Origin of the sequence: Serratia sp. Ag1 (genome assembly GCF_000743355.1) — a bacterium.
Taxonomy (GTDB): domain Bacteria; phylum Pseudomonadota; class Gammaproteobacteria; order Enterobacterales; family Enterobacteriaceae; genus Chania.
Genome location: NZ_JQEI01000051.1, coordinates 1 through 53,485 on the forward strand (window position 1 = coordinate 1; position 53,485 = coordinate 53,485).

40 protein-coding genes, 6 tRNA genes and 1 other RNA gene are annotated in these 53,485 nt (G+C 53.4%); 28 read left to right on the forward strand and 19 right to left on the reverse strand.

Features of this window, described 5'->3' with window-relative positions:
* The 7 genes from IV04_RS22345 to IV04_RS22375 form a co-directional block, all read left to right on the forward strand.
* Positions 1-5,086, forward strand: a 5,086-nt coding sequence (locus IV04_RS22345; protein ID WP_037441494.1) for an Ig-like domain-containing protein, incomplete at its 5' end; no start/stop codon positions are given.
* A gap of 352 nt (positions 5,087-5,438) precedes the next feature.
* On the forward strand, positions 5,439-6,344 hold the full coding sequence (locus tag IV04_RS22350; RefSeq protein WP_037403152.1) for an OmpA family protein: 906 nt from the start codon (positions 5,439-5,441) through the stop codon (positions 6,342-6,344).
* Positions 6,345-6,723: 379 nt separating this feature from the next.
* A complete protein-coding gene (locus IV04_RS22355; protein ID WP_081893274.1) occupies positions 6,724-8,973 on the forward strand; it encodes a type I secretion system permease/ATPase in 2,250 nt (749 codons plus the stop codon).
* Between the two features lie 295 nt (positions 8,974-9,268).
* Positions 9,269-10,447, forward strand: coding sequence for an HlyD family type I secretion periplasmic adaptor subunit (locus IV04_RS22360; protein ID WP_152562941.1), 1,179 nt, complete (start codon positions 9,269-9,271; stop codon positions 10,445-10,447).
* Between the two features lie 5 nt (positions 10,448-10,452).
* Positions 10,453-12,552, forward strand: coding sequence for a TolC family protein (locus IV04_RS22365; RefSeq protein WP_231566311.1), 2,100 nt, complete (start codon positions 10,453-10,455; stop codon positions 12,550-12,552).
* 164 nt (positions 12,553-12,716) lie between these two features.
* Positions 12,717-13,346 carry a response regulator transcription factor gene (locus tag IV04_RS27070; protein WP_037403153.1) on the forward strand — a complete coding sequence of 210 codons (630 nt, stop codon included), beginning with the start codon at positions 12,717-12,719 and terminating at the stop codon, positions 13,344-13,346.
* Positions 13,347-13,524: 178 nt separating this feature from the next.
* Positions 13,525-14,133: a LuxR C-terminal-related transcriptional regulator gene (locus IV04_RS22375; protein WP_037403155.1), complete on the forward strand. Its 609-nt coding sequence runs from the start codon at positions 13,525-13,527 to the stop codon at positions 14,131-14,133.
* Between the two features lie 82 nt (positions 14,134-14,215).
* Here IV04_RS22375 and IV04_RS22380 read toward each other — a convergent pair whose 3' ends face one another.
* The gene (locus IV04_RS22380; protein ID WP_037403156.1) at positions 14,216-16,465 is read right to left on the reverse strand and encodes a TonB-dependent siderophore receptor; all 2,250 of its coding nucleotides are present in this window, start codon (positions 16,463-16,465) and stop codon (positions 14,216-14,218) included.
* 185 nt (positions 16,466-16,650) lie between these two features.
* On the opposite strand from IV04_RS22380, the gene fes reads away from it, so the two are divergent.
* Genes fes through IV04_RS22395 form a run of 3 tightly spaced genes read left to right on the forward strand, consistent with a single transcriptional unit; the run spans position 16,651 to position 22,164 of the window.
* A complete protein-coding gene (gene fes, locus IV04_RS22385) occupies positions 16,651-17,997 on the forward strand; it encodes an enterochelin esterase (RefSeq protein WP_072010956.1) in 1,347 nt (448 codons plus the stop codon).
* Positions 17,998-18,007: 10 nt separating this feature from the next.
* On the forward strand, positions 18,008-18,226 hold the full coding sequence (locus IV04_RS22390) for an MbtH family protein (protein WP_037403157.1): 219 nt from the start codon (positions 18,008-18,010) through the stop codon (positions 18,224-18,226).
* A gap of 5 nt (positions 18,227-18,231) precedes the next feature.
* Positions 18,232-22,164, forward strand: a complete 3,933-nt coding sequence (locus tag IV04_RS22395) for an enterobactin synthase subunit F (RefSeq protein ID WP_037403158.1) — start codon at positions 18,232-18,234, stop codon at positions 22,162-22,164.
* Positions 22,165-22,262: 98 nt separating this feature from the next.
* Here IV04_RS22395 and murP read toward each other — a convergent pair whose 3' ends face one another.
* The 7 genes from murP to fepD form a co-directional block, all read right to left on the reverse strand.
* Entirely contained in the window at positions 22,263-23,717 is a 1,455-nt protein-coding gene (gene murP, locus IV04_RS22400; protein ID WP_037403159.1) for a PTS N-acetylmuramic acid transporter subunit IIBC, read from the reverse strand.
* Positions 23,718-23,719: 2 nt separating this feature from the next.
* Entirely contained in the window at positions 23,720-24,628 is a 909-nt protein-coding gene (gene murQ, locus IV04_RS22405; protein WP_037403160.1) for an N-acetylmuramic acid 6-phosphate etherase, read from the reverse strand.
* 148 nt (positions 24,629-24,776) lie between these two features.
* Positions 24,777-25,373, reverse strand: coding sequence for a DUF2057 family protein (locus IV04_RS22410; RefSeq protein WP_081893277.1), 597 nt, complete (start codon positions 25,371-25,373; stop codon positions 24,777-24,779).
* Between the two features lie 124 nt (positions 25,374-25,497).
* The gene (locus IV04_RS22415; protein WP_037403163.1) at positions 25,498-26,574 is read right to left on the reverse strand and encodes a porin; all 1,077 of its coding nucleotides are present in this window, start codon (positions 26,572-26,574) and stop codon (positions 25,498-25,500) included.
* A 202-nt stretch (positions 26,575-26,776) separates the two neighbouring features.
* Entirely contained in the window at positions 26,777-27,577 is an 801-nt protein-coding gene (locus IV04_RS22420; protein ID WP_037403164.1) for an ATP-binding cassette domain-containing protein, read from the reverse strand.
* Positions 27,574-28,599 (reverse strand): iron-enterobactin ABC transporter permease, encoded by a 1,026-nt coding sequence (gene fepG / locus IV04_RS22425; RefSeq protein WP_037403166.1) that lies wholly within the window; start codon positions 28,597-28,599, stop codon positions 27,574-27,576. Before fepG ends, IV04_RS22420 begins: the two co-directional genes overlap by 4 nt.
* A complete protein-coding gene (gene fepD / locus IV04_RS22430; RefSeq protein ID WP_037403167.1) occupies positions 28,600-29,661 on the reverse strand; it encodes a Fe(3+)-siderophore ABC transporter permease in 1,062 nt (353 codons plus the stop codon).
* Positions 29,662-29,810: 149 nt separating this feature from the next.
* On the opposite strand from fepD, the gene entS reads away from it, so the two are divergent.
* Positions 29,811-31,067, forward strand: coding sequence for an enterobactin transporter EntS (gene entS / locus IV04_RS22435; protein WP_037403168.1), 1,257 nt, complete (start codon positions 29,811-29,813; stop codon positions 31,065-31,067).
* Here the strand turns inward: entS and fepB are convergent.
* Positions 31,054-32,016 (reverse strand): Fe2+-enterobactin ABC transporter substrate-binding protein, encoded by a 963-nt coding sequence (gene fepB, locus IV04_RS22440; protein WP_037403170.1) that lies wholly within the window; start codon positions 32,014-32,016, stop codon positions 31,054-31,056. The genes entS and fepB overlap by 14 nt on opposite strands.
* Before the next feature lie 196 nt (positions 32,017-32,212).
* Between fepB and IV04_RS22445 the strand changes: the two genes are divergently transcribed.
* From IV04_RS22445 to dhbA, 4 genes are read left to right on the forward strand one after another with little or no spacing between them, the layout of a single operon-like run.
* Positions 32,213-33,418 carry an isochorismate synthase gene (locus IV04_RS22445; RefSeq protein ID WP_037403198.1) on the forward strand — a complete coding sequence of 402 codons (1,206 nt, stop codon included), beginning with the start codon at positions 32,213-32,215 and terminating at the stop codon, positions 33,416-33,418.
* Between the two features lie 7 nt (positions 33,419-33,425).
* On the forward strand, positions 33,426-35,039 hold the full coding sequence (locus IV04_RS22450; protein WP_037403201.1) for a (2,3-dihydroxybenzoyl)adenylate synthase: 1,614 nt from the start codon (positions 33,426-33,428) through the stop codon (positions 35,037-35,039).
* A 3-nt stretch (positions 35,040-35,042) separates the two neighbouring features.
* Positions 35,043-35,897 (forward strand): isochorismatase, encoded by an 855-nt coding sequence (locus tag IV04_RS22455; protein WP_037403171.1) that lies wholly within the window; start codon positions 35,043-35,045, stop codon positions 35,895-35,897.
* Entirely contained in the window at positions 35,897-36,655 is a 759-nt protein-coding gene (gene dhbA / locus IV04_RS22460; protein WP_037403173.1) for a 2,3-dihydro-2,3-dihydroxybenzoate dehydrogenase, read from the forward strand. Before IV04_RS22455 ends, dhbA begins: the two co-directional genes overlap by 1 nt.
* A gap of 62 nt (positions 36,656-36,717) precedes the next feature.
* Here dhbA and IV04_RS25580 read toward each other — a convergent pair.
* From IV04_RS25580 to IV04_RS22480, 5 genes are all read right to left on the reverse strand, one after another.
* A non-coding RNA gene (locus IV04_RS25580) (RtT sRNA) lies at positions 36,718-36,843 on the reverse strand.
* A gap of 76 nt (positions 36,844-36,919) precedes the next feature.
* Positions 36,920-36,995 (reverse strand) — tRNA-Lys (locus IV04_RS22465).
* Positions 36,996-37,002: 7 nt separating this feature from the next.
* A tRNA-Val gene (locus IV04_RS22470) sits at positions 37,003-37,078 on the reverse strand.
* Between the two features lie 40 nt (positions 37,079-37,118).
* Positions 37,119-37,194: transfer RNA gene (locus tag IV04_RS22475), tRNA-Val, on the reverse strand.
* A 23-nt stretch (positions 37,195-37,217) separates the two neighbouring features.
* Positions 37,218-37,293, reverse strand: a tRNA-Val gene (locus IV04_RS22480).
* Positions 37,294-37,585: 292 nt separating this feature from the next.
* Between IV04_RS22480 and gltX the strand changes: the two genes are divergently transcribed.
* The 5 genes from gltX to IV04_RS22505 all read left to right on the forward strand — a co-directional run bounded on the left by gltX (position 37,586) and on the right by IV04_RS22505 (position 40,148).
* Positions 37,586-39,001, forward strand: coding sequence for a glutamate--tRNA ligase (gene gltX, locus IV04_RS22485; protein WP_037403174.1), 1,416 nt, complete (start codon positions 37,586-37,588; stop codon positions 38,999-39,001).
* Positions 39,002-39,222: 221 nt separating this feature from the next.
* A tRNA-Ala gene (locus IV04_RS22490) sits at positions 39,223-39,298 on the forward strand.
* 65 nt (positions 39,299-39,363) lie between these two features.
* Positions 39,364-39,439 (forward strand) — tRNA-Ala (locus IV04_RS22495).
* 134 nt (positions 39,440-39,573) lie between these two features.
* Positions 39,574-39,801 carry a type II toxin-antitoxin system Phd/YefM family antitoxin gene (locus tag IV04_RS22500; RefSeq protein ID WP_037403175.1) on the forward strand — a complete coding sequence of 76 codons (228 nt, stop codon included), beginning with the start codon at positions 39,574-39,576 and terminating at the stop codon, positions 39,799-39,801.
* Entirely contained in the window at positions 39,801-40,148 is a 348-nt protein-coding gene (locus IV04_RS22505) for a type II toxin-antitoxin system RelE/ParE family toxin (RefSeq protein WP_037403176.1), read from the forward strand. The genes IV04_RS22500 and IV04_RS22505 overlap by 1 nt, the downstream gene beginning before the upstream one ends.
* Before the next feature lie 68 nt (positions 40,149-40,216).
* Here the strand turns inward: IV04_RS22505 and IV04_RS22510 are convergent, their stop codons facing one another.
* On the reverse strand, positions 40,217-41,404 hold the full coding sequence (locus IV04_RS22510; protein ID WP_037403178.1) for a NupC/NupG family nucleoside CNT transporter: 1,188 nt from the start codon (positions 41,402-41,404) through the stop codon (positions 40,217-40,219).
* 383 nt (positions 41,405-41,787) lie between these two features.
* Here IV04_RS22510 and IV04_RS22515 point away from each other — a divergent pair, with 383 nt between their 5' ends.
* The gene (locus IV04_RS22515; protein ID WP_037403179.1) at positions 41,788-43,023 is read left to right on the forward strand and encodes an Nramp family divalent metal transporter; all 1,236 of its coding nucleotides are present in this window, start codon (positions 41,788-41,790) and stop codon (positions 43,021-43,023) included.
* A 54-nt stretch (positions 43,024-43,077) separates the two neighbouring features.
* Here the strand turns inward: IV04_RS22515 and mgrA are convergent, their stop codons facing one another.
* Positions 43,078-44,067 (reverse strand): L-glyceraldehyde 3-phosphate reductase, encoded by a 990-nt coding sequence (gene mgrA / locus IV04_RS22520; RefSeq protein ID WP_037403180.1) that lies wholly within the window; start codon positions 44,065-44,067, stop codon positions 43,078-43,080.
* A gap of 233 nt (positions 44,068-44,300) precedes the next feature.
* On the opposite strand from mgrA, the gene IV04_RS22525 reads away from it, so the two are divergent.
* Entirely contained in the window at positions 44,301-45,956 is a 1,656-nt protein-coding gene (locus tag IV04_RS22525; RefSeq protein WP_037403182.1) for an alpha-keto acid decarboxylase family protein, read from the forward strand.
* On the opposite strand, the gene IV04_RS22530 is transcribed toward IV04_RS22525, so the two are convergent.
* Complete coding sequence (locus IV04_RS22530) at positions 45,932-46,822, reverse strand: LysR family transcriptional regulator (protein WP_037403183.1); 891 nt, start codon at positions 46,820-46,822, stop codon at positions 45,932-45,934. The genes IV04_RS22525 and IV04_RS22530 overlap by 25 nt on opposite strands.
* Positions 46,823-46,921: 99 nt before the next feature.
* On the opposite strand from IV04_RS22530, the gene IV04_RS22535 reads away from it, so the two are divergent.
* The 4 genes from IV04_RS22535 (at position 46,922) to IV04_RS22550 (ending at position 49,660) form a co-directional block, all read left to right on the forward strand.
* Complete coding sequence (locus IV04_RS22535) at positions 46,922-47,374, forward strand: multidrug/biocide efflux PACE transporter (protein WP_037403184.1); 453 nt, start codon at positions 46,922-46,924, stop codon at positions 47,372-47,374.
* Positions 47,375-47,412: 38 nt separating this feature from the next.
* The gene (locus IV04_RS22540) at positions 47,413-48,105 is read left to right on the forward strand and encodes an aspartate/glutamate racemase family protein (protein ID WP_037403186.1); all 693 of its coding nucleotides are present in this window, start codon (positions 47,413-47,415) and stop codon (positions 48,103-48,105) included.
* 120 nt (positions 48,106-48,225) lie between these two features.
* Entirely contained in the window at positions 48,226-49,191 is a 966-nt protein-coding gene (gene glk / locus IV04_RS22545) for a glucokinase (protein ID WP_152562942.1), read from the forward strand.
* Between the two features lie 136 nt (positions 49,192-49,327).
* Positions 49,328-49,660 carry a DUF2502 domain-containing protein gene (locus IV04_RS22550; protein WP_037403188.1) on the forward strand — a complete coding sequence of 111 codons (333 nt, stop codon included), beginning with the start codon at positions 49,328-49,330 and terminating at the stop codon, positions 49,658-49,660.
* A gap of 14 nt (positions 49,661-49,674) precedes the next feature.
* On the opposite strand, the gene IV04_RS22555 is transcribed toward IV04_RS22550, so the two are convergent.
* Positions 49,675-50,919: a DUF1479 domain-containing protein gene (locus IV04_RS22555; protein ID WP_037403190.1), complete on the reverse strand. Its 1,245-nt coding sequence runs from the start codon at positions 50,917-50,919 to the stop codon at positions 49,675-49,677.
* Between the two features lie 169 nt (positions 50,920-51,088).
* Here IV04_RS22555 and IV04_RS22560 point away from each other — a divergent pair, with 169 nt between their 5' ends.
* Together IV04_RS22560 and alaC are read left to right on the forward strand one after the other, a co-directional pair.
* Positions 51,089-51,631 carry a GNAT family N-acetyltransferase gene (locus IV04_RS22560; RefSeq protein ID WP_037403191.1) on the forward strand — a complete coding sequence of 181 codons (543 nt, stop codon included), beginning with the start codon at positions 51,089-51,091 and terminating at the stop codon, positions 51,629-51,631.
* Positions 51,632-51,749: 118 nt separating this feature from the next.
* A complete protein-coding gene (alaC, locus tag IV04_RS22565; RefSeq protein WP_037403192.1) occupies positions 51,750-52,982 on the forward strand; it encodes an alanine transaminase in 1,233 nt (410 codons plus the stop codon).
* Positions 52,983-53,185: 203 nt separating this feature from the next.
* On the opposite strand, the gene IV04_RS22570 is transcribed toward alaC, so the two are convergent.
* Positions 53,186-53,485, reverse strand: a 300-nt coding sequence (locus tag IV04_RS22570) for a UTRA domain-containing protein (RefSeq protein WP_037441496.1), incomplete at its 5' end; no start/stop codon positions are given.

Consider the following 53,485-nt stretch of genomic DNA (forward strand, 5'->3'; position numbering starts at 1 on the left):
GGGTAACGTCAGCGATCCGTCCAACACCTTTACCTTGATGCTGGACTTCACACCACCGGATGTCAGTAAAATTGCCATCACAGGTGTGACGGATAACGTGGGCAGCGTCACCGGGCCGGTTAACCAGGGCGGTATTCTGGACGATCGTAAGCCAGTGATTAAAGGAACCGGGGCAGAAGCAGGGGATACCATTACGGTTTCTACCACTGACGCTGATGGCAACACTAAAGTTCTTGGCACGACAACGGTGGGCAGCGATGGCACATGGGAGTTGACGCCAACCGGGTCACTGTACGATGGCTTGAACAAACTGACCGTGGTTGAAACCGACAAAGTGGGTAATACCGCCAAGCCGGACAGCAGCTATGATGTCACCATGTCGTTGACGCCGGGCGCACCAACAATTGGCAGCATTGTCGATGACAGCGGGGCAACTCATGTCATTCTGACAGAAGGTGCCTTGACGAAGGACAATACGCCGACGTTGAGCGGGACTTCATCGGTTGCCGAAGGTGACACTATTACCATTTACAATGGTAATACCGTGGTCGGTACGACGACGGCTGGCCCTGGTGGTAACTGGAGCTTTACGCCAACCACCAAACTGCCGGATGGAGCTTACAGCTTCAGCGTGACGGGAACCAACAGTGCGGGTCAGGAGAGTGCACACAGTGGCTCTCAGACGATCACCATTGATGCAACGGCACCAAATCCGGTATCAGGTCTGACAGTCAATGACGATGTGGGTTCTGTACAAGGGCCGTTGGCAAACGGTGCTGTGAGTGACGACAATACGCCAACCTTTAAAGGTAATGCGGAAACCGGCAGCACAGTGACCATTTACGCTAATGGTGAAGTGATTGGCAGTGTAACGGTGACCAGCCCAGACGGTAGTTGGGTCTATACGCCGACAACCGCGTTGCCGGATGGTAATTACCAGTTCGCTACAGAAGTGACGGATAAAGCAGGTAACAGCAGCGGCAGAACCGATGGTATTGCCATCACTGTCGATACGGTACCGGGCGATCTGAAATTGCTGCAAGTTCTCGATAATGTTGAACCTGATAGCGGTACACGTCTGTTGAACAATGGTGATGTGACTAACGACAGCACACCAACGTTTGTAGGTACGGCGACTGCGGGCAGCATTGTCACCATCAAAGATGGTGCCAGTACTGTTCTGGGCAGCGTGAAGGTTGATCCGTCAGGTAACTGGAGCTTTGAACCAGGTACCGTGCTGAGCGAAGGGCTTCATAACTTTGTGGTCAGTGGTACAGATGTTTCAGGTAATCCGTTAACGCCGATTAACTTCAGCCTGACTATCGATACCGTGGCACCTGTGGCACCGAAAATTACTGATGTTGTGGACAACACACTGCCAGTACTCGGTACCGTGGTCAGCGGCCATGCGACTAACGACACGACGCCTGAGATCAAAGGCACGGCGGAAAAAGACAGCACCGTTCAGATTTATAATCAGATCGATGCGGCTAACCGTGTTCTGTTGGGGACAGCGCTGGCTGATACCAACGGCCAGTGGGTGCTGGTACTGACGGATGACAAGGCGTTAACTGACGGCAGTTACACGCTCGTTGCAGTTGCTACCGATAAGGCGGGCAATGCAGGGGCGGCCAGTGAGCCATGGACCATCATCGTTGATACGACTATCTCTGATGCGGTGATCGCGATTACGTCGATCAGTGATGACCTGGGGATCAGTGACTCCGACTTTAACACCAGCGATAACACGCTGTTGATTAACGGTACGCTGAACAAGGCGTTGCAGCCTGATGAGTGGGTCGAAGTCAGCCTGGACGGTGGCAAAACCTGGACCAAAGCGGCCAGCACCACCGCCAGCAACTGGACCGTGGATCTGCAAAGTCAACCGCTGAACTCGGGTGACTACACCATCGAAGCACGGGTAGTCGATCAGGCAGGCAATATCGGTAGCACCGATTCGCATGCGCTGACCATCGCTGCCGGTGGGCCGAACCTGAATGGCCTGACCACCACCACGGGTATCACTACCGATACCAGCAATGGTCTGGTGAGTGGCGATCTGTTCAGCCACAGTGCGACGGCGGTCAACAACGATATGATCACCCGTGACCGTACCGTGACGTTGAACGGTAACCTGAGTGCGGCACTGCAGACCAACCAGTATCTGCAGATCTCGCTGGACAATGGGACTACCTGGACAACGCTGCTGTCACAGAGCGGCAGCCAGTGGAACTACACGCTGGATGCGGTTACGCAGAGCACCACGGTGAACTATCAACTGCGGGTGATTGATTCTGCCGGTAACGTTGGGGTCAACACCAACTTTGCCAACAGCTACCAGGTGGTGATCGATCTGGATTCCCCGGATGCGATCCTCGGTGCGCCTAATGTGCCGCAGATTGTGGACAACAGCACCACGTTCGTCTTCAACAGCAGCCAGTACGGCAAGGTGGAAGCCGGGGCGATAGTGTCCCTGGTCAGCGACGTGAACCGTAATGGCACCTACCAGGAAGGTCTGGATCAGGTGATCGGGTTTGCCAAGGTTGCTGCGGACGGTACCTGGACGCTCAGCACCAAGCTGCCATCCGGTGCGCATAACATCGCGTTTATGGTGTGGGATGAGGCGGGTAACCGCTCGGCCATGAGTTCTGCTACCAGCATCGGGGTAACCGATGGCGGCGGTAGTACGCTGATTCAGCAGAAGTGGGGCGGCACGACCGATGCGGATAACTATGGCCTGAACGCTGCGGCGGTGACCATTGGTCAGGACGGGTTGTGGTCGTTCTTCCAGAGTGTGCGTGGCACCTCGGGGACGACGACAGCCAACGCTGGCCGTGTGTACAACATGACGTCGCAGGAGGATTACACCTCAACCTATCTGGCACAGCCGTCTACTACCAACGGCGCAGGTTATAACGTTAACGATGCGGGCTATGGTCGCTTTATCAACTCGGCCACCTTTGCGGATATCAACCGCGATGGCTTGACCGATGTGATGTCGCAGGTCAGTTCGTACGGTAACGCCAACCGGACCGCTTACTGGATGCAGAATGCTGACGGCAGCTATACGCCGCAGGCGCTGAACCAGGGCACGCTGAACCACCTGGGTGGGGTGATTGCCTATGACCGTGAGGGCGATGGCTATCTCGACTTTGTGCTGGCTGACTCAGAGTCAGACTCCATTTCGTTTATCAAGAACGTTAATGGGGTACTGACCTATGAGCAAGCTGCCGGTTTCTCTGCTGGGCACCCTGGTGGGGCTCTTCCTGCTGCGATGAGTGTGTTGCATGAAGTGGGGGCAGTGGATATCGATAACAACGGTACGGTAGATATCACCGCGCACATTGACTTCAACGGTGCGGGTAACAACGCTGGCAACGGCTCACGTGGTTTGGGGATCCTGTATAACCAGACCAACGGCACCACCTCGACCACCTTTGGTAACGTGGGGTATTACGCCAACGTGTTCCGCGGTGATGGTGCGGATGACTACGGTAACCTGTCGATTTCCATGACCTATGCGGACTTCAACGGTGATGGCTGGCTGGATCTGTTCCTGAGCCGTGGTTCGAAGGCAGGGGTGAACAGTGATGAAAGCCGTATCTACCTGAACGATGGTACCGGCAAGCTGCTGGCCACCAACGATTCGCAGGCGCTGTGGTTCGGTGACAAACTGGATGGCGGTACCTCGCTGGCGGTGGACTGGAACCACGATGGCAAGATGGACATCATTGAAGTCCCTCGTTCTAGCAGCGGTGGGAGCGCAGTTCAGGTTGCCAGCCCGATGTTGTACCTGAACCAGGGTAACAACGTGTGGGGAACCAATGCGGTCAGCCTGACCGGTAGCCAGACCTACAGCAACCTGACGGGTGCTGTGGCGCTGGACTACGACTGGGATGGCTCGATGGACCTGGTGCTGTACCGCTCCGGTGCGGATGGGGCGGTGGTGTCTGGTGATGCGTCTGCGCCAACGCTGCTGGTGAAGAACACCAACATCGCGGCAGACGGTACCAGCCTGCAGATCCGTATTGTTGACGGCAACGGCATCAATACCTTCTACAGCAACACCGTCAAGCTGTATGACTCGCACGGTAACCTGGTGGCGACGCAGCTGATTAACCCGCAGGCGTCCGGCTCCAGCAACAGCATGGGTCTGGTGAGCTTCTTCGGCCTGAAAGCGGACGAAGTGTACTCGGTACAGCTGTTGCGCATCACCAACGGTGCAGCCAACCACGTGGGGGCGTTCGCCGGTGAGCAGGGTGGCAACATCAACACCACCGTCAACGAAAACTGGGGCGGGTTGACCACCGGCAAGGCGCATGATGCTTATGTGCTGACGGCGGAAAACACCAATGATGTCAACAATACCATTGGCAGCAGCGGGATCACCGGCACCGGGTATAACGACACCTTCTTCAGTTCAGCGGGTGACGATACCTATACCGGCGGTGGTGGCTGGAACCAGACCGTGAGCGGTCAGGCGGTCTGGAGTGCAACGGCGGGGATGGACATCGTCGATTATAGCCGTGCACCGGGCGCCATTACGGCCAACCTGTGGACAGGCACGGCGACGGGTCACGGTAACGACAAGCTGGTGAGTATCGAAGGCTTGATCGGGAGCAATCAGGGCGACACCTTCACTGACAATTCGGCCAACAACCTGTTTGAAGGCCGGGGTGGCAATGACACGTTCTACCTGATTAACGGTGGCAACGACACGCTGATGTACAAGGTGTTGGCGGGTATGGAAAGTGACGGGACGGGCGGTAACGGTCACGACACGGTCCATGGCTTCCACGTAGGCAACGTTGCAACGGACAATGACGCCGACCTGATCGACCTGAGCGATCTGCTGGACTACAACGGCCCGATCTCCTTCTTCCAGGACGATGGCAAGATGGAGCTGGACTACTCTTCCCAAGGTATTCTCAAGTACCTGAAGGTAGAGACCAGCGGGGCCGACACGGTGATCAGCATCGACCGTGATGGTCAGGGCGGACAGTATGCCTTTACCAACGTCGTGACGTTGGCCAATGTGCATACCGATCTGGAAACGTTATTGCAGAATAACCAAATCATTGTTTAACCGGTAACGGAACCCGCAGTGTAAAAGCTGCGGGTTCTATACCCGTCATTTTTCAAGCTGTTTGGGTGTTGGCTGCCCTCACTGATCCCAGTCACTTACTTGAGTAAGTTCCTGGAGATTATGAGCCTCATAGAGGTTCACCCTGCGGGCCAGCGCAAGCGCTGTTCAAATGGGTATGACCCATTTGTCGTGTGGTTGCCGCCTACAAGCAACTTGAATTATTTTGGGTATATTTTTTGTTATTTAATTATCGGGTAAACATTTTGGCTATATCACCTTTGGGTGTAATAACGGATCCCGAAAAATTGTCGCCGTTTATGGATGAATATATCAGGTGAGCCTGGAGCATATAATGAAAGCTGTTCGTAATGGATTTAAAAATATTAATATTGCTGTATTAACGTTAGCTGCGGGATTGTTTTCTGTTACCGCACTTGCTGAGTCGGTACACAACAACCCACTCTCTGCCGATAGCAGTGTGGCAAACGGTTATCGCCCCGTCGCGAAAGTGGTGCCAGAGCTGGCTCAGGTGGTTTTCTATTATCCACAGGGCACTCTCCCTGCCACCATCAATGTGGATCGCGAACTGCAATCCGCGTTGTTACCTGGTGAGTTTACCGTGTTCTGCGTGGCACCTGGTGGGCATGCGATTGAGTCCTATTTCCAGGATCAACCGGTTTATCAGGGCAAACAGAACCCCGCGCATCAACTGGATGTTAAGGGGTCAGAGACCTATTTTCTGCAGGTAAACCCAGGGGCTAATGGCAGTACGGCAGCCTTGGTTGAAAGAGCGACGGCAGAAGCTGATTTACAGTCTATGCGCAAGCAGACGCGTATCATTAACCGTGCTTCACAAGTAAAGCCTTGTGAATATGTCAACGGTGGTGGTGCCGTGCTGATTCAGGAAGGCATACAGTTCCGTTTTGGCAAGAGCAATTACGGTTCTATTTTGCCGTCCTCAGTGGCTAAACTGGAAAACGTCGTGGCATTTCTCAAGCAGGGAAATAACGTTTCTGATATCCAATTGGTGGGTTACACCGATGCTATCGGTAACCCGGTGGCTAACCAGCGCCTGTCACAGGCCAGAGCTGAGACGATTCGCGAAGCACTGATTGGCGCAGGCGTTAGCCCGCATGTGATCAGTAACGTCAGTGGTATGGGCGTGGCTCAAAGTGCTGAAGGCTGTGTTGCTAATGCCAGCCACCAAGGGGCGGGTTGCAACGTTAACAGCCGCCGTGTGGATATCATTGTCAGATAATAATCTAGCTTTGATTTGATTTTATTAAAAAAAGGGCCACAATAGCGTGGCTCTTTTATTTAACTGGATTCGCTTTACAAGCTGATAAAGAGCTTCAATCGAATAAGATTAATCTTGTAATAATTTATTATCCTATTCCTGTCCTATCTGCACCGTATAGTTAAACATCTCAGTATCTACCAGTGAAATCAACCTGATACCTTGTTTCTTTTGGTTACACAAAAAGGCTTTTCTAGGCACTTGCTTATTTTTTCAAACCAAACTTTAAGTAAATACCTATACTGTTTCATGCGGTGGTTAATATATTCCCTGTGTTAAGATATATCTAATATTTAGCTTGGAAGCTAAATCACAGTTTTTAAGTAACCAGGGAAAGATTATGAGTGAACAATTGTCGGTGTCTTCAGCGTTACCGGAGATCCCTGAGCCTCCGGCGATTCAGTCGCGAGAATTTGACAATATAGAAGACCATGGCAGAGATTCATTACTCTGGGCTGTTGAATGGTTATGCCAACATTACAATAAACTCGTCAGCAAAGAAGTGCTGTACGCAGGCTTACCCCGTGGCGACAAACTGGAACCTGAATTGGCGCTGCGTATGCTGGACCAGATCGGCATCTCTGCTGGCTGGATCAAACGCGACCTGACTAAAATCTCCTCTTATCTCTTCCCGTTAGTGGTTGCTCGCACCGATGGGACTTACTGCATTGTTGCGGCACGAACCGGTAAGCGTGGAAGCTATTGGTATCAGATTGTGGTGCCTGAAAGTGGCGGCACCGTCAGCATTCCGGAAGCGGAACTGTTAACCAATGGCTATGCCATGGTGGCAAGCCCTAAGCCGAAGCTGGATGCCCGCCTGGAAGATGAAATCCTGCCGGAATCCAGCCGTGAAGGGCATTGGCTTTTCTCTACGCTCTGGCGTTATCGGCATTATTTCTACAGTGCGGCGACCGCTGCGCTGCTGGCCAACGTACTGACATTAGCCAGCACCTTCTTCACCATGAACGTTTATGATCGCGTGATCCCGACTCAGGCTTATGTCACCCTTTGGTCTTTGGCGATCGGGGTACTGGTGGCCATTGTGTTCGAATTTACCTCCAGGCAGGTTCGTACTTACCTGATTGATGTGGCGGGTAAAAAAGCGGACTTGATTGTCGGGGCGAAACTGTTCCGCCAGGTGATGGCAATGCGTATGGAGAGCAAACCGCAATCGACGGGGACCTTCGCCAACCAATTGCGTGATTTCGAAGCCGTGCGTGATTTTGCCACTTCGGCAACGCTGTCAACCCTGTCCGATCTGCCCTTCTGCATCCTGTTTATGTTCGTTATCTACCTGATCGGTGGGCAACTGGCGATCGTACCGTTGGCGGCAGTGCCGATTATTTTGCTGGTCAGCGTGATCATTCAATGGCCGTTAAGCCGTTACATGGGTGAAAACATTCGTGAGATCTCGCAAAAGCAAGGGATGCTGATCGAATCCATCGAAGGGATGGAAGCGCTGAAAGCGGCGCAGGGCGAAGGCGTGATGCAGAAACGCTGGGACGATATCAGCGCGTTGGCAGCCGCCTCTTCAATGAAAACCCGTTACCTTTCTGCGCTGACCTCGAACTTTGTCACCTTTATGCAACAGGTGTGCACCGTGGTGATCGTGGTATTTGGTGTCTATCTGATCCATGCAGGTGAACTGACCATGGGATCGATGATCGGGGTGGTGATCCTGTCTGGCCGCTCATTGGCTCCGCTAGCGGCGGTGGTTGGGCTGGCATTACGTTATCAACATGCCAAAACGGCGTTGAAATCACTGAATCAGCTGATGTCATTACCTGTTGAGCGCGACCCGGGCATCAACTACCTGCCGACACCGAAGTTCGACGGTAACTTGAGCTTGAAGAAGGTGGCTTTTGCTTACGCAGTGCCGGGGATGATGGTCCCTCCATCGATCCTCGATAACATCAATATCACCATCAAGGCGGGTGAGCGCGTGGCGATTATCGGCAGCATCGGCAGCGGTAAGTCGACGTTGTTGCGGGTGATGGCGCGGATTTATCAACAGCGCAGCGGCCAGATCTCGATTGATGGCGTTGATGCGACACAGGTCGATCCTGCCGACTGGCGTGCGGCAGTCGGGTACGTTGGTCAGGATTGCCGGTTGTTCAGCGGCACCTTGCGCTTCAACGTGATGATCGGCAAACCGGGTGCCAGCACGGAAGAGTTCTTGCGTGTCGCTCAAATGACCGGTTTGGATCGCATCGCGGCCAAACACCCACTGGGCTATGACATGCCCGTCGGGGAGATGGGCAACGGTTTGTCCGGTGGGCAAAAACAACTGGTTGCCCTGGCGCGTTGCCTGTTACTGCGGCCAAAAGTGCTGTTGATGGACGAACCGACCAGCTCGATGGATGCGATGACAGAAACCCTGTTTATCCGCCAACTGCAGAAAGCCATCGAAGGGCAAACGTTGGTGATTGTCACACACCGTATGTCAGTGCTGAATATTTTTGACCGCTTGATTGTTCTGGATGATGGGCATGTGGTTGCTGATGGCCCGAAAGACCAGGTCATTGCCATGCTGAGCGCCAACGGCGAGAAGAACAGTCAGAGAGCGGTTCAGCAAAGCCAGCCACATTAATCTCAATCTACGGCAATAATCCGTGTGACCTCGTGATTTCAACGTGCGATAGCCAAGGCTTTGCATTTTGCAACACGAGGTAGACACCAACAGGAAATAACGGATGAACAAGGACGGTTTTACATCAGCCCCCACTGATGATGCTGATGTCAGCAATAAACAGGGTGTGATTAAAAAAGAGACTGAGGCAAAGACGATTACAGTGAATGCGGCAGACAGAATTGAATCCCAGAAAAAAAATAAGAATAAGAAAGATCAGCACAGCGGAAAAATAGAATCTGAAGATCTGCAGTTTATGAACGATCTGCAGTCGGCGTTAATCTCCCAAAAGACGCCATTCAGTATGATCATGCTCTATACCATTGCATTGGTGGTGGTGGTCGCTCTGGTGTGGGCGCATTTTGCCCGCGTTGAGGAGATTACCCGGGGTGATGGGAAGATCATCCCGGCCAGCCGCGAACAGGTTATTCAGAGTCTGGAAGGGGGGATCCTGGAAGAACTGAACGTGCGTGAAGGCGATATTGTCGAAAAAGGGCAGGTGTTGCTGAAGATGGATCCGACGCGTGCAGGATCCAGCTACGGGGAGTCATTATCAAAAGTCTTGGGGCTGAAAGCCACGATAGCGCGTTTGCGTGCGCAATCTTATGGGACTGAACTGGTGTTTCCACCAGAAGTACAGGCAGTACAGAGCCTGGTGCATGATGAAACTCAGGCCTATAACGCGCAATTGAGAACCCTGAACGAAAGCGTGGATGCGCTGAAGAAAAGCCTGGCATTGGCCGAAAACGAAGTACAGCTTTCCGCGCCTTTGGCTAAAAAAGGGCTGGTTTCAGAGGTGGAAATCCTGCGTCTGCGCAGGCAGGCGAACGAATTCCAATTGCAGATTGCTGAACGTACCAACCGTTTCCGCTCGGATGCCAACAGCGAGTTAAACAAGCAAGAGTCAGAACTGGCACAGGCCGAAGAGATTCTGCGTGGCCGTGAAGACGTGATGCAGCGTACTACTATTGTTGCTCCGGTGCGCGGAACGGTGAATAACATCCGTATTACCACGCGGGGAGGGGTGATCCAGCAGGGGGCAGAAATCATGACGGTTATTCCCCTGGAGGATAACCTGTTGGTCGAAGCCCAGATTAAGCCTGCCGACGTGGCCTTTATTCACCCAGGCTTACCTGCGACGGTCAAGATCACCGCGTATGATTATGCTATTTACGGCGGATTAACTGGCGTGGTGGAACACCTGAGTTCTGACACCCTGGTTGACGAAGAGAAAGCCCGTTCTGGACGGGGAGATGCAACGTATTACCGTGTGTATGTGCGTACTAATCAGGCAGCCTTGCACGTCAAGGATAAAACGTTTCCGATCATTCCCGGCATGGTCGCTAACGTAGAAATTCGTACAGGTGAGAAAACGATCCTATCCTATATTTTAAAACCTGTATTAAAAGCCCGTGAAGCGTTCAGGGAGAGATAATTTAAATGGTACGCAAGCACAGTGAGTTCCGCCGGTTAAACGTGGCAATGGCGATAGCAATATGCCTGCCATTTTCCACGCTGACAGTGGCACAGCAATCCTCTTTGCCGGGAGGAAGTAGCCAAAATATCAATGCATTACCTCCAATGCTGACACAGGAGGAATATATGACATTATTCCATTCCGATCAGTCATCGGCTGAAAATGCAGGATCACAAGAAGCGCCCGACTTCCTTAAAGAGCTGGCGGCGGTGGGTGAGCCGAAAGCGCCGCCTCCGCGCCAGAATCAGAGCCAGAACCCGAATACGGTTCCTACGGCCCCGGAGGTCAGAAAAGAAGCGGCCCCATTATTCAGCGGCAGTGCTACGGCGAGTAACACGCCACCTCCGGTTGCGGCCAAGCCGAGTGAAGGGATTCAGCCGAGTAAAAGTATCAGTGTTTCAGAGCCCTATAGCCAGCCCGTCGCGCCAGCACCTGTTACCGTGACGGCCAAAGCCCCTGAGCCTGCAAGGACGACGACATATATTGAGCCTCCGGTGTCGATTCAGACTACCCAGGCACCTCTCGTTAAGACTGAACGCCCGAATGTGGCAACAAGCCAACCCGTGCAGGTAGAGAACCGCCAGTCTGCGACACCGTTTGTCAGTGACAAACAACCGGTATTGGTTAATCGGGATGAGTTGCGCGCCAAGGCTAATATTGCTGCAGAAGCCCCTGCTGGCAGCAGCCGCTCAGTATTGAAGAACAATGACAGCCGCCTTCCACCGGTTCAGCAGCAGTATCAACCCGAACCGGCGTATGACAATGTGCGTTGGAATGGCGAGATCCGTGGCGAAAGTGGTAAGCGGACTTTCGACAGTATGTCTGGGGATGCCTACAGTGGGAAAAGCAATAGCCCGTCGCGCGCTTTCTTACGCAAAATGGTGTCGATGGCCTTGGCCTACAGCCCGGAGGTCCGCTCCTCAGAAGCCGATGTGATGGCCGCCGGTTATTACGTTGATCAGACCAAAGGGCAGCGCTGGCCACAGGTTCAGGTTGGGGTGTCTACGCCGATAGGGACTCAAGGGGGCAATGCCGATCTGCAACGTAATAATGCGAAAGCCAGTGATACCAGCGGCTCGGTTTCTATCACCACGCCTATCTACGATTGGGGCAAGATCAGCAACCAGGTCGACAGTGCCGAAGAAGGGGTAACGGCGGCAGTCAATGCGCAGAGTTATACCAAAGAACAACTGGCTTACAGCACCGTGTCAGAGTTGATGAACCTGGGCCGCTATCAGGAAAGCCGCGCGGTGGCGTTGGCTTATGTTGCACGTATGAAGCAACTGACCGATATGCTGTCGCAGATCTCGACAGCGGATCAGGGGCGTGCCAGTGAGTTCACCCAGGCAAAAGCCAAGCTGCTGTCTGCCCGTGCCAACCTGGATGATCTTGAGCATCAGGTCAGTACCAGCCGTATCCGATTGGTGCGTCTGTTGGGCGTTGAGCCGAATTTGCCTGAGAATATCTCCTGGCGGGATTCAGTGATGCCTGCGTCAGTGGCGCTCGCTTCATTGACCAAGAACCCTAATCTGTTGAAACTGCAGGCACAGGCAAAGGCGGCAGAATATGAAGCCGAGAGCATCAAGTCTGCGGGCTTGCCACAGTTGAATTGGGTGGTTTCCAAGAACACGGCAAAAGATATCAACGGTGATGAAACCGGTTGGTATACCGGGCTGAACGTGCAGTGGAACGCGTTCAGCGGCGGTTCGCAAACGGCGGCACAGATGGCGGCCCGCGCCAAGGCGAATGGGGCTCAGCAACAATATGAAGTGGCCTACCGTGATTTGGAATATCAGATCAATAATCTGGTGCAAACTCGCGATTCTTCGTTTATGCGCGCGGACGATTTCGATCGTTTATCAGCAGAAACCGATCGTGTCAGGCAAATGTTTTATGAGCAGTGGTACAACCTTGGCACGCGTACATTATTGGATGTGCTGACGGCAGAGAACGACCATTTTAATAATCAGTTATCCGCCATTAACAATCGTTATGATGGTTATATTTCCAATATTAATGTGATTGCCAGTGCCGCGATGTTGTTGAGCTGGGTTGATAAATAAAATACACCTGATCCAAGCTTCAGTTGGAATTAAGAAAAACACCCCTTACAAATTGTAAGGGGTGTATGTAATATTTTAATAGATTTTTTAAATGACACCTTTTGGCATTCTCTGGTGGATTGACTCTCAAAAAAGTAATCCGAAATATTATAAGAGAGGATTGTATGTATTCTGTATTGGTCATCGATGAATCCCCAACAATATTGGTTGCGATCAAGTCACTCTTGATGCAGTCTGATTCATTTGAGCAGGTACTTACCGCGACCAGTAGCACCCAAAGTTTGGATATTGTACAGGGGAATCACATCGACCTGATTATTACCGATGTGGAAATACAGGGGGATGATGGTTTTTTATTGTTAAAAAAGTTAAAAAAAGAACATCCTAAAGCTAAGTCTCTTATTTTTTCCTCTAAAAATGAATCCATCTATGCTTTACGTGCGATAGAGGCTAAAGCCAATGGTTTTATCAGCAAAGGTAAGGATGTGGATGAGATACTTTTTGCCGTACAGCATGTCTTGAAAGGGTATCTTTTCTTCTCTGCAGAAGTATTAGGCACTGTATCGGATATGGCGACCTTAAGCAAAAACACCAAACCTAAGCGTTCGTTAACTGCCCGCGAGATTAGCGTGCTCAGATATTTAGTGAAGGGTTTTAAAAACAAAGAGATAGCAGGGAGTCTGTTTATCAGTGAAAAAACAGTGAGTACTTATAAAGCCCGGATTATGACTAAGCTTGGCGTTAAGTCTGTCATAGAAATGGCAAATTATGTGGAAAGAAACGACCTTTTATAAGTAAGCAGAAATTCGTTCGCGACGTTATTATTTCTACTGAATATATTTGTATTTAAATGGGCGTTATTTTGAAAGCGGTGTTTTTTCCTACAAACTATTTCATGCTTTCTTATGTTACTTTTGCTTTGCACTAATTAATATATCTTTGGGAATTTACAAAATCATCAATGGAATTGATATGGAAATAAAATCGAAGGGAGTCGTTAATGTCTTAATTGTCACTCAATGCTCGTTCACCCGTTTGGCGCTGAATACGGTTCTGGCTGATATGCAATTATCGTCAGGTAAGAAAGTCAACGTGGCCTCAAGTGATTTTTTCGAAAAACATAATCTCGTGATGGATTTTATCATTTGTACTGACGATCTGTTTGATGAGATTAGTTTGAAAGGTATTTTGAAAATCAAAGAGGCACTGCGTTACGCCAGTTTTGCAAGCAAAATGATTTTTTTAACCGCCAATCATCACTTTGCCCTGGGGAACTTTATCTCGGGTTTATGCAGAAAAGAAGGTTTCTGTGCTTCGGCTGATAAAACGGTAACCGGTCTTGCATTGGATTTAAGGCGGATTCTGAGTTTCCAAGACAGTTCCGTTGCGTTATCGTCATGCACTTTAACACCAAGAGAAAGAGATATTATTATCAATCTGATTAAACAGAAGAAACCGGCTTATTTATCTAAGAAATATGCTGTTAATCAGAAAACGATCAGTGCGCATAAAGTGAATGCGCTGCGTAAGCTCAATGTGGAACACCTCAATAATATTGTTAACCTGAATGCGCTGGCTTAAGTCGTGCCGTTTGGTTGCCTGATGTGCCCCTTCCCACACCGGGAAGGAGCAGCGTGACTTCTGCCTTATCAGGCATGGTCGATCAGAAGCGTGTGTTCATGCTCATAAAGTAGGTTCGCCCAGGTTCGTTATAGGTGGCTGCGCCTGCGCCATACATGTAGGAACCGGTGGTGGCATTGCCCGTGGTCTGGGCATTACCGGCGCGGAACTGGCGTTTATCCAGCAGGTTGTCGATGCCTGTCGTGACGCTGATATTTTTGGTAACAGCATAAGTCCCGCTCAGGCCAAACAGGGCATAAGGGCTGACCTCACGTTGCTCGCTGCCGCTTACGGCCTCACCCTTATAGTTATATTTCTTCGGTTTCTGACGGCCATACCAGGTCATGGTGGTCTGCATCGACAACTCCTGTGTAGCTTGCCAGCTCAGCGTCGAGTTGATGGTGAACTCAGGAATAATCGACAGATAATCCCCGGTAGTTTTATTCTGGTTCTCAATCATATAGGTTGCATTGTTATTCCAGGCGATGGTATCGCTGACTGGCACATTCAGCATACCCTCCAGGCCCTGAATCACCGCTTTAGGCACATTCTCCCAGCGGTAAATATCGGTTTTACCATTAGTGGTAGTGCCGGATGGGGTATAGCCTGCCTCGATCTTGTTGCGGTAATCGTTACGGAAATAGGTTACGCCAGCCAGCCAGCCTTCATGATGAAATTCCAGCCCGACCTCTTTATTGACGCTGTTCTCTGCTTTCAGATCGTCATTACCGATCAGATAACAGGCTCCAGCGCTGGCCGCACAGCCTTGGCCGCGGCTGTACAAAATGTAATTGCTGTTGTTCTGGAACAGGTTAGGAGCCTTGTAGGCGCGGGCGATGCCCATTTTCAGGGTAACGTTATCCCCCAATTCCTGTGACAGATTGAGCGATGGGCTCCAGTTGTCACCGGCTTCAGAGTGGTGATCAAAACGTAAACCCGGCGTCAACATGGTGCTCTCGGTGACTTCGGCGTTGTTTTCGGCAAACAGCGAGAAGATCCTGGCCGAAGAGTCGGGGTCACGGTTGGTACTATTCAGCCCAGGAATGCTGCCGCCTTCTGCCAGTGATTGGCTGGTAGAAGAGGGATCGCTCATCTTTTGCTGGCTCCATTCCGTCCCCAAGGTAGCGGTTTGCGGTACCCACACATCGAACGGAATGCTGACTTCGCTGTGCGCCAGGAAATCATCCAAACGGGTGGTATTGAAGCTGTCGCTGGAGAAAATGCCTTCGGTACCGCCTGCTAACCCCTCGGCCAAACGGGTATTACGCGTGCGCTCGAACTGCAGATAGTGGGTGGTGCTCACCCCGCTGTCCCAGGCACCGCGATAATTGAGAGCATAAGTGGTGCGGTAGATCCGGTTGGTCTCTTTGCCGTAATTGCTCTGGACCAGCGCGTTGCTATTGGTGTTCTGGGTATCCCCGGCATAAAGATTGCCCTGGCGACCATAGGCATATTGGAACTCCAGCGATTGCAGGGGCGCGAACTCCCAGTGCAGCAGGGCATCGATATTTTTATCGATCACCCCTTCACGGCCAGCGGGCAGGGTACTGGCATAGCTGCCGGTACGTTCGGACTGATGCCCTTGGTTGATATCCCACGCGTCGGCCTGGGTTTTGCTGTAGCCGCCAAACAGCCGGAAACTCAGTTGATCGCTCAGTGGGCCAGAGAGGTTGAAGTTGGTGCGTTTGGTCGCCCCTTCCTGCTTATGCTGTGGCAGGTTGAAATAGCCGTTCAGCGCACCGTGCAGCTCTTTGCTGGCCTGTTTGGTGATGATATTCACCACGCCACCTGCGGCACCATTGCCATAGCGAGCGGCTGCCGGGCCGCGCAGCACCTCAATACGCTCGATCATCTCCGGTGGTACCCAGGCGGTGTCACCACGGGTATCACGCTCGCCGCGCCAGCCTTGGCGCACCGAATTACGGCTGCTGGCTGGCATACCGTCGATCAGAATCAGCGTATTTTCCGGCCCCATCCCACGGATATCGAGCTGGCGGTTGTTACCGCGCTGGCCGCTGGTGGAGTTACCGGTCAGATTGACCCCTGGCATAGTGCGGATCAGTTCGCTGATGTCGCGCGCTGGCGGGCGTCTTTTGATCTCTTCGGCGGTAATGGTGGAGACACCGGGAGCTTGCAGGTTCTGTTTGGCTGCGGTGACCACAATGGTGTCTTCCGCCGTGGTTTGTTTCTGGTTTTCTTCCGGCTGTGCGTGTACCGCAGCGGAAAATGCAGACGAGCCCAATCCTAACCCGATGAGTGTGGCTAAAGAGTAACGAGATAACTTGCGATTCATGTTGAGGTTCCTACCTGGCTGCCCTTCTTGCAGCAGGGCTGAAGGGGCGATTGTAGTTTTATGGAGTCACTTGGAAACTGTTGGGACAGATACACTATTGCAAATGAAAATAATTATCAATAGTATTCAGATTACCGTTTGTTTTGGCATGGTGTGCTGTGCCAATTACACAGTGAGTGGGCGTATTGAAAACTGAACAACAGCCAGAAAGCAGTAGGTTATTAGCAAGCAAACACGTGGGGAGCCATGGTTGGTGGCTCGACATCGCCCGGCGCGGAACACCGTTGTTAGAACCGCTAGACAATGGGCGCTGGCAAGTCACCTTTCTTTGGCGCGATCCTCAAGGATGTGAATTGACTTCGGCCCATCGGCACGTTTGGCTCCATATCAATTGCCTGACCGACCATCATCAGCCAGCGCCCCCGCAGAGCCTGCAACGGCTGAGTGGGTCGGACGTCTGGTACTGGCAACGGGAACTGCCTGCCGACTGGCGCGGCAGCTACTGTTTTATTCCCTGCATGGACGATGTTTCTCTCCCGCTCAATAGTGCCGATCCCCATGCCAACATGCATAACGTTCGCCATTGGTGGCAGCAGATATTTGCCAAGGCAACGCCGGATCTGCTCAACCCTTATCGCGCATGGGCCGATGCCAGCGGGTACTTTCTTTCTGGTTTACATATGCCGCAGGCGCCGCAACAACACGCCTGGCGCGATTTTGATCGCTACGCCGTAGCCAGCGGGCGTTGTGTACCGGCCCCGCCTGCCAGGCTGCAACGGCACAGGTGGCACAGCCAACGGTTGGGAACCACGCGCCACGTCTGGGTATATTCCACGGGTGAAAGCCAGCCCGCTACCCGGCCATTAGCCATTTTGCTGGATGGCCAGTTTTGGGCACAGCAGATGCCGGTTTGGGATCCGCTGATGGAGCTGACCCGTGCGGGCAAACTGCCAGAAGCGGTGTATCTGCTGATTGATGTTATTGATCAGCAACATCGCGCACAGGAACTGACCTGTAACGATGAATTCTGGCTGGCGGTACAGCAAGAGCTGTTGCCGCAGTTGGCCGTTTGGGCACCGCACCGCGCAGAGGCTGCCAGCACCCTGGTGGCGGGGCAAAGTTTTGGTGGGCTGGCCGCGCTCTATGCGGGATTGCGCTGGCCGGAACGTTTTGGTGCGGTGATCAGTCAGTCTGGCTCTTTCTGGTGGCCGCGCCGCGACATGTTGCAGCGACAAAATATCCCTGACGATGCCTGTTGGCTGATGCAGCAGTTGGAGCAACAGCGATTGGGCGCGCACGGCAAGCTGCGGGTATTTATGGAGGCTGGCGTACATGAAAAGCTGATCCATCAGGTGAGCGATCGCATGGCCGATCTGCTGCGTACTGCCGGGCACCCAGTGCAATACCGGGTGGTTGAAGGTGGGCACGACGCACTGTGCTGGCGCGGTGGCCTGCTTGATGGCTTGCAGGCGCACTGGGCAACACCCGCTGTTTTTCAATCTGCCGCCTTTGCCAACGCCCTTCACGCCTAAGGAATTCACTATGGACGCCTTAAACCCGTTTGATGATGAAAACCAACGTTGCCTGATTTTGTGCAACGAGCAGCAGCAATACAGCTTATGGCCGGATTTCAGCGCAACTCCGGCAGGCTGGGCCAGCGTTTTTGGCCCGGCATCCCGTGAACAATGCGTGAGCTGGCTGGAACAACATTGGCAGGACATACGGCCTGCATCGCAGCGTAAGGCGCTAGAACAGGAGTAAATGCTGTGTCAGAAACCTCTATTTTGCCCGGCGAACCGCAGGTGATCGTCGAACTGCCGCTGGTGGCCGCACAGCCCGGGATTTGGGTCGCCGATCAGCTTTCACCGTATGGCAATGCTTATGCGGTTGCCCATTACATTGAGCTGAATGGCTCGCTAGACAAAGAGAAACTGCTGCAGGCTATTGCGCAGGGGCTAACAGAAGTCGATACCCTGCGGTTACGTTTTGCCGAGCACGATGGCGTACCGGTGCAGTGGTACGACGCTAACCTGCCCATCACGCCAGCCGAATGGCTGGATTTGCGCGAAACGGCGGACGCTGATGCGGCGGCGAAGGCGCTGATACAGAGCGACTTGGCTGACGAATTGCGTTTGAGCAGTGGCAAACCGCTGTATCGTCATATTTTGATGCGCTTGGCTGACGATCGCTGGTTCTGGTATCAGCGCTACCACCACTTGGTGGTAGATGGTTTCAGCTTTACCGCCATTGCGCGCCGTATCGCCCATATTTATACCTGTCTGTGTCAGCATCAGTTGCCGGAACCGACTCCTTTCACCCCGTTTAGCTCGGTGGTAGCGGAATACCAGCAGTATCAGCACTCGCCGGGTTATCAGCGCGATAGGAGTTTCTGGGTAGACAAAGCGCGCCAGTTACCTGCGCCTGCCACGCTTTGCCCGCACCCCTTGGCCGGGCAAGCGCCTTCTACCCACATCCACCGGTTGGCCCACATTTGCTCCACAGAAGACTTTGCCCCCTTAGTGGCTGCGGGCCAGCAGCAACAACTTAATGCGGCGGATATGGCAATGGCACTGCTGGCGCTGTGGGTGGCACGCCTGAGCGGCCAACCCAGCTTCAGCGCCGGGTTTATTTTTATGCGCCGTATGGGTTCGGCGGCGCTGTGCGCCACCGGGCCAGTGATTAATGTGTTGCCGGTGGCGATGCATGTAGATCATGACGCCACGCTGGTTGAGCTGGCGGTGCAGATCAGCCGTGAGCTTAAAGTGGCTCGCCGCCATCAGCGTTATGACGCCGAACAGGTGCAGCGGGATTTGGGGCGAGTGGGCGACGCCCAACCGCTGTACGGTACGGTGTTCAACTTTAAGATGTTCGATTACCAGCTCAACTTTAACGGCATTGCAGGTATGACTCACGATCTGGCTTCCGGGCCAGTGCGTGATTTGGAGATTGCGCTGTTTATTGATGAAGCGGGTGCGTTGAAAATTGAGCTGTTGGCTAATGCCGAGCGTTATCAGCGTGAAGAACTGAGCCAACATTTGCAGCGCATTCCATTGCTGCTGCGCCAGTTTACCGCTCAGCCTGCCTTACCGGTCGGTGCCGCCGACATGCTGAGCCCGCAAGATCACGTCTTGTTGGCGCAGGTGAATGATACTGCCCATCCGGTTGCGCCGGGAACGCTCAGCGGTTTACTGGCCGAGCAGGCAGATAAAACCCCCGATGCCCCAGCGTTAGCGGATAGCCAATATCAGTTCAATTACCGGCAAACCCGCGCACAGGTTCGCACTCTGGCTGGGCGGTTGGTGGCGCAAGGCGTGCTGCCGGGGGATATCGTGGCGGTGGCATTGCCGCGTTCGGTATTCTTGTCGCTGGCACTGATGGCGATTGTCGAAGCCGGAGCCGCCTATTTGCCGCTAGACACCGGTTACCCGGATGAACGCCTCAACATGATGCTGGAGGATGCGGCACCACGTCTGATTATTACCGATGCTTCTCAACTTGCGCGCTTTGTCGGGCAAGGGGAGGTGTTGCTGTACGACGCACCGTTGGCAACGTTAGCGGCCCCCGTAGATATCCAGGGGCCAACGCCGGATCACCCGGCCTATATCATTTTTACCTCGGGTTCCACCGGGCGGCCAAAAGGCGTGCTGGTGGGGCATCAGGCGATCGTCAACCGGCTGCTGTGGATGCAGCATCAATACCCGCTGGCGGCAGGTGATGTGGTATTGCAAAAAACGCCGTGCAGCTTTGACGTCTCGGTGTGGGAATTCTTCTGGCCGCTGATGGTGGGGGCGCAGTTGGTGCTGGCACCGCCGGAAGCACATCGCGATCCGCAACAGTTATTGGCGCTGATCGCGCACCACCAGGTGACGACGATGCACTTTGTGCCGTCAATGCTGGCGGCTTTCGTCAGCGCGCTAGACAGCGAAAGCGCAGTTGCCGATTGCCAGCCGCTGCGGCAGGTGTTCTGCAGCGGTGAGGCTTTGCCTGCTGAGCTGTGCCGCCTGTGGCAGCGCCGCACAGCGGTGCCGCTGCACAATCTGTATGGGCCAACGGAGGCGGCGGTGGATGTGACCTGGCACCCGGCCCATGGCGCAGCGTTGGCGGCGGTGAGTGGTGCTAATGTGCCGATCGGCCTGCCGGTGTGGAATACCGGGTTGCGTATTCTGGATGCGCGCTTGCAGCCGGTGCCGCCGGGCGTGGCGGGCGATCTGTATCTCACCGGAGTGCAGTTGGCGCTAGGGTATCTGGGCAGGCCGGATCTTACCGCCAGCCGTTTTGTCGCCGATCCGCAGGGCAACGGTGGGCGTATGTATCGTACTGGCGATGTGGCCCGCTGGTTGCCCGAGGGTAGCGTGGAATATCTTGGGCGCAGCGACGATCAACTGAAAATCCGTGGTCAGCGCATTGAACTGAGTGAAATCGATCACGCGTTATTGTCACTGCCGGGGGTAAGCCAGGCGGTTACCCATGCGCTGGTGCTGGAAAACAGCGTTGCCGATGCGATGAGCGGCGATGCCCGGCAGCTGGTCGGCTACCTGGTGGCGCAGCCGGGGGGAATGCTGGATAGCGCCAGCCTGCGCGCCGCATTGGCCGAACGTTTGCCAGCCCATATGGTGCCGGTGGCTTTGGTGGCAATGGCCTCGTTGCCACTGAGTGCCAACGGTAAGCTCGATCGCAAAGCGTTGCCGCAGCCGCAAACCCTAGCCAGAAAAGCCGGGCGCGTGGCTAAGCCGGGGTTGGAAACCGCGATCGCGGCAGTGTTTGCTCGCTTGCTGCAACGGGAACAGGTGTTTGCCGATGATGATTTCTTCGCTCTCGGCGGCCATTCGTTGCTGGCGATGCGGCTGGCTGCAGAACTGCGGCGTGACTTGGGGAAAGCGGTAGCGGTGGGGCAGGTGATGGTCGCTTCAACCGTGCAACAATTGGCGGTACTGCTGGCGGAAGATCGCACGCAGGAAGAAGCCGACCAATATGGCTTCGACAGCGTATTGCCGCTGCGTATCACCCATGGCCCGACGCTGTTCTGCCTGCATCCGGCCTCTGGCTTCTCTTGGCAGTTCAGTGTGTTACCGCGCTATATCGATCAGCACTGGTCGCTGGTGGGGATCCAGTCGCCACGGCCTGATGGCCCGCTGGCGCTGAGTGAAGATATGGATCAGGTATGCGATGCGCATTTAGCCACGGTATTGCAGATACAGCCGCATGGCCCGTATCACTTTATCGGTTATTCGCTGGGTGGCACCTTGGCGCAGGGGATTGCTGCGCGTCTGCAGGCGCGCGGTGAACAGGTCGCGTTCCTCGGGCTGCTGGATACCTACCCACCGGAAACCCAGAACTGGGACGTGATGCTGGACGATAACGTGCTGAAAGAAGTGCAGCGTGAACGGGAACAGTTTCTGGCGGTGTCGGAGGAGGCGTTAGGATCAACGCACGGGGCAATGTTCGATCATATCGAAGCCAACTATGCGGACTCTGTGCGCTTGTTATCACATACCCATACCGCCCGTTTTCACGGTCAGGCGACGCTGTTTGTGGCGAAGCGCACGCTGCAGGCGGGCATGAATGTGCAGCAGACCTGGGCGGAATATGTCGATAGGTTGCAGGTGCATGAACTGGATTGTGCGCATGTGGACATCGTCTCACCGGCATCGTTCAGGGTACTGGGGCCGTTGCTGAACCGGATTTTGCGGGCACTTTAGCCACTCTTTCGAGTGTCTGACATGCATCAGCAAGTGCCGCGCAAATAGTGTGAAAAAAGCTGGCGAACAGAAAGGGGGTGGTGTTCGCCAGCCAGCCGTTAGGCTAAATCAACATTCTTGCTGCCAAAGAACCAGGTAGCGATGAAACCTGCGACATAAGAAATGACAACCCCGGTGGCATAAACCGCCATACCCGCGTAAATGCCTTGAGATGAGGTCATTAACGGCAAGGAGACTAACCCTGAAGGCCCGAATACCGTGTTAAGCCCGATTGGCAAGCCCAGCCAGGCGACCAAACCGATAAAGAACCCACCACAGGCACCGCCGATACAGGCCGTGATAAAAGGTTTAACCCGAGGCAGCGTTACCGCATAAATCAAAGGTTCACCAACGCCCAGTAAGCCCGGAATAATTGCCCCTCTGACCTGATTACGGGTCAATGAATCCTTTTTAGCGCGGAAATAGAGCGCCAGTGCGGCCCCGACCTGCCCACCGCCTGCCATGGCAAGGATCGGGAACAGAGAGTTAAAGCCTTGGGTTTCCATCAGCGCGAAATAGACCGGAATAAAGCCTTGGTGAATACCAAACACCACCGAAATCAGGAATAGCCCGGCTAAGATCGCGGAACCGAATGGGTTACCGTTCAAGTGCATAAACAGCCAGGACATGCCTTTAAACAGTTCACCGCCCAGTGGCATGATGATGGTGAAGGTTAAAGCACCAGTGATCAGCAGGGTGAATGTCGAGGTTAAAATCATATCCAGATTATCGGGGATGATTTTACGGATTTGCCGCTCGATCCAGGCACCAAGAATAGAGGCGATCAAGACGCCAATAATATTGCCGCGAGGGTCGATAGGAACACCAAAGAAATTATCGATGCCGGAAAAATAGCCCACCGTGGCTTGCGGGTTATAGCTCAATACGAATAATGCGGCAATAATAGCGCCATTGACGCCAGTGCCCCCAAAGGCTTTCTGGGCGTTATAGCCAATCAGAATCGGCAGGAAGGTAAACATACCTTTGCCGAAAATTTTCATATAGCCGACAAGATGCTGCAGGGGGGCATTTTTTTCCGTGGCATTGACGAGAAAGCTTTGCTCCAGCAGCGTCGCGAAGCCAAGTAACATCCCGGCAGCAATAAAGCCTGGGATTAACGGAGTGAAAATGGTGGCAAATTTCGCGAGAAACTGATGAATCACGCTGGTTTGCTTGGCCTTCATCTTACTCTTGTTGCTATTGGCTATGTCACCCAGATCGTTAGAGGTTGATGCAGCCGCAGGTGCGGCATTATTGGCCGAACCTAACAGGGTATTCATCATTTCTGCCGCAGTTTGCGCTTTACCCGGCCCTAAAATAATCTGCAGCTGGTCATCGCTGTTGATAACCCCCAAAACACCTGGGATGGCTTTCAACTGTACTTGATCAACATGCTGATTATCATTGAGCGTCAGGCGCAAGCGGGTCATACAGTGCCCACAGATTTTGACGTTATCTTTATTGCCAACCAGACTTAAAATATCTGCGATGGTTTTTTCGGTAATTTTTGCCATTATTATTTCTCTTGCTCGTTCAGTACCTGGCGAATAAATCCATTGTTTTGTTCGAGAGCCGTATGAGCTTGCTCTGCTGTCATTTGTGCCAGAATCATGACGATGGCGGTCTTACAATGCCCACCTGATTCTTGTAATGCCTGAGTGGCCGTCTCGTGATCGCAGTCACTGGCTTGCATGACAATATTAATCTGGCGTTGTACCAGCTTTAAATTGGTGGCTTCGACGTCTACCATCAGATTGCCATACACTTTCCCTGTGCGGATCATGGCACCCGTGGTCAGCATATTCAGGACTAGTTTCTGCGCAGTGCCTGCCTTCATACGTGAGGAACCCGTTACCACTTCCGGCCCGACAATCGGGGTAATGGCGATATCTGCCACACGTGCCATTTCGCTCTCGCCATTGCAGGTCAGGGCAATGGTTTTGGCCTGTAATGACTTGGCGTATTCTAAGGCCGCGATGGTATAAGGCGTGCGCCCGCTGGCGGCAATACCCACCAACACATCCTTGGCGTTAAAACCGATTTTTTTCAGATCTTCTTGCCCTAAGGTCTGGCTGTCTTCTGCATTTTCTACCGCATGCAGAATGGCCTGATGGCCGCCTGCAATCAGCGCGACAACCTGTTCCGGCGGAGTACCATAAGTTGGCGGGCATTCGCTGGCATCAAGAATGCCAAGGCGCCCTGACGTTCCGGCACCACAATAAATCAGGCGGCCACCTTGTTGAAAAGCCGCAACAATGCAGTCAACGGATTGTGCGATCGCGGGTAAAACAGCCTCTACGGCAAGAGCCACTTTCTTATCTTCATCATTGAGCACTTTCAGCATGTCAACGGTAGAAAGTTGGTCAATATTCTCACTGGCGTGATTGCGGCTTTCTGTGGTCAGCCCGGATAGATTAACTTTCATTACAACCTCATTGGAAAAATCTAAGCCCATCATAAATCAAGTACGCAATACGCCTGCGACTTGAAATATGATGGGTAACGGCATTAAAGCAGACTGCTGACAAAGCCCGTGTATCTCGGTCATAAAGACAGCTTTGTCATCAACTTCATTAAAGGCTGATTGCCCAGCGTAAAAACTCCTTCTTTTGCTCATCACTCATCTGTAAATAAAGCGTCTGCAGGTTACTGAGAGAGGGGGTTTTAACCTCTGCTTTTGCTTTATCTTGTTCTTTCACTTCAGCGACAGGCTGCTGAATCGCACCCGGTAATAATTTGGCATAATCCGTTCCAAATTTATTCGATGCCGCTGAAACAGGTTGAGCATGGAAAGGGATAGACTTGCCCTGCGAATCCGTCAGGTAAAACGTTGGCGACTTAGCCGCAGCCTGAGTTTCATTCGCATTGAGCGGTATCGCTGTTTTTAAATTAATATGGCTATTAGGGCTTGCAGTAAAGGTTAATATCTGAGCGTTGGAAATGACACGCCCCTGGCTTTCATTCATTGAGCCAGGATCGTTAGGGGCATCAAAACGCACAATTAACGTCTGTTCACCATCGGGCAATGTGACCGACTTACTGAAAGTATTTATTTGTGCTGATTGAGCGGCCAGAATATTAACGTTGTCACCAAAGTTAAGCGTGACAGCGGCATGGCTGTTCATCACCGTTCCTAACAGTAATAAAGCTATAAACGTAATTCTCATCATGATCCCACCTTTCGATCTTTTATAATATAAGCTGCGCTTATTGAGTCAGTCGTTTTCACGCCAACGGATCGTCTACGCGAAGAAAGTCAATGCTCAGGCAACTTGAAGTATTACGGGTGTAGCATCAGAACTCGTAACGCAGACCAAGATGATAGAAACTATCTTTGGCTGAACTGCCACCAAATGAAACCTGACGGCCTGTGTCCACGTTTGTTCCATCCTGTCCATTCCGCAGAATATAGGCAGTGTAGATTGAACTGCGCGGAGTGAGTTTATATTGTACTTCAAAGGTGGTATCACGCAGAGTTAATTCGTCACCACCGGTATTATCCAGATAGCGATAGCCAGTACGCAATGCCCAATCATTATTCACGTTATAAACGGCGGTGAATTCCCAGTCTTTATCTTTACTGTCTGCTCTGCCGTTGCTGTAACTTACGGTATCTGAAGAGTACAGCAGGCCTAACATAACCGGGCCCAGGTAATAGCGGGTACCAATACCACCGTAGGTAAAGGTGTCTGCCCCATTGGTGCGATTACCCAGATTTTGCGCGGCGCGGGTTTTCTGGAAAGCGATAACCGGCACCAGCTTGCCTGCGGTACCCATGTCGAACGTATAGCGTGTGGCGGCATTGTAGCCGTAGTCCAGATCGGATGTACCGTTACCGATAATGTACGCGGTAGCAACGTCAAGGTTACCGATATTATTCTGATACTGAATGGTACCGTCCTGGCGGAATACCTGCACTGCGGTTGGGTCAACAAAGCGTGCTTGGCGGCCTGTTGCAACATCAGAGCTGGCGAAAACATCACCGATATCGGTAAACATAATCAGACCGGAAGAGACGCGGCCACCGGTAATTTTGCCGTACTGCGCAAAATCAAGACCGGCCCAGACGTAGCGAGCGGTCAGGCTATCGTTATTTTTCTCGACGTTATTGGCGTACTCGGCGGCGTTCACCTGATATTGTGCCAGGCCAATAACGGCAACATTATCATTGACAACCTGACGACCAATAAACCCCAAACGCCCATCAAAGTCACCTTGTGTGTTACCCGTTTTCTTGTCTGAAACGTTGAATCCAAAGCGGCCATAAAGCTCGACATTGGAACCATTGTCTTCCTTGTAGATCACCGCAGCCTGAGCTGTGCTGCTAGCAATAATGGAGGCCAGTACTGTTTTTAGTATGATTTTTTTCATTTTTAACTCATTGGTGTTTTAGAGGTGATAGATGTTGTTTTTTAGCGATCGGAATAATGTATTCTTTAAATTAAATGTAAAAGGAATATTTTATTCTTTTTGTGGGGATTGAGAGCTGCGTCAAAAAATTTCAAACGCAGTCTGGTGACGTGAGGGTAGGCGGTAGTGATACAGGAGGCGGTTTTGAGGGGAAACCGGTGAGCTATTTCCCTAACGGTACCATTAACGGGGTATGTGATACCGGATCGTCAATGATCATACATTTCAGCCCATACACTTCTTCGATCAGCTCAGGGGTTACAATATCTTTCGGCGCGCCTTCGGCGACAATTTTACCGCCGCGCATGGCGATCAGATGGCTGGCATAGCGGCAGGCGTGGTTAAGATCGTGCAGCACCACCACCAGAGTATAGCCATTCACCCGGTTTAACTGGCGCAGCAGCTCCAGCAGCTCAATCTGGTGGGTGATGTCTAACCAGGTGGTGGGTTCATCCAGCAGCAGTAATGGGGTTTGCTGCGCCAAGACCATGGCGATCCATACCCGTTGGCGTTGCCCGCCGGACAACGTATCCACTGGTTGTTCGGCCAACTGCGCTACACCGGTAGCATGCATGGCTTGCTCAACCGCTTGCTGATCTTCGTCGCGCCAGCGGCTGAACAAACGCTGATGCGGGTAGCGGCCACGTGCCACCAGATCGAACACCGTAATATCACCAGGGGCGATCGAACTTTGCGGTAACAAACCGAGCTGGCGGGCGACGTCTTTGGTGGCGTAATCGCGGATCTGCTGGCCGTTAAGCCATACAGAACCGGCTTGTGGCTGCATCAGGCGGCTGAGCGTTTTTAACAGTGTGGATTTGCCGCAGGCATTCGGGCCGATAATTACCGTCAGCTCGCCGTGCGGAATGGACACTGACAGATCGCGCGCGACGATCTTTTTTTCGTAACTCAGCGTCAGGTTTTCGGCGCGTAGCGGCGCAGCTAACAGGTTTTCAGCATTCATTTTTTTCGCGACTCATGGATTAATAACCAAATCAGATAAATCCCCCCTAGGCTGACGGTCAAGACACCGACCGGCAACTGGTAGGGCATAAACAGGCGTTGTGCGGCAACATCCGCAGCCAGCAGTAACAAAGCGCCGGTTAAGGCCGTCAGCAACAGCACGTTTTGGTTGGCGCACAGGCGGCGGGCAATCTGCGGAGCTACCAGAGCAATAAAAGAGATTGGCCCAGCCACAGCGGTTGCCGCTGCGGTGAGCAGTACCCCGGCCAAAAACAGCAGCAGGCGTGAACGCTCAACCGCGACCCCCAGAGCACAAGCGGTATCATCACCCATTTCCAGCAGCCGCATGCGCCGCGTTAGCGCCGCCAAGAGCAGCATTGCCAGCACTATTACCCACAGGGCAGGCAGGCTTTTTGCCCAGGAAATGCCGTTGAGCGAACCTGCGCTCCACAAGCCAGCGGTCATCGCCGATTCCAGCGAAGCGCTGACGATCATCCAGGTGTTTAACGCAACCAGCAGGGCGCGCACCGCAATACCGACAATAATCAGGCGGAAAGCCTCAACGCCGTTACGCCAGGCCAACAGGTAAATCAGCCCGGCGGTGATCAAGCCACCGGCCAGCGCGCCAGAAGTGATCCCGAGAATACCGCCGTTAAACAGCACAATAACCACCAACACGCCGCTGTAAGCGCCGGTATTGAAACCGATGACGTCTGGGCTGCCGAGCGGGTTACGCAGCAAGGATTGGAAGATGGCACCGCTGATGCCCAGAGCGGCCCCCAGTAACAGCGCCATCGCAACACGCGGCAAGCGCCACTGAGTGACGATAACCGCCAGATTGGCCGGGCCTTCGCCGCGCAAAGCCTCGATCACCTGCATGGCGCTGAGTGGCAGCGTGCCGGAAGCGAGGGCATAAACCGCTAACGCCAGGCAGGTGAACAGCAGTATCAACACGGTTGCTAGCGGTCGCGCCAGCCGCAGTGGTTTTTTGGCAAGGAGTTGGCGGGTAATCAACAGGCTCATTTATCCTCCCCGCCGGAACATGCGGCGCTGGCGTACCAGCATAATCAGTACCGGTGCGCCGATCAGCGACAGCACAATAGACACCTGCAGCTCACCTGATACCAGGAAGCGGCCAAGCAGATCGGCAGTCAGCAGCAGAATCGGCGTTAGCACCAAGGTCCAAGGAAGCATCCAGCTTAATTCCGGCCCTGATAACCGCCGGGCAATGTGCGGCATCATCAACCCGACAAATGCGATTGGGCCCACGGCGGCGGTCGCACCACCACACAGCAGGGTTATCGCCAGCAGGCCGAGCAATTGAGTGCGCACCATGCTGGTGCCCAGTGCGGCGGCCAGCTCGTTGCCCATACTCAGGCTGTTCAACGCTTTGGTCAGCCAAAGGGTAATGAATGTGCCTAACAGGATCGGCAGGGCGACGGTGCGTACCACCGCCATGCTTTGAATATCGAGAGAGCCCGCCTGCCAGAAGCGCTGCTGATCAAACACCTGCGGGTTAAGCAGGGCAATGCCGGAAGTCAGCCCTTCCAGCACCGCCGCCAGTGCCACCCCGGCCAGCGTCAGGCGAACCGGGCTGAGGCGGCTACCGCCCAGCGCGCCAACCAGCGCCACTAATAATGCAGCAAACAGGGCACCGGCAAAGGCGAACCACAGATAGTCGCTGACGCTGGTTGCGCCGAAGAAAGTGATCCCCAAGACCACCGCGAAACCCGCACCGGAGTTAACCCCCAGAATGCCAGGGTCGGCCAGCGGATTGCGGGTAAGAGTCTGCATCAGAGCACCGGCTAACCCCAAAGCCACACCGGCCAGTACGCCGATCAGCGTTCGCGGTAGCCGGGCTTCGGTCACGATGAGGCAGTCGGCCCCGCTACATTGCCCGTTCAGTGCGGTAAACACGTTGGCAACAGGGATGGGCTTGGCTCCCAGCGACAGGCTGAGCATCATCATTAACAGCAGAACCGCAACGGCACACAGCAACCCAAGCAGGCGTAGCCAAAATGAATGGGATAAGCCCTGGAGTGGGGCAGATAAAGGGGGAGAGCAATTACGTGTAAGCCGGAACATGGCAACCCATTACCAATTGAATATAAATGATACTTATTATCATTATTGATTGTGTTTATCTATGGTAGCATGACTCCCCAGACAGCACTAGCGCTGTTCCTGATGAGTTTTAAGCTGCAATAACGGAGTTCGGTGGTGGTGATAACAAGATGAAGAAACCCTCTATTTTGCTCGATTTCGGCCTGCTGAAAACCAATGCGGCCTTTCGGGCGGTATTTTGTGCGCGCTTTATTTCGATTCTGGCGCTGGGCCTGATGGCGATCGCCATTCCGGTGCAAATTCAGGCGTTGACCGGCTCAACCTTGTTGGTCGGGCTTGCGGTGACGCTGGCGGGCAGCGGGATGTTTGCCGGTTTGCTGATGGGGGGCGTGCTGGCGGATCGCTATGAACGCCGCCGCTTGATCCTGTTTGCCCGTTCTACCTGTGGCGTGGGTTTTGTCGGGTTGTGCCTGAATGCAGCATTGCCCGCACCTTCTCTGACTGCGATCTATCTGCTGGCGGTATGGGACGGTTTCTTTGGTGCGGTGGGGGTGACCGCCTTACTGGCTGCCACCCCAGCGCTGGTGGGGCGTGAAAACATTGTGCAGGCCGGGGCCATCAGCATGTTGACCGTGCGTTTTGGCTCGATCCTCTCACCTGCCATTGGCGGCGCAGTGATCGCCAGCGCCGGAGTTGCCTGGAATTACGGCTTGGCGGCGTTAGGCACCCTGTTGACGTTGCTCCCTTTATTGCGTTTGCCGCAGTTGCCGCCGCCACCGCAGCCGCGTGAGCACCCGCTGCGCGCTTTGATCGGCGGTTTTACCTTTCTGCTGCAAAATAAAGTGATCGGAATGGTAGCGTTGATCGGTGCGCTGCTGACCATGGCCAGCGCGGTGCGGGTGTTGTACCCGGCTATCTCTGGCATGTGGAACGTGAGCATCGCGCACCTGGGCTTTATGTATGCTGCGGTGCCGCTGGGGGCGACCATCGGGGCATTCACCAGTGGGCGAATAGCGCAGGTCGCCAGACCGGGTTGGGTGATGTTGCTGACAGCAATTGCTGCGTTCGCTGCCATCGGGCTGTTTGGCCTAATGCCATGGTATGGCATGGCGCTGCTGTGCTTAGTGGTTTTTGGCTATTTCAGCGCGCTGAACTCGCTGCTGCAGTACGGGTTGATTCAGAACCTGACGCCGGATGCGTTTCTTGGCCGCATCAACGGGTTGTGGACGGCCCAGAACGTGGTCGGCGATGCGATTGGCGCTTTGCTGTTGGGGGCGATGGGGGCATTTATGCTGCCAGCCATGACCTCAACCAGTTTTGGTTTTGGCGCTGTGTTGCTGGCAGTGGTATTGGCGTTCGCTATGCGTGGCTTGCGCCAGGTGGGCAGTGGCGGGCTACAACCCGCCACTGAAGCTACTGAGCAATAAATAGCTGCTCCAGACGCGTCAGCAGATTGCTGGCGCTGTAATAATCCAGGCGGAAAGTGTCGTTGCCCAACGCATAAACCCGTTGGTTTGCTACCGCAGGCAAATGCGCCAGAAAGCGGTTGCCCGTCAGCCGTTGCACGTCGGTTTCGTCATTGGCAAACAGCAACAGGGTCTGACCATTCAGGCCCTGTGCCAGATTTTCTCCCCCCAGTTGAATGATGTCTTTACGCACTCCCTGACTGGTGCTGGCGTTAAACTTTGGTGGCAGCGTTGCCAGAGTAAAACCTAACTGCTGCAGCAGTTGCCCTTGTGACGAATCAGCGGTCCACAGGTTGGCACTTTTGCCATCGCTGCGTAATACCAAGGCGGACGTGGGTTGCGGCGGGAGTGTCATACGCTGTTTCAGCGCCTTTTCCCGTGCGGCAAATTCACTGACCACTCTTTCCGCCTGAACTTCGTGCCCGGTCGCCTGACCGAGAATGTGGGCCAACTCCTGCCAGCTCTTGTCGTCGTAATTCACCACCAGCACGGGGGCGATAGCGGATAACTGATCGTACAGGCGCAACGCGGAATCGGCACCGGTCGCAGACATCACAATCAGGTCCGGGGCTTCAGCGGCTATCGCTTCGGCGTTGGGTTCACCGATGTATAACCGTTTCACACCGCGCTGGGCGGCGATCTCGCCCCATTGATGGAAAAAGCCTTGTTTATCCGACAGCCGATTGTTCGGGCTGGTGGCTCCGCTGGCGATGACTGGTGCGTCGATAGCCAACAGTGTGCCGGTGACGGTGACGCTGGTGGAGACAATGCGCACTGGGGGCTGATTGAGGGCAATCATGCCGTGTGGCGTGGTAACCGTGCGTGGCCATTGCGCTGTGGCTGACGCTGGTGCGTTGCCCAATGCCAGCAGGCCGAACAATGCCAACCCAAGGCGTAAGTGATTTATCATCTGCGGGTAAACCTCGCTTAAATGTTAATAATTATCATTTTTATAAATTAAGACACTAAACTCATATCTGATTTTGATAAGAATAAGCGTTTGCATTTATTGACATGGCAAAATCTGCAGAGTACTTTACCGCAATCAAATACAAATGATAATCATTATTATGTTGATTGTTGTTAATGATATAGAGGAAGTGCCGATGGTGTTAGCAGTTAAGGGTGCCGAACAAGAGGAGCTGCAAGGCAGGGAGCAAGTGTTACAGTCCGCCATGGTTTCCCCAACCTCAGGTTTCTTTTTTACTTCTCCTTATCGTAGCCTGAGCACACAAGGGTGTTTTGCCAACATCACGCAGCCTGCTGCCGACGGCGATAATCTGCAAGGCCGCTTCCAGCAGGGGGTGCAGCAGGCGTTTGCCCAAGCCCGGCAGGCAGGGATCTCCAATCCGCTGCTGTGTGGCGCGATTCCTTTCGATACCCGCCAACCCTCCGCGTTATTTATCCCTCGGCAAGTGCAATGGTTTGAACGTGAAGCCTTTATGGCAGACCTGAAGCCGGTCGTAGCTGCGTTGCCAGTCATCACCCACCAGAGCGAATTGCCCGAACAGACGCAGTTTATGCAAATGGTGGCCGATGCGGTGCAGGTGACCAGTAGCGAACAGTTGGAGAAAGTGGTGCTTTCCCGTTTGCTGGAAATTAAGACCGGCAAGCAGATAGATCTAGCGGCGCTGATGATGCGCGTTATGGCTCAGAATCCACAGAGTTACCACTTCCATGTCCCGTTAGAAGAGGGGGCTCTGGTGGGGGCCAGCCCAGAACTGCTGCTGCGCAAGTACGGTGATCGGTTCTATTCGAACCCGCTGGCAGGATCGGCGCGGCGTGAAAACGATCCTCAGCGGGATCGTCAAGTCAGTGAGCAACTGCTTACATCGGCTAAAGATCGCTACGAGCACCAGATTGTCACCGCCGGTATGCGCCAGGTTTTGCAGGGCCGCTGCCGCCGTCTGCACATTCCAGCCACCCCGGGACTGCTGAATACCAACACGTTATGGCACCTTTCGACGCCGATCGAGGGCGAAGCCGCCGAGCAGGCAGAGAATGCGCTGTCGCTGGCCTGCCTGCTGCACCCAACGCCCGCATTGTGTGGCACTCCGACGCTGGCAGCACGCGATCTGATCGGGCAGTTGGAGCCTTTCGAACGTGGCCTGTTTGGCGGCATTGTCGGTTGGTGTGACGCCGAAGGCAACGGTGAGTGGGTGGTCACCATCCGTTGTGGCACGGTCAATGCCAATCAGGTACGCCTGTTTGCCGGTGCGGGGATTGTGCCTGATTCCTCCCCACAGGCTGAGTGGCATGAAACCAGCACCAAGCTCAGCACCATGCTGCGTGCTTTTGGTCTGCAAGGATAACAACATGATGAGTATCGCTTTTACTCCCTGGCCCGAGGATTTCGCGCGCCGTTACCGTGAGCGCGGCTATTGGATCGATAAGCCACTGACCGAGATCTTGGCCCGACAGGCAGATAATCAGGCAATCGCCCTGACTGACGCGCAACGCAGCCTGAGTTACCGCGAATTGGAGCAGCTTTCCAACCGCTTGGCCGCCGCCCTGTTGCGCCGAGGATTACGATCTGGTGATACCGCGTTGGTGCAACTTGGCAACGTGGTGGAGTTCTATGTGGTGTTCTTCGCCCTGCTGAAAATTGGCGTGGTGCCAGTAAATGCGTTGTTCAGCCATCAGCGCAGCGAACTGAGTGCCTACGCCAGCCAGATCAAACCTGCGCTCTTGATTGCCGATCGGCAACATAGCCTGTTTGCACAGGACGATTTCCTGGTCGCGTTCAGAGAACAGAATCCTTCTTTACGCGTAGTGGGTTTACGTGGTCAACCCGCTGGGGAGCACGCTCTAGCTGATTGGTTAGCGGAGGATTGCGCTGCCTTTATACCGACCCCAACGGCTGCCGATCGAGTCGCGTTTTTCCAGCTTTCTGGTGGCAGCACCGGCACGCCGAAGCTGATCCCACGGACTCACAACGACTATTACTACAGTATCCGCCGCAGCGTGGAGATTTGCCGTTTCGATAGCACCACTCGTTACCTGTGCGCACTGCCCGTGGCCCACAATTACCCGATGAGTTCACCGGGGGTGTTGGGCGTGTTCTATGCTGCCGGGCAGGTAGTGTTCGCTGCCGATCCGGCGGCGGCCCAGTGCTTCAAGCTGATCGAACAGCATCAGATTACCGTCACTGCGCTGGTACCGCCTGCTGTCATTCTGTGGCTACAGGCGATTGAAGAGTGGGGCAGTAACCAGCCGTTGGCTAGCCTGCAACTGTTGCAGGTGGGGGGGGCTAAATTGGGGGAAACCCTGGCGGCGCGTATTCGCAACGAGATCGGCTGCCAATTGCAACAGGTGTTTGGTATGGCTGAAGGGTTGGTGAACTACACCCAGCTGGATGATGACGATCAACATGTTCTCACCACGCAGGGCACGCCGATGTGCCCGGACGATGAATTGTGGGTGGCGGATGAGCAAGGTAATCCGTTGCCGGTGGGGGAAACTGGCCGCCTGATGACGCGTGGCCCTTATACCTTCCGGGGGTATTACCAGAGCCCGGAGCATAACGCCGAAGCCTTTGATGGCAACGGTTTCTACTGTTCGGGCGACCTGATCAGCCTGACGGCAGATGGCTATGTGCGGGTTCAGGGGCGGCAGAAAGACCAGATTAATCGCGGTGGTGAAAAGATTGCCGCCGAAGAAATTGAAAACCTGCTGTTACGCCATGCGGCAGTGATTAATGCTGCACTGGTGTCGATGCCGGATGCACTGATGGGGGAGAAAAGCTGCGCCTTTATTGTGGCGCACAACGCGATTAAGCCAGTCGTTCTGCGCCGCCATCTGCGTGAACAGGGCGTGGCGGAGTTTAAACTGCCCGATCGCTTTATTCAGGTTGAATCGCTGCCGCTTACTCCGGTCGGCAAAGTGGATAAAAAACATTTGCGTCAACATTTAACTCAGGCTCAGGGAGAATAAGCCATGGCCATTCCTAAACTTAATGACTACGCACTGCCAACGCTGAACGAATTGCCAACTAACAAGGTGAATTGGGCTTTTGAACCGCAGCGCGCTGCGCTGTTGATTCACGATATGCAGCAGTATTTCCTCAACTTTTGGGGGCAAGACAGCCAACTGATCGAACAAGTGGTCAAGAATATCGCCAAGTTGCGCAGTTACTGTAAAGCGCAGGGCATTCCCGTGTTTTATACCGCACAGCCGAATCAACAAAGCGATGCCGATCGGGCTTTGTTGAATGATATGTGGGGGCCGGGTTTGAACAAGCACCCGGAACAGCAGGCGGTTACTCGCGCGTTGGCACCGGATGCTGATGATACCGTATTGGTTAAATGGCGTTACAGCGCCTTCCATCGCTCACCGTTGCAGGAGATTTTGCAGGAAAGCGGGCGCGATCAACTGATTATCTGCGGTGTCTATGCGCATATCGGCTGCATGACTACTGCCATCGATGCTTTTATGCGCGACATCAAGCCGTTTATGGTGGCCGATGGTTTGGCCGATTTCTCGCGAGATGAACACCTGATGGCGCTGCGCTATACCGCCGGGCGCTGCGGCAGGGTGGTGATGACCGCCGATCTGCTGCCGGGTATCGCCAGCATTGATGCTCTACGCCAGCAGATTATTCCATTGCTTGATGAAGACAGTGAAGATATCGGCAATGATGAAAACCTGATTGATTATGGTCTGGATTCGGTGCGAATCATGGAGTTGGCGACCCGCTGGCGCAAGATCCGTGCAGATATCGATTTTATCGCGCTGGCCAAATCCCCCACGCTTGATAGCTGGTGGGCGCTGCTGACTGAGGGGAAATCCTGATGAGTAATGGGCACGATTTTACCGGCAAGCGGGTTTGGGTGACCGGGGCCGGAGCGGGGGTTGGTTATCAAACCGCGCTGGCGTTTGTGCAGGACGGTGCCGAGGTGATTGGCTTTGATTTGCGTTTTGATGAGCAGGATTATCCGTTCCGCACCGTAGTGCTGGATATCGCCGACGACGAGGCCGTCGAGCGCGTTTGCCTGCGGCTATTGGCAGAACAGCCCGAACTGGACGTGTTGGTGAACGGGGCCGGGATCTTGCGCATGGGGTTGGCCGACGAAACCAGCAGCGCCGATTGGTTGGCCTGCATGACGGTAAATGCAGGTGGGGCGTTCAATATGTTCCGCCAGACGTTGCCGGTATTCCGCCGCCAACGGCGTGGAGCGATCGTCAGCGTGGCGTCTAACGCCGCTCATGTGCCGCGTGTGGGTATGGCGGTTTACGGCGCTTCTAAAGCGGCCCTGCGTAGCCTATGCCAAACGGTGGGGTTGGAGATGGCACCCTATGGAGTGCGCTGTAATCTGGTTTCACCAGGATCGACCAATACGCCGATGCTGCGCGGTATGTGGCAGGATGAAAGCGGTGAGCGTAAAACGATTGCTGGCTACCCTGAACAGTTTAAGTTGGGGATCCCGCTGGGGAAAATTGCCCAACCGCAGGAGATTGCCGATGCGATTCTGTTTTTGGCTTCGGATCGTGCTAGCCATATTACGCTGCAGGATATTGTGATTGATGGCGGGGCAACGCTGGCGGCTTGATGGTGCTGATTGGCTTTTTGCATTCGTTGCATTATTAATGCTTGATGATCTGTTTGAGTGCCGTGCCAATCGTGCAGGATTGACTCGGCCTTCGGCCTCGCCCTACGGGCAACGCTGCGCGTTGTCGTCTCGCTTCGCTCGGCTCGAACCTGAACGCAGGTTCTCATCCAACACGACCTCGGGGGATTATGCTATATCGGACGTTTGGGAAATTGATTGCGGAATATAAACGAAAAAAGCGCCAAAAGGCGCTTTTTTCTATATTGGTGGGTCGTGCAGGATTCGAACCTGCGACCAATTGATTAAAAGTCAACTGCTCTACCGACTGAGCTAACGACCCGCAGAAGTGGTGGGTGATGACGGGCTCGAACCGCCGACCCCCTCCGTGTAAAGGAGATGCTCTACCAACTGAGCTAATCACCCACTTCAGGACTTCCAGGTTACTGCTAAACAAGAGAATGAGTGGTGGGTGATGACGGGCTCGAACCGCCGACCCCCTCCGTGTAAAGGAGATGCTCTACCAACTGAGCTAATCACCCTCATTTTTCTCATTTCAACAAGATGGTGGGCGATGACGGACTCGAACCGCCGACCCCCTCCGTGTAAAGGAGATGCTCTACCAACTGAGCTAATCGCCCCGTCTTGTTGGAGTCGCATTATAGGGATAGTTGAAAGTGAGTCAACGGTTTTTAAAACGTTTTTATTCGTTCGTCGTAAAATTAGGCAGGATGAGATATTTATCAGCAACCGCGCTGATTCTTTACTCATTTTCATGCGAAACAGCCCGCAAACCCGGCGTAAGGCTGCCTGGTAATGTGGTGTCAGCGTTGAGGAATTGATATGGAATGGTAGAATGTCGGCCACTTTTTAAATTCCGAGCAATTGTCGGCACCCCGCCGACACGCGTTGCGTAATAAGGCTGTGAACCCAATGAAAATCAAAACCCGTTTCGCACCGAGCCCGACCGGTTATCTTCACGTCGGCGGTGCCCGTACTGCGCTTTATTCCTGGTTGTTCACCCGCCATGCCGGTGGTGAGTTTGTGTTGCGTATCGAAGATACCGATCTCGAGCGCTCAACTCAGGACGCTATCGACGCAATTATGGATGGCATGAACTGGTTAAACCTGGCTTGGGATGAAGGCCCGTATTTCCAGACCAAGCGTTTCGATCGTTACAACGCCGTGATCGACGGTATGTTGGAACAGGGCACAGCTTATAAATGCTATTGCTCCAAAGAGCGCCTGGAAGCGCTGCGTGAGCAGCAGATGGAAAACGGCGAGAAGCCGCGCTATGACGGCCACTGCCGCGACAGCCAATGCAGCCATACCGACGATGAACCACATGTGGTGCGTTTCCGTAACCCGCAAGAAGGCTCGGTTATTTTTGACGACAAAATCCGTGGCCCTATCGAATTCAGTAATCAGGAACTGGACGATCTGATCATTCGCCGTACCGACGGCGCGCCAACGTATAACTTCTGCGTGGTGGTTGATGACTGGGATATGGAGATTACCCACGTGATCCGGGGTGAAGATCATATCAACAACACGCCGCGCCAGATCAACATCCTCAAAGCGCTGGGTGCTCCGGTGCCTGAGTATGCGCACGTCTCGATGATTTTGGGTGACGACGGCAAAAAACTGTCTAAACGCCACGGCGCGGTAGGTGTGATGCAGTACCGTGATGACGGCTACCTGCCACAGGCATTGCTGAACTATCTGGTGCGCTTGGGGTGGTCGCATGGCGATCAGGAAATCTTCTCGATCGACGAGATGAAAGCGCTGTTCACGCTGGAAGCGATCAATAAGTCTGCCAGTGCGTTCAATACAGAGAAACTGCAGTGGTTGAACCACCACTATATTAACCATATGCCAGCGGAAGAAGTGGCGGTGTATCTGGCGTGGCACGTCGAACAGCAGGGCATAGAAACCCGTAACGGCCCGGAACTGAAAGATATCGTTAAACTGCTGGGTGAACGTTGTAAAACGCTGAAGGAAATGGCGGAGTCTTGTCATTATTTCTATCAGGATTTCAACGAGTTTGACGCTGATGCGGCGAAAAAACACCTGCGCCCGGTGGCGCGTCAGCCGTTGGAAGCGGTGCGTGCCAAGTTGGCTGCAATTACTGACTGGACGCCAGAAAATGTGCACGATGCCATTCAGGGCACGGCAGACGAACTGGGTGTTGGCATGGGTAAGGTCGGTATGCCGTTGCGCGTTGCGGTTACCGGTGCTGGCCAATCGCCAGGTATGGACGTTACCGTGCAGGCGATCGGCCAGGCTCGCTCCCTGAAGCGTATCGATCAGGCGTTGGTGTATATCGCCGAGCGTGAAGCCCAAGGCTGATTATTGCTGCTGTAACTTGAACATCGATGAAGCCCTGCAAGATGATCCGCAGGGCTTTTTTGTGCGCTTTATTTTTATCCGTGATGATGATTTTTTGACATTAAACGCCCTGATTTGGCGGCTTTTTCAGCGCTTGATCGAGGAATTCAATTTAGCCGTTGACAGTGTTTCAGGGGTTTCATATTATGCGCCCCGTTCACAGGGTTTTGTGATTGTGGATTGGGGCTATAGCTCAGCTGGGAGAGCGCTTGCATGGCATGCAAGAGGTCGACGGTTCGATCCCGTCTAGCTCCACCAACCTTTTTATCGATAAAAGGTTGAAAATTAACACCGTAACGCCGGTTAATGCGTACCACTTTTGTGGGGCTATAGCTCAGCTGGGAGAGCGCTTGCATGGCATGCAAGAGGTCGACGGTTCGATCCCGTCTAGCTCCACCACCATTTAGAAAGCCGATCCTGTTGGGTCGGCTTTTTGCTTTCTGGCGTTTACGTTCCTGATGAATCATTGTTATCGGTTTTTTTATAGACTATATTCAGTCTATGAAAAGTGAGCCTTGATCAAGGGAAATACCATGAAAACAGAGACCATTAGCTATTTAAAACAGAATGCAGCCAAACTCGATCTGTCTGAACCTTTGATCGTGACGCAAAATGGCCTGCCTGCTTATATTATTGAATCTTATGAAGAACGTATGCGTAGAGACGAAAGTATTGCTCTGCTCAAGCTGATGACTTTGTCAGAAAAAGATATCGAGTTAGATCGGACCTTCTCACGTGAGCAGATTCTGGATTCACTCTGATGGTTGCAAGCGCGGTGGTTTTTATCTACTCAGATACGGCGAAAATGACGATGCAAACCATTGCGTATTTTCTGCGTTCGCATCAGATCGAACCCCGGCCCGTTCTTGAAAAAATACTGGATGAATTCGAAGAGAAAACCCGTGTTTTTTCAGCAGGGAGCCCGATTTGTGCCGAACTCCTAGCACTGGGTTGTGCTAAATATCGGGAATGCAATACGGCTGATGGATATCGCGTGCTTTACAGTATTAACGATAAAGAAAAAGTGATTTATGTACATGCCGTGTTGTCTCAGCGACAGAATATTGCCAATCTGCTTTTTAATCGGATCTTGGAATGGCAACGATAATTTCTGGCGGTAGTAAAAAACAAAACGCCCGATGAGTTGCACCGGGCGTTTTGAGGTTTAGAGTGCTATCAACCTAACACCAATCCCGCAATGGAAGCAGATAGAATGCTCACCAGGGTAGAACCATACACCAGCTTAAGGCCGAAGCGTGATACCACGTTGCCCTGATGTTCGTTCAGCCCTTTGATCGCCCCGGCGACAATGCCGATGGAAGAGAAGTTGGCAAAAGACACCAGGAACACCGACAGAATACCCAAGCTGCGTGGCGACAGTTCTGCCGACATTTTTTGCAGCTCCATCATGGCCACGAATTCGTTGGAAACCAGCTTGGTTGCCATGATGCTGCCCACTTGCAACGCTTCGTGTTGCGGGATCCCCATAACCCAGGCGAATGGATAGAAGAAGTAGCCGAGGATTTCCTGGAAGCTCAAGCCGAAGATTGCGCTGAACAGGCCGTTAAGGGCGGCGATCAAAGCGATAAACCCAATCAGCATGGCCGCAACAATAATGGCCACTTTAAAGCCCGCCAGAATATATTCCCCTAACATCTCGAAGAAGCTCTGGCCTTCATGCAGGTTGCCCAGATGCAGTTCTTCCTCATTGCTGGTGTCGTAAGGGTTGACCAGAGAAAGCACGATAAAGGTGCTGAACATGTTCAACACCAATGCGGCCACGACATATTTCGCATCCAGCATGGTCATGTAAGCGCCCACGATCGACATCGAAACCGTCGACATCGCGGTGGCGGCCATGGTGTACATGCGTTTTTCAGACATCTTGCCCAGAATATCTTTATAGGCAATGAAGTTTTCAGACTGGCCGAGGATCAGCGAACTGACGGCGTTGAAAGACTCCAGTTTACCCATACCGTTTACTTTAGACAGGATGGTGCCAATAATCCGGATGATAAACGGCAGCACTTTGATGTATTGCAGAATACCGATCAGCGCGGAGATAAACACAATAGGGCACAACACTTTCAGGAAGAAGAATGCTAAACCTTTATCACCCATACCGCCAAACACAAAGTCAGTCCCTTGACCTGCAAACCCGAGCAGCTTGTCAAACAGCGCTGCGAATCCTTTTACAAAGCCTAAACCCGCTTCCGAATGCAGGAAAAAATAGGCCAGTAATACTTCAATAACCAATAGCTGAATAACGTAGCGAATGCGGATACTTTTACGATCGCGGCACACCAGCAGTGCCAGGATCGTAACCACCACCAACGCTAACGCAAAGTGCGCAATATGGGACATATTTGCTCCAAATTTGAGGCAGGCTGAATTTCGATTGTCATTTTATGTAACGGCGAGTTTAAAAACGAGATGTATATTGCAAATGTTGAAAGTCATAGTAGGGAAAACTCTGAGCGACCACCGCAAGGTACCCGCGTTCAGGATGTTAATAAAATTGCATGCTTGTAGCGATTTTGTGCTAATTTGGCTATTAAGCCTGTTCAATTCCGAATGCCCCTATTTAGATTAGAGTAAAAGAAAACGGCAAAGTCTGGTGCGATCTGTTCGATGAACCTTCGTCCTCGTTATCACAGCGATAGATATCTCCGCCTTAAATGCACTTGATAATCATTATCATTTAAGTAAGATGAAGGTAAGCGTAAAATTAGTAAGGGTTTCACGATATGCTGAACAGCCGCGTAGTTGATAGTGCTTCCAGTCGCCCATCCAGAAAGATCAAGCTTTCTCTGATGGGCCCCGCTTTTATTGCGGCCATCGGCTATATCGATCCTGGCAATTTTGCCACCAATATTCAATCCGGTGCCTCTTTCGGCTACACGTTGCTGTGGGTGGTGGTCTGGGCCAACATCATGGCGATGCTGATCCAACTGCTGTCAGCCAAATTAGGCATCGCCACCGGTAAAAACCTCGCCGAGCATATTCGCGATCGCTTCCCACGGCCGGTGGTCTGGGCGTATTGGGTGCAGGCAGAAATTATCGCTATGGCCACCGATCTGGCCGAGTTTGTTGGTGCGGCAATCGGCTTCAAATTGCTGCTAGGGGTTACGCTGCTGGAAGGCGCGATCCTCACCGGTATCGCCACTTTTCTTATACTGATGCTGCAAAAGCGTGGGCAAAAGCCACTGGAATTGGTTATCGGTGGTTTGCTGCTGTTTGTGGCGGCAGCCTATATTGTCGAACTGGTGTTTTCTCAGCCGCAACTGAGTGGGTTGCTGAACGGGATGGCAGTACCGGATTTGCCAAACAGCGATGCGGTGTTTCTGGCGGCTGGCGTACTGGGGGCCACCATTATGCCGCATGTGATTTATCTGCATTCTTCGCTGACTCAGGATCCGGGCCAGCATTCGCGTGCTGAACGTTACGCCTCCACCAAGATCGACGTAGCGATCGCCATGACCATTGCCGGGTTTGTTAATCTGGCCATGATGGCCACCGCCGCAGCGGCGTTTCATTTCAATGGTCACAGCGGCGTTGCCGATCTCGATCAGGCTTATCTGACGCTGCAACCGCTGCTGGGTAATGCCGCTGCTACGATTTTCGGCCTGAGTTTAGTGGCAGCCGGTTTGTCTTCAACGGTGGTGGGTACGCTGGCGGGGCAGGTGGTGATGCAGGGGTTTGTGCGTTTTTATATCCCGCTGTGGGTACGCCGGGTCGTCACTATGTTGCCATCATTCATTGTGATTATGCTGGGGATGGATGCTACGCGGATTCTGGTGATGAGCCAGGTATTGCTGAGTTTTGGTATTGCTCTGGCGCTGGTTCCGCTGCTGGTGTTTACCGGTAACCGCGCACTGATGGGCGATATGGTCAATAGCCGCATGATTCAGAATACGGGCAAATTGATTGTGTTGGTGGTGGTCGGTCTGAACGGCTATTTATTAATTAGCAACGTCATTTAACCTCCTGAAAACTAATCACCAGCATTATGTCTCATGCTGGTGATTTGTAAGCGATTACATCAAAATGCTGTCGATCTCTGCTAGCTCCCCAGAGGTAAAGGCGCGGTTAGCCAGCATTCCCACGGCATCTTCAAGCTGGCTGGTTTTACTGGCACCAATTAGCACAGAAGTGACGCGATCGTTACGCAGTACCCAAGCCAATGCCATTTGCGATAGCTTCTGCCCACGGCGTTCAGCCAGAGCGTTCAGGCGGCGCACTTGCTGTAACTTCTCTTCGGTAAGCTGTTCGGGCCTCAGGAATTTGCTACTGCTGGCCGCGCGTGAATCCTGCGGAATACCGTGCAGATAACGATCGGTCAGCATACCTCCTGCCAGCGGCGAAAAAGCAATCGACCCTACGCCATGTTGTTCCAACGTCTCCAGCAGTTCTGCTTCAACCCAACGTTCAAACATTGAATACTTTGGCTGATGGATCACGCACGGTGTACCGAGCTGCTGTAGCAAGGTCAATGCCCGGTGCGCCAGGTCGGCAGGGTAATTTGACAGCCCGACATACAGCGCTTTGCCCTGACGTACCAGCAAATCCAGCGTAGCCATGGTTTCTTCCAGCGGTGTGTCTGGATCAGGGCGGTGATGATAGAAAATATCCACATAATCGAGCCCCATCCGCTGCAGGCTTTGATTCAGGCTAGCGACCAGATACTTCTTTGAGCCCCAATCACCGTAAGGGCCTGGCCACATGGTGTAGCCCGCTTTGGAAGAGATAATCAACTCATCACGATAAGGTTTGAGGTCCTGCTGCAGGATGCGACCGAAATTCTCCTCAGCCGATCCCGGAGGTGGGCCATAGTTATTGGCCAGATCGAAATGGGTAATGCCCAGATCAAAGGCGCGGCAGAGTAAACCACGGGCATTGTCATACAACGTGCTGTCACCAAAGTTGTGCCATAAGCCCAGTGAGACGGCGGGGAGTTTTAGCCCGCTGCGGCCACAGCGGCGGTATTCCATCTCCTGATAGCGCGCAGAGTCAGCTTGATAGACCATACATATCCTCATCGGCAAAAGTGAAAACGAGTTTCAATGTATGCGTTTCCACTTAAAGCTTCAGCGCGCTCGATCACGCAAATGATTCCCTATCTGATTGATCCCAAGGGTTGGGAACTCAAGCACAGGTGTAAAGTCTAGTTGCCAGTGGTCTTTTGGTGCAAAAGTTCGATATTTGAGTAACATCTCTGATACTTAAAATTAACACTCCCACCTTCTGGCAGGTGATAATCATGAGCAAGAACTACACGGTGGCAGATTACCTCCTCGATCGTTTGGCACAGATTGGTATCCGGCACTTTTTCGGGGTGCCGGGGGATTACAACCTGCAATTTCTCGATCATGTTATTGATCATCCTCAGATCGCCTGGGTGGGATGCGCCAATGAATTGAATGCCGCTTATGCGGCTGATGGCTATGCCCGCTGCAAACCTGCGGCGGCATTGCTGACCACTTTTGGCGTGGGGGAACTGAGTGCGATCAACGGTATTGCTGGCAGTTACGCGGAGTATTTGCCGGTGATCCATGTGGTGGGTACTCCGGCCTTGCGCGCGCAGCGCGCCGGAGATCTGCTGCATCACTCACTGGGGGATGGGGATTTCGGCCATTTTTCCCGTATGGCGAAAGAGGTTACGGTCGCACAGACCAGTCTGACCGCCAGTAACGCCGAAGCGGAAATCGATCGTCTGTTGACCACCGCGCTGTTTGAGCGTCGCCCGGTGTACCTGCTGTTGCCGAGCGATGTGGCTGAAGCACCGCTGAGTTCGCGCCCGGCACCGTTGATGTTGCGTCAACCCAACCTTTCTGATGCTTCGCTGCAGGCATTTATCGCCGCAGCGCGTGAAAAATTGCAGGCGGCACAGCGTGTTTCCCTGTTGGCAGACTTCCTGGCTGAACGATTTGGCGCAGAAACGGTGCTGGAGCAGTGGATGAATGAGGTGAATATTCCTCATTCAACGCTGTTGTTGGGCAAAAGCGTGCTGGATGAAACTCATGCCTGCTTCACTGGCACCTACGCCGGAGCTGCCAGCGATCCTCAGGTAAAACAGCTGATTGAAGGGGCTGATGTGGTAATCAATGTCGGTGTCCGTTTTACTGATACCATCACGGCAGGTTTTAGCCACCATCTGCCCAGTGAAAAATGCATTGATATTCAACCCTTTGAAGCTCGGGTTGGGCAGCAGGTGTTTAGCCAGATCCCGATGCGTGATGCGGTCAAAGCTCTGCATCAGTTAACGCTATCGCTGGCTAGACAGTGGCAATTGCCCGCTATCAAGCGCCCGTTATTGCCGGATCCGAGCGGCAGTGGCCTGGATCAGCATGCTTTCTGGCAACAAATGCAGCATTTCCTGCAACCGGGGGATATCCTGATTGCCGATCAGGGAACCTCATGCTTTGGCGCTGCATCGCTGAACCTGCCGCGAGGCTGCCGGTTTATTGTGCAATCTTTGTGGGGATCGATCGGCTTTACGCTGCCAGCGGCGTTTGGTGTGCAAACCGCCGAGCCGGATCGCCGGGTGCTGCTGCTCATTGGTGACGGAGCAGCACAATTGACGATTCAGGAATTGGGATCGATGCTGCGCGATGGCCAAAAACCGGTGGTGTTTCTGATCAACAACAATGGCTATACCGTGGAACGGGCAATTCATGGCCCGGAGCAACGCTACAACGACATTGCTGAATGGAACTGGACGCTATTACCGCAGGCGCTGGGGCATAATGTGAAATGTCTGCACGTGGGGGAACCTGAACAATTGCGCCAAGCGTTGGGCGAAGTGCATGGCAGCGAACAACTGATGTTTATCGAAGTGATGCTGCCGAAGATGGATATTCCTGAATTGCTGGATACCATCTCCCGCGCCATTCAGTCACGCAACGCAGCGGCCTGATCTTCGGCATTTTCCAACAGGCGATCCAACAGCCAAAACCCCGCTGGCCCCGGCGGGGTCAGTTTTGACCATACCGCATCCACCGAAATCAGCGTGGGCCAACCGCGAATTTTCAGCTCTGTCAGGCGCTGTTGCCCGTACTGCTTCACCAGCCAGTGCGGCAACACTGTCCAACCGAACCCCTGCTCCGCCATTTCCAAGAGCATCAGATAACTGGGTGCCGACCACACGGGCCCCTGTGGTTTCGCGGTTTCGCTACCGGTATAGGTATTAAGATAGAGCTGACGACTGCTGGCAAGATGCGCCTGCGTCAGTGCCGGGATGCGCGTCAGCGGGTGTTGATTGGCGACAAATACCCCCATTTCGGTTTGCTCCGGCAGCCTGGCAACGGCGATATCGGGGGGATAGCTCGGTTGCACCGCCAGCATCCCCAGATGTGCCCGACCAATCTGCAACAGATCCAGCACATCGCCGTCTTCGGCGATCATGCACTCCAGTTCAATATCCTGATAGCGCTGTTCGAAGTGTTTCAGCAAGTTATCGTGATGATTAGGCTGATAGGTATCAGAAAAGACGATAGTTAAACGCGGTTCAACCCGATCGCCCAGCCGGATACTCAGTGACTCAAGACGTTCGCTGGCAGCGAGGATCTCCTGTACGTGGCCGAGCACTTTGCGGCCCGCAGGCGTAAGCACCGGTTGGCGTGCCTCGCGGTTGAACAGCGTCAGCCCGAGATCGGCTTCCAGATTGGCGATAGCAGTACTGATGGTGGACTGGCTTTTGCGCAGCTTGCGCGCGGCGGCAGAAAACGAGCCTAGTGCGGCTGCTTCAACAAACGCCTGTAAGGCTTCGGGAGAATAACGCATGATATATCGACTTTATCGATGGAACCTATTTTTAATCTACGCAAGAAAGCGATGATAATCACCCGACTTTTTCAAAAACAGTCAAAAAACAGGTGATTTATGCCATTGCAAAACAAGTCGTTGATTGAACGTATCGTCCATGCCGTGAGTTTCGAGGCGATTGCTATCGCGATCTGTGCGCCGATAGGGGCGTGGTTGCTTGATCGCTCGCTATTACAGATGGGCAGTTTGACGATTATGCTGTCAACCGTCGCCATGCTGTGGAACATGGCTTATAACATAGTGTTTGATCGGCTATGGCCGACGGGCCGCGTGAAACGCAACCTGAAAGTACGTGTTTTTCACGCTTTGGGTTTTGAAGGCGGGTTCATCGTGATTGGCTTGCCGCTGGTTGCCCTGGTGATGAATATGTCGTTGGCGCAGGCCTTTATGCTGGAGATCGGTTTCTTCCTGTTCTTCCTGCCGTATACCCTGTGTTACAACTGGGTATACGATACCTTGCGGCAACGCTGGTTTGAACCACGTTCGGCGGACTGCGTACGGGCAAAATAACCGCCTTGTCAATCTCTTGATTCTAAAAGGATAACATGATGAAAGTGCTGGGCTTATTGGGCGGGATGAGTTGGGAATCCACCATCCCCTATTACCGTATGATTAACGAACAGGTAAAAGCGCGGCTCGGTGGCCTGCACTCAGCCAAAATTGTGCTCTATAGCGTGGATTTTCAAGAGATTGAACGTTTACAGCATCAGGGGGATTGGGAAGGCGCAGGCCGCCTGCTGGCAAATGCCGCCGCGTCGCTGCGTGCCGCCGGTGCTGAGGCGATCGTGATTTGTACCAACACTATGCATAAAGTGGCGGATGCGGTGGAACAGGCCAGCGGTTTACCGCTGATCCACATTGCCGATGCTACGGCCTTGCAGGTACGCCAGCAAAATATCCACCGCATCGGGTTGTTGGGCACGCGTTTTACCATGGAGCAGGATTTCTACCGTGGGCGCTTGCAGGACAAGTTTGACATCGATGTGGTCATCCCCACAGAGGCCGATCGCCAGATCGTGCATCGCATCATCTATGAAGAGCTGTGTCTGGGGAAGATCGCCGATGCTTCCCGCAATGAATATCGCCGGATTATCCATAATCTGGAGCAACAGGGCGCGCAGGGCATTATTTTTGGCTGCACTGAAATCGGTCTGTTGGTTGGCGCACAGGATGCGGCAGTACCGGTGTTTGATACGACCGCTATTCACGCCCGCGCGGCAGCGGAATACGCGCTGGCCTAGTCGGATATTTTTCGTGATCCAGATCGCTATTGAGCAGAGGGTTACAGAATGGCGATTGTTGTTTCAACGGCGTGATTTTACAGTGTGCTCAGTTTCTTATTATTTATTCTGGAGAAAACACTGATGACCTATGCCCTGGTAGGTGATGTTGGCGGCACTAACGCTCGCTTGGCGTTATGCACTGTTGAAACGGGTGAAATCACTCAGGCGAAAACCTATTCAGGTTTGGAATTTGCCAGCCTGGAGGCGGTGATTCGCCAATACCTGGCCGAGCATAAGCTGGAGGTGCAGGACGCCTGTATCGCCATTGCCTGCCCGGTGACGGAAGATTGGGTTGCGATGACCAATCATACCTGGGCTTTTTCTATCAAAGAGATGAAAGCTAATCTGGGGTTCAGCCATCTGGAGGTCATTAACGATTTTACCGCCGTTTCCATGGCTATCCCGATGCTGTCTGACGCCGATGTGCTGCAGTTCGGCGGTGGCATGGCGCACAAAGATAAGCCGATCGCGGTTTATGGTGCAGGCACTGGCCTGGGCGTGGCGCATCTGGTGCAGGTCAATCGCCGCTGGATAAGCCTGCCGGGCGAGGGCGGGCACGTGGATTTCGCGCCAAACAGCGAAGAAGAAGACATCATTCTGCAAGTGCTGCGCGCCGAAGTGGGGCACGTTTCCGCTGAACGTGTGCTGTCTGGCCCCGGATTAGTGAATCTGTATCGTGCGATTGTACAAGCGGATAACCGCTTGCCAGAGAAATTGGCCCCCAAAGATATTACCGAACGGGCGTTGGCAGACAGTTGCACCGACTGCCGCCGCGCACTCTCGCTGTTTTGCGTGATTATGGGGCGTTTTGGCGGCAATCTGGCGTTGAGCCTGGGCACTTTCGGCGGCGTATATATTGCTGGCGGGATTGTGCCGCGTTTTATGGCGTTCTTTAAGGCTTCCGGGTTCCGGGCCGCCTTCGAAGACAAAGGGCGCTTCAAAGACTATGTGCAGCAAATCCCAGTGTTTATGATCACCCATGCTCAGCCGGGGTTGCTGGGGGCCGGAGCCCACTTGCGCCAGACGTTGGGGATGCAGTTGTAAACCTATATTTAAATGTGCAGGAATTGTGAAAGTGCATGTGGGTTGCATAATTTGAGCCTTATCCTATAGAGCGGAATTCAGTATGGCTTTACTATTTCCAGAGAAAAGTCTGACTCTGCTCTGTAGGGGTTATCCAATGAAGAAAATACTGTTGTTGCTGGCAGCGTTATTGCCACTGTCATTACCGGCGGTGAGCTACGCAGATCTCTCTATCGGCGTAAACGTTCCCGGCCTGTCCTTGCAGATCGGCGATCGTGACGCTCGTGGGTATTACTGGGATGGTTATCGCTGGCGTGAACCCCATGGGCGGCATAAACATTACCGCCCACGGGATTATTACTATGGCCCACCGCCTCGGGTGATTTATTACGGGGCACCACCGCGTGAATGGCGTGATGATCGCCCGCGTCATTACCGCATGCCACCGCCTGATTACTATCGCCCGGGCCCACCAGGGCCACGCTGGTAATACTGGCGTAACGACTATTTAATACCGAGCTGTGTTTTACCTAGCGGTGTCAACAGCTCGACGGTTGCGCGGCCAGTGAAATCCACTTCAAAGTCATCTGGTGCGAAGTCTGGCGGTGTTTTACCCGAGAGGAAGCTCGGTAATTGGCGCTGCAAATAGGCATCATTTTTATCGCAACCCGGCGCGGCAGCAATGTACATCACGTTGCTGTCGTATGCGCCGTTGTGTTCATTTTCTACCGCATGAACCACGTCGCAGTGCCAGAATACCGTATCCCCAGGTTCCAGATCGGGAATAGGGGAAATCCCTTGCAGTAAAAGAGGATGCCATTGCTCTGAGATCGACAGTGCCCGGCCAGGAGCTGCGCCACACAAGTCATCGTCTGCCACATCGTCCTGCAGAGCGCGCAGTAGCACATAGGCCATGGCGTTGGCGATCGGCACCAGGTTCAGCGTGCCAGCGTTGGTACGTTGTGGCGTCAGTGCGGTCCACCCTTGGAAAGTACGGAACATTGAACAGACGGCCGGTGAGGCTATCTCGCGTACTTCGGTGCGGCCATCAGCAGCAAAAGGATCATAGCGTTGCCAGTCGCCGGAAAATACGTGGCGGTAAACGTAACGGAAGTTCTCGTCCAGCCAGCGTTCGATGGTGCCACTGTCCACATGCGGCGACAGCCCCAACGAAGATGAGTTCGGTGGGCGGCGGCGGGTGCGATCGGCATAAGTGGTTACCCGCGTCGGGTCAAAATGCTGTTTGCCGTTGCTCTCGGTTTCCCACAGTCTGTTGAGGAAGACCTGCACCGCGTGCATCTGCTGGGCCTGCCTGGCTTCCACTTGCGGTTTTGACCAGTAAATACCGTAGATCTGTGGTTTGCTGGCGGTCAGTTTACCGAAATAGTTATCCTCCGCAGCATTCTTCAGGCGTTCAACGAAGTTATTGCGATCAAGATAGTCGCCGATCTCCTGATTCCAGGCTTCGGCTGTGCTGCGTGGGAACACGCCACGGATGGCACATGCGCCGCGCTGTTTGATTCGTGCTTTCTGCTGCTCGCTGACCCGCTGCTGCAAAATATCCTCTAGGTTAATCTGTGGTACAGGATTCTCTCCTGCAGCCAGTTCCTGGCGGATGCATTCAACCTGTTGGCGGATATTGTCTTCTAAAGCCAGAAACACTTCACGATAGTTCGGCAGTGCCTGGCGCAACTGCTGTTTGACGGTTTTAATGGCGGCAGGAATATCGTCAATCACTAATGAGGCCATAAATGTTCTCCTGGTGCCACCGTGGGCGGCGCTAGATCGTTTAGGGGACAGAGGGGCGTTGCTATTCTGTTGTAATGACGTTAATGATTATCTGGGTTTAATAGGGGAAAATAAAGGGATATCTTTCACTCGTAACATCCTGTTTTTCGTTTTTCGGAGGTTAACGTTAATGAAATTGGAAACGCCTCGCTTGCTCCTGCAATCGCTGACGGCGAATGATTGGCCATTGTTCCTGCGTCTGTATCAGGAGCCTCGGGTGATCCGTTATATCGCCGATCCGATGACTGAAAGTGAGATTCGGGCACGTTTTGAGGTGCGCTTACCCGCATGGGACAAGCACAGCGAGCGCTGGTTGTGTTTGGTGATCAAAGAGAAAGCGAGTGGCAAAGCGCTGGGGATCACCGGTTTTCGCCCTGAATGGTTGCCTTTTCAGCAGGCTGAAGTCGGGTTCGGCAGCTTACCGGAAGGGCAAGGCAAAGGTTATGGTCAGGAATCGCTGCTGGCAGTGCTGGATTTTGCCTTCAATGCCTGCGGGTTTCACAAAATGAATGCCACGGTGACCGAAGGGAACATCGCCTCGCGCCGTCTGCTGGAAAGCTGTGGTTTCAGGCTGGAGGGCACGCTGCGGGATAACTATCGCCTGGCAGGGCAGTGGTGTAATGACTGGCAACTGGGGCTGTTGGCGGCGGAGTTCGCTACGCAGCGTCGGTAAAAAAATTGTTATCAGGGGGCTCGACAGCCTGATGGCGCTGCGTTATGTTCGGTATCCGGCCACAAAGTGGTCAGCGTCGCTCGGACGGTCCGGGCGCTAACGTCTCTTCGAGGAATCTATGGCTGATAACAGTCCGCGCCGTTTTACGCGCATCGAACGTCTTCCCCCTTACGTTTTTAATATCACTTCTGAGCTGAAGATGGCTGCGCGCCGTCGCGGTGAGGATATTATCGATTTCAGCATGGGCAACCCCGATGGCCCGACGCCGCCACACATTGTTGAAAAACTCTGTACCGTGGCCCAGCGCGACGATACACATGGTTACTCCACTTCTCGCGGTATTCCGCGCTTGCGTCGTGCGATTTCCAACTGGTATCAGGAGCGCTATCAGGTAGATATTGATCCGGAGAGCGAAGCGATTGTCACTATCGGTTCGAAAGAAGGTTTGGCGCACCTGATGCTGGCGACGCTCGATCATGGCGATACCGTGCTGGTGCCTAATCCAAGTTATCCGATTCATATTTACGGTGCGGTGATTGCCGGTGCGCAGGTGCGTTCAGTGCCGCTGGTGGATGGCGGTGATTTCTTTGGTGAACTGGAGCGCGCGATCCGCGAAACCATTCCTCGGCCAAAGATGATGATCCTCGGCTTCCCGTCCAATCCGACAGCGCAGTGCGTGGAGCTGGATTTCTTCGAGCGGGTGGTGGCGCTGGCAAAACAGTACGATGTACTGGTGATCCACGATCTGGCCTATGCCGACATTGTGTATGACGGCTGGAAAGCGCCGTCGATCATGCAGGTGCCAGGGGCGAAAGATATCGCGGTCGAGTTCTTTACCCTATCGAAAAGCTACAACATGGCGGGTTGGCGCATCGGTTTTATGGTGGGTAATCCTGAATTGGTCAGCGCGTTGGCACGTATCAAAAGTTACCATGATTACGGCACGTTTACCCCGTTGCAGGTGGCGGCCATTGCGGCGTTGGAAGGCGATCAGCAGTGCGTTCGCGATATTGCCGAGCAGTATCGCCAGCGCCGTAACGTGTTGGTGAAAGGGTTACATGAAGCGGGCTGGATGGTAGAGAACCCTAAGGCATCGATGTACGTCTGGGCAAAAATCCCAGAGGTTTATGCGCATTTAGGTTCGCTGGAGTTCGCCAAGCGCCTGCTGGCTGAAGCCAAAGTATGTGTATCGCCGGGAATTGGTTTTGGCGACTATGGTGATACGCATGTGCGTTTTGCACTGATTGAGAATCAGGATCGTATTCGCCAGGCGGTGCGTGGCATCAAAGCGATGTTCCGTGCCGATGGTCTGTTGGCGCAACCAAAAGGCAGCAGCGCTGTAACCAAATAATGATGGCTAAATCGGAGGAAATTTCCGGTTTGAGTTTGATCACAAAGTGGTTTTTTAAACCGAGATACCCGGGCCTAGCGCACCGAGGGGCGCTCCGGCGGCTTACGCCGCTACGACCCCTTCGGCACGCTCTCCCTAATATCTAACTTTATCAGCCGTCTGAAGCGCCTGCGGGCGCTTTTTACGGCAGTTAACGCCAGGGTTCAGCGTCCGCGTTTTGCCACCAGCGTAAACTTGTAGTCTTCGCTTTTAAAGAAATTACGGCTGAACTCAAATACCGTGCCATCGCTCAAAAAGCCGGTAGAGACTTTCTCCAAAATCGGTTTTTGCGGGTCAATCCCTAATGCGTTCACCGCATCTTCAGAGGGCATCACCGGAATGATCTCCTGCTCGCTACGGTCGATCACCAGCTTTTTTACCTGCTCAATATAGTGGTATTTGGATTTCTGCATCACTTCGTAGCTGAGATCGGGGAACAGTGCCAGCGGCATCCAGGTTTCTTC

Coding starts and splice junctions, on each gene's coding strand:
- IV04_RS22445 (WP_037403198.1), top strand. CDS start 32,213: ATGGTGTTAGCAGTTAAGGGTGCCGAACAAGAGGAGCTGCAAGGCAGG.
- entS (WP_037403168.1), top strand. CDS start 29,811: ATGAAGAAACCCTCTATTTTGCTCGATTTCGGCCTGCTGAAAACCAAT.
- alaC (WP_037403192.1), top strand. CDS start 51,750: ATGGCTGATAACAGTCCGCGCCGTTTTACGCGCATCGAACGTCTTCCC.
- IV04_RS22500 (WP_037403175.1), top strand. CDS start 39,574: ATGAAAACAGAGACCATTAGCTATTTAAAACAGAATGCAGCCAAACTC.
- IV04_RS22555 (WP_037403190.1), bottom strand. CDS start 50,919: ATGGCCTCATTAGTGATTGACGATATTCCTGCCGCCATTAAAACCGTC.
- IV04_RS22380 (WP_037403156.1), bottom strand. CDS start 16,465: ATGAATCGCAAGTTATCTCGTTACTCTTTAGCCACACTCATCGGGTTA.
- IV04_RS22510 (WP_037403178.1), bottom strand. CDS start 41,404: ATGTCCCATATTGCGCACTTTGCGTTAGCGTTGGTGGTGGTTACGATC.
- IV04_RS22535 (WP_037403184.1), top strand. CDS start 46,922: ATGCCATTGCAAAACAAGTCGTTGATTGAACGTATCGTCCATGCCGTG.
- IV04_RS22515 (WP_037403179.1), top strand. CDS start 41,788: ATGCTGAACAGCCGCGTAGTTGATAGTGCTTCCAGTCGCCCATCCAGA.
- gltX (WP_037403174.1), top strand. CDS start 37,586: ATGAAAATCAAAACCCGTTTCGCACCGAGCCCGACCGGTTATCTTCAC.
- fepG (WP_037403166.1), bottom strand. CDS start 28,599: ATGAGCCTGTTGATTACCCGCCAACTCCTTGCCAAAAAACCACTGCGG.
- IV04_RS22550 (WP_037403188.1), top strand. CDS start 49,328: ATGAAGAAAATACTGTTGTTGCTGGCAGCGTTATTGCCACTGTCATTA.
- IV04_RS22415 (WP_037403163.1), bottom strand. CDS start 26,574: ATGAAAAAAATCATACTAAAAACAGTACTGGCCTCCATTATTGCTAGC.
- IV04_RS27070 (WP_037403153.1), top strand. CDS start 12,717: ATGTATTCTGTATTGGTCATCGATGAATCCCCAACAATATTGGTTGCG.
- IV04_RS22455 (WP_037403171.1), top strand. CDS start 35,043: ATGGCCATTCCTAAACTTAATGACTACGCACTGCCAACGCTGAACGAA.
- IV04_RS22390 (WP_037403157.1), top strand. CDS start 18,008: ATGGACGCCTTAAACCCGTTTGATGATGAAAACCAACGTTGCCTGATT.
- IV04_RS22420 (WP_037403164.1), bottom strand. CDS start 27,577: ATGAATGCTGAAAACCTGTTAGCTGCGCCGCTACGCGCCGAAAACCTG.
- IV04_RS22530 (WP_037403183.1), bottom strand. CDS start 46,822: ATGCGTTATTCTCCCGAAGCCTTACAGGCGTTTGTTGAAGCAGCCGCA.
- murQ (WP_037403160.1), bottom strand. CDS start 24,628: ATGAAAGTTAATCTATCCGGGCTGACCACAGAAAGCCGCAATCACGCC.
- fepD (WP_037403167.1), bottom strand. CDS start 29,661: ATGTTCCGGCTTACACGTAATTGCTCTCCCCCTTTATCTGCCCCACTC.
- IV04_RS22450 (WP_037403201.1), top strand. CDS start 33,426: ATGAGTATCGCTTTTACTCCCTGGCCCGAGGATTTCGCGCGCCGTTAC.
- IV04_RS22410 (WP_081893277.1), bottom strand. CDS start 25,373: ATGATGAGAATTACGTTTATAGCTTTATTACTGTTAGGAACGGTGATG.
- fepB (WP_037403170.1), bottom strand. CDS start 32,016: ATGATAAATCACTTACGCCTTGGGTTGGCATTGTTCGGCCTGCTGGCA.
- IV04_RS22540 (WP_037403186.1), top strand. CDS start 47,413: ATGAAAGTGCTGGGCTTATTGGGCGGGATGAGTTGGGAATCCACCATC.
- mgrA (WP_037403180.1), bottom strand. CDS start 44,067: ATGGTCTATCAAGCTGACTCTGCGCGCTATCAGGAGATGGAATACCGC.
- IV04_RS22560 (WP_037403191.1), top strand. CDS start 51,089: ATGAAATTGGAAACGCCTCGCTTGCTCCTGCAATCGCTGACGGCGAAT.
- IV04_RS22525 (WP_037403182.1), top strand. CDS start 44,301: ATGAGCAAGAACTACACGGTGGCAGATTACCTCCTCGATCGTTTGGCA.
- IV04_RS22360 (WP_152562941.1), top strand. CDS start 9,269: ATGAACGATCTGCAGTCGGCGTTAATCTCCCAAAAGACGCCATTCAGT.
- IV04_RS22505 (WP_037403176.1), top strand. CDS start 39,801: ATGGTTGCAAGCGCGGTGGTTTTTATCTACTCAGATACGGCGAAAATG.
- murP (WP_037403159.1), bottom strand. CDS start 23,717: ATGGCAAAAATTACCGAAAAAACCATCGCAGATATTTTAAGTCTGGTT.
- IV04_RS22355 (WP_081893274.1), top strand. CDS start 6,724: ATGAGTGAACAATTGTCGGTGTCTTCAGCGTTACCGGAGATCCCTGAG.
- IV04_RS22350 (WP_037403152.1), top strand. CDS start 5,439: ATGAAAGCTGTTCGTAATGGATTTAAAAATATTAATATTGCTGTATTA.
- dhbA (WP_037403173.1), top strand. CDS start 35,897: ATGAGTAATGGGCACGATTTTACCGGCAAGCGGGTTTGGGTGACCGGG.
- IV04_RS22365 (WP_231566311.1), top strand. CDS start 10,453: ATGGTACGCAAGCACAGTGAGTTCCGCCGGTTAAACGTGGCAATGGCG.
- IV04_RS22375 (WP_037403155.1), top strand. CDS start 13,525: ATGGAAATAAAATCGAAGGGAGTCGTTAATGTCTTAATTGTCACTCAA.